Raw genomic sequence first — 53282 nt, 5'->3', positions numbered from 1 at the left:
CCGCGGTATTAGCGCAGGCGCCGAGCTAAAGCGCCATCACTCGCGAATGATTGCCGCGCCGCAGGCCTCAAGCTCGGCCTTGCGCGCGCGCCAATCTGGCAGGGCGGCGTCCATTAAGGCATAAAAGCGCGGACTGTGATTAAACTCTTGCAAGTGACACAGCTCGTGCACAATAACGTAGTCGATACAGCGCTCACTGGCCTTAATCAAATGGGTATTTAGGCATAGCTTGCCACTGCTTGAGCAGCTCCCCCAGCGCGAGCGCATTCGCCGCAAGCGCAGTTCTGGCAGCTCGCTCACCCAAGCCAATTGCCCCGTAAAAAACGCCAGCCGCCGCGCAAATAAAACCTGGGCCTGTTGTTTATACCAGTGCTGTAGAGCTTGGCTTATCGCCTCGGGAGTGTGGAAATTAGCACGCGGGCTAATTAGCAGCTCGCCATCATGCAACACAATGCTGACGCGACGCGAAGCATTCAACTCATTAATTTTCAGGGTATAGCGCTGTCCTAGATACAAATGGGTCTCACCATCTGCGAAACACAAATCAGGGTTGCGGTACTGCTGGCGCTGCATGTCTTGGCGCCGCTGAAGAATCCACGCACTATTGCGCTGTATTAAGCTATCAATGTCGCGCCGCCTTGCGGCAAAGGGTGAGCGCACCAGCAAGCCACCCTTGGCGTCCAGCTGCAAGGTGAGCTTGCGCCGCCGCCGGCGACTGCGAATTAAGGTCAGCTCTAACTCGGTACCCTCGACCCAAACACGGGTCTTACTGCACTCTTCTAACGGCTTACGCCGCAGCAGATCCATAGTGTTTATCGCGCCGTTGATTTAGACATGAGCGGGAAAGTGGCAATGAAATATCGCCCCCCCAGCCGGATTGTGTTCGTGGTGTATATTGCCGCCATGGGCTTGCATAATAGATTGGCAAACCGACAAGCCAATCCCCATGCCGCCTTCTTTGGAGCTTACAAAGGGACTAAACAATTGGGCTTCAATTTCCGGTGCTAAACCGGCACCGCGATCTGTCACACTGAAACAAACCATGCCGTCTTCTAGGTAGGTTTTCACCTCTACCGGATCTTCATTGCCTGCATTCGCCGTTGACTCCATGGCATTGCGAATCAGATTCAGGGCAACTTGCTGTAACTGGACCTCATCGACGTGAATTTCTGGCAGATTTTCAGCACCGTGTAACACTACGGGTATCGCGTTTACCCGCGAATCGACTTCTGCCAGCGCCAATACATCTTCTAATACGCTATTAAGGGCAAAGACTTCGCGGCCGCCAGTAGGCTTTTTCACGTAGCTGCGCATGCGCTGAATCACCGCCGCAGCGCGCTCGGCCTGAATCGAAATCTTACTCAGCACGTCGTTCATTTTTTCGCGCTTGTCTTCGGGAAGATCCACTAAAAGACGCTGCGCCACACGGGCGTAATTAGTTACTGCAGTAAGCGGCTGATTTACTTCGTGGGCAATACCTGCGGCCATTTCACCGCCAGTGCTCAAACGCTCGATATGGGCCAAGTGCTGGCGCTGACTGTCGAGTTCTTCTCGCGCCGAATCCAGCGCCTGCTGGCTAGCCAACCACTCGCTGATGTCGCGCAACACCAGCACCGCGCCACCCTCTTTGCGCGGCGAACCGCTGAGCGCCACTCGCACAATCTCTCCATTGCGCGCAGTGAGCTCAGTGTCTTCTTTACGCAAGCTCACCCCGCCTTTGCAAAGCAACCCCAGCGCCTGATTAAGAGAGCTTTCGTCGGGGAAAAGTTTTAGCTGGGCAAACAATTCACCCATAGTGTCAGACACCGGCCACCCCGTTAGTTGCGCTGCACGGAGATTCATCGCACTAACGCGGCCCTCTACATCTAAACCAAATATGCCTTCTTCAACGGCATTTAAAATTCGCTGATTTTCGTCTTCTAACTCACTGTTGCGGCGCGCTAGTGCGCGCTCTAAACGCTGTATTTTAACGTGAGTACGAACCCGCGCCAGCACCTCGTCGGTTTGAAACGGTTTGGCAATATAGTCCACGCCGCCAATCGCCAAGCCGTGAACTTTAGACTGACTATCGGTAAGTGCCGACAGAAAAATAATCGCTATATTCGCTGTTTCCGGATCGGCCTTGAGGCGCTCACACACCTCAAAACCGTCCATGCCGGGCATCATTACATCTAAGAGAATTAGCGCGGGGCGAGCTTTGCGCGCGGTAAACAGTGCGGCTTTGCCGTCGCGGGCGGCCAGCAATCGATAACCGCTACCTTCAAGGGTTTTAAATAAAACCTGCAAATTGGTTGGGTTGTCATCGACCAATAATATTTGCTCGCCACCCACATCACGCGCCATTCAAACTGGCCTCGTTTGATGCACGCTTTAACAGGCGCGATAAATTATCAAAATCAAACTCGTTGAGAAATTCTTCGGCTTCTTCAACAAAGCCTCGGCATTCTGGATTGGCCCGCCGCAGCTGACCCAATAACTCACGGGTGCCCGTTACGTCACCCAAATCCACCGCCATTAACAGTTCTTGCAAATCCCGTTCAGGCGGCAATACCACCGCAACTTGCACCGCCGCCGGCGCGGCTTGTGCGGGTACCGTTTGCACGCTTGGCGCCGCCTCACCACCGCAGGTTTTGGCAACGATCTTCATTAAGTCTTCCATGCCAATGGGTTTCGGCAAGAAGCCATCACAGCCAACCTCAATGGCCTCGGCCATCATGTCTTCATCGGTGGTGGCCGAAGCCATCACAATCGCAACCTCGCTCATGCCCATCTCTTGCTTAATAATGCGAGTTGCCTCCATGCCATCCATTTCCGGCATGCGCAAATCCATTAGCACCAGCAGCGCTGTGCGCTCTTTTAGCAGTTCAATCACTTCTAAGCCATTGGCCGCTTCGCGAATATCGGTACTGACATCTTCAAGCATGCCAAGTAACACATGACGGTTTACCGCAACATCATCAGCGACAATAATGGCAGGGTTATTCGCTACCCTCGCCAGTAATTCCGGCACTGGATCCACCGCTTCAACCAAGGCGTCGTCTGCCACGCTATCGGTATCCATTTCAAGCAGCGGGATATCAAAATAGAAACAACTGCCTTGACCAAATTCACTGCTCAGATTCAAGCTGCCGCCCATAGCTTCAACAAGGCGCCGACATATTGCCAAACCCAAGCCAGTGCCTTTGCCGTCTTGGGGATTCACCTGCCGGAAAGGCTCAAATACATCGCGCAGCTTTTCTTCTGGAATGCCCATACCGCTGTCTTTAACAGAAAACAACAGCTGAGCCTGCTCTTGATTAACATCCAGCTTCAATTCAACTTTACCGCTGGCGGTAAATTTAACCGCGTTATCGAGTAAATTAACTAACACTTGGCGTAGCTTTACTTCGTCGACGTGTACATGACGCGGCACATCTTTTGCGATATTAACCACAAAATTCAAGCCCTTAGACTGGGCGCGATGACCGACAATATCACTGACACTGGATACAATTTCATTCAAATCATTGGCGCGACAAACAATGTCGATATTACCGCTTTCGATTTTTGCCAGATCCAACACATCATTAATAAGGGTAAGCAAATGCTTGCCGCAGCTCTCTATGGCCCGCAAATACTCCTGACTGCCACTGGGTAGACCCTTTTCGCGCTGCAGTAATTGGGCGTAGCCCAAAACCCCATTTAAGGGGGTGCGCAATTCATGGCTAACGCTAGACAGGAACTGACTCTTGGCGTGCAAGGCATCCTCGGCGGCGATTCTGGCATTGACCAGCTCTTGCTCAATGCGCTTGCGGTCAGTGACATCGGTCATGATCCCCATGGCGCGAATAGGTTTGTCGTTAGTGTCGTTTTCAACCACATCGCCACGGCTATAAATCCAGCGGTATTTGCCCGCCCGATCTCTCACCCGAAACTCAACACTATTACCCGTTGCCAGCCCCAGCCAGCTATCAACGGCTGAAGCAATAATTTGCATATCGTCGCTGTTGGCAATATGTTTAAACGCGCCCACTGGGTAGGGTTTAGTCGGCACATCATAGCCAAGCATACGAAAGAAACTCTCGCCCACAGTGACCAAGCCGGTCTGTAAATCAAGGTCCCACAAATGGTTTTGGGCGGCATCCAGCGCCAACTGAAAACGCCGCTCGCTTAACTTTAAAGCGCGCTCAGTTTGGGTGCGCTTTTCCACCATGAAATTAGCATCTTCAGCCAATTTCTGAAATTCAGCGAAGGGCAGTTTATTCACATCAATCGCGGTAGAGCGCTTGCTGGCATCGGCAAAAAACTGCTGAAAAATTGTAAAGCCAGCAGCACTGCGCGAGGCCAACCAACGTGCCGCAAGGGTCGAAAACACCATTAACGCAAAAGCAATAATCACAATAAAGCGAATATGCTCTTGCACGCGGTCTTGCAGGGCGGCGCGCTCTTGCGCCAACTTTACATTGAGTTCATCAAGGAACACCCCAGAACCCAAGGTCCAACCCCAAGGTTCAAAGCGGCGAATATAGGAAATGACCGGTTTGCTCTGGCCACTTTGATCTACCCAGTTCAATTCGGTAAACAGGCTGCTATTACTACCGCTAACTTGGCTGCTTTTCTCGATAATACTGGGCATCAAGGCGCCGACGCTAGCCGGATCGTAGGCATTAACTAACTGCCGGCCGTCGCTGTCGACCACGAACATAATGGAGTTATCAGGGTCGATAGGCACCGCGGCGATACGCTCAACCACTTCGCGCTTGAGCCGGCCAACCTCATCGCGCAAATACACACTTGCACCCATATAGAGATCGAGGGGTTTGTAGTAGTAAACGAAACTAAAGTTGCGCTCGGTGGCTGCTCGGCCCTTTGCGTCAGTAAAGCGGTACTCGATAAAGTCGTAATTTTTATCTGTTATCGAACTTCGTATTTGGCTAGCGAAGGCGTCAAGTGCGGTTTTATCTGCAATTCGCTGGCTACCACGGGGGTGCATGGGCGCCAGCAAGGGCTTGCCAACACCGTCAAACAAAAAGAAAAAACCTTTATTGTCGAGAAAGCTCAGCGAGCTCATGGTGGCGCGCAGCCGCGTAATTTGCTCGGCGCGGCTTTCGCCCACAAACTCTTTGCGGGTGGTTTCGATTAACGACAGGCCAACCGCAACCTGCTGACGCAGATCGTTATATAGCTGGCGATTAAGCTGGGTGCGCTTAAACTCCAAATACTCCATTGCCTTATCGACTTCGCGGCGTAAAAGCTCGCGACGCGACTCTATATAGCTGTCACGCCACGCCTCACTCTGTTGAGTGTAGCGTTCGTATTCCTTGGCAATCCAGATATAGCCTAATATAGCCAAGGGAATCGCAGACAACGCGACTAGGCTTATCAGGTAAATCTGTACTAAACTGCGCTTAGTTCGCATGCGCAACCCTTGTTGTGTGGCAAACCCATGTTTGCCTTGCGATGTATAATAAGGCGAAAGCTTATCCAGTCTTGACCCTTATCGCCAGTATCATTAACGAAAACATCAATACAATTAATTAAGCCCAGCAAAGGCTTAGGATTTCATGGTAGCCTAAGCACACGATAAAACGGTAACCGCAAGGACGTAATAATGACAGTAGAAGCCACGGTGTACCTCGTTGAGGACGATGACGCGGTAAGAGATTCACTCCAAATGGTATTGGAATCAGTGGGCCATACGGTGGCCAGCTACTCCAGAGCAGACACCTTCTTAGATGACTATAGTGTAGATATGGCAGGCTGTCTGGTGCTAGATATTCGCATGCCGGGTATGAATGGCATGGAATTACAGCGTCAGCTCAATACTCGAAATTCTATTTTGCCAATTATTTTTGTGACCGGTCACGGTGACGTGCCCATGGCCGTTGACGCCATGCAGCGCGGCGCAGTAGATTTTGTGCAAAAGCCGTATCGCGAAGAAGAGCTGCTGGGCAAAATTCAACAGGCCATTGCCGCCGATGTTGAAAACCGTGCCGACCTCGAAGAAAAGCACAAAATCCGCGCCAAGCTGACCGACTTAACACCCCGCGAGACCCAGGTCATGGAACTGATGATTGAGGGTAAAGCCAATAAAGTGATCGCCTACGATCTCGATATTAGCCAGCGCACGGTAGAAATACACCGTGCTCGGGTTATGGAAAAAATGGGGGTGCGCTCGCTGGCCCACCTTGTGCGAATGGTAATGGCTGCAGAAGACAACAACGGCTAGCGGCGACCGCCAAGCAAGTTATCCATTCTTGTCAACGCGGCCAGCAGACCTGCCACCGGCAATTGCTGACCGCGAAAATACTCTTCCGCCATGGGTGTAATACCACAGGCCGTTGGTAGCCCCGCCTTTTGCGCCACTAAAAAATGCATTTTGGGCACAAACACAAACTGCAACCACTGGCCAAAATTCAAAGTATCTACCGCAAAGGGTTGCTCGCTGCGCAAGGCTTCTGGCGCCGGCGCAATCGCATCCCAGCAGCCGATTTGGCGCAGCGCAGCTTCAATATCAATTAACACTTCAGCCACTTGGTGGTAATGACTCATCCCGAACTACTCAATAATTTGCTGGTATGGCGGCATCGATGCCAGCATTTTACGGCCGTAATGGCGGCTCACAATGCGCCGATCCAGAATGGTAATCCGGCCGGTGTCGGCCTCGTTGCGCAACAACCGGCCACTGGCCTGAATTAAACGCACCGCCGCGTCGGGCACGGTGATATCCATAAAGGGATTGCCCTTGTTGCGGCTTATCCACTCCGCCAGCGCCTCTTCAACGGGGTCTTCTGGCACCGCGAAGGGAATTTTTGCAATTACCACATGGGTGCAGTATTTGCCCGGTAAATCCACCCCTTCGGCAAAGCTGGCCAAACCAAAAATCACACTGCCCGCACCATCATCCAAACACGTGCGATGGCGGGTGAGAATCTCGTGCTTGGGCAAATCATCTTGCGCCAAAATACGAGCCTGCCACTCGGCCGACAAACCCTCGCGCACCGCCCGCAATTGCTTGCGCGAGGAAAATAGCACCAAGCTGCCCGCATCGGCATCTAATAAGGTCGGCAGCATATCAATGAGGGCAGCGGTATGCGCCTCGGCATTACCGGCGTCGCAATCCATTGCGGGTATATACAATTCAGCGGCTTCAGCGTGACGAAAGGGGCTGGGCACAACCTCAAAGCTGGCATCGGTATCTAAACCGGCACGCATACTAAAACGATCAAAGCTGCCCAGGGCGGTCAAGGTGGCCGAGGTGAGCACGGCACCAAAACAGCGCGACCACAAAGCTGATTTCAGCGCATTTGCCGCCAAAATGGGGCTGGCATTCAACTCCACATCAAACAAGCCCTGCCCAGTTTCAACTAACGCCAACCAACGTGCATTGGGCGGTTTCTCCTTCGTTGCGTCACTGGCAAAGGAACGCCACAAGGCCGCGGCGGACTCCGCCCGAAAACGCGCCATCGACACCGTGGTTAACCACTGTTCGTTGGCCTCACGGTTGCCGCTCAACTCATTGGTGTCCATACCGTCTTGCAGGCTATCGATAATTTTCTCGGCCTGCTTGATTACCTCGCTAAACCCCGCCAACAAGCTCTTGGCGTGCTCAACCAGCACTGGCGGCACAATGCCGTCGGCAAAGCGCAGGCTTTTCACACCTTGGCGCTCCTGCGCGCCTTCTAGCAGCTCTTCTAATACCGGCCGCAGTGGTATTAAGCCCCGCCGCACCGCAATGAGCAGACTCAACAGACTTTCCAGCTCGCCGCGAATACTGTTATCCATTATCGGCAGGGCAACCATGGCGCTGAGCGCCCGCTCAATCTGCTCCATCCAGCGCTCAGTTGCCGCTAGGCGGAAATTAGCGCTGAAGTGATTAATAACCTTATCCGGCAAATGGTGAGCTTCGTCGAAGATGTAAATACACTCTTCTGGCGGTGGCAGTATCGCGCCGCCACCCAGCGCGAGATCAGCGAGCACAAGGTCGTGATTGGCCACAATGACATCGGCTTGCGCCAAGGACTCGCGCGCTTTAAAGAAACTGCACTGTTTTACATGGCTGCAGCGCCTGCCGGTGCACTGGGCGTGGTCGGTGGTGACTCGCGCCCACTTATCGTCGGCGATAACGGTTTTCCAATCGTCACGATCACCCGCCCACTGTCCCGTGGCCATCTGCTGCGCAAAGTCGGTATACAGCGACAAGCTCTCGGCGTCGGGTGCCGCCATATGCTCATCAATATACAGCGGCAGCACCTTGGCATCGCCACCCGAGAGCAGCTGATCGAGTTTAGACAAGCAAATATAGCGACGACGGCCTTTAGAGAGACTAATGGAGAATTGCAAACCGCTATTGGTAAGCACATCGGGCAGATCCCGGTAGATAATCTGCTCTTGCAGCGCGACAGTCGCAGTGGAAATAACTAAGGTTTTATCGCAGGCCTTGGCGATAGGCACCGCCGCCACGGCGTAGGCGAGAGTTTTACCGGTACCCGTACCGGCCTCCACCACACAAAGGTGATCGCCACCCCCGCGCTGCTGCTCCTGATTGCGCTTTATACCGCCAAGAGTACGCGCGATATGGGCGATCATCAGGCGCTGGCCGTAGCGGGCCTTAAGTTGTTTTACATCCAAAAATTGGCGGTAGGCGTCTTGAATTGTCTTTTTTAACTCGTCGGTGAGCACCTATATGGCCTCTTCAACGATCCGCAGGTCGGCGCTGTCTAATTGATTTATCACTGGGTTAGCGTAAATTTCCATGGCTTTATTGCGGTAATCTGCGGGCATTTGGCTAAAGCGCTTATCAAAAACCTCGATATCTGCCGCTGTTATCTCCGGCAGCATCGGCAGGGCTTTCCAGTTATCGTTCTGAACTACCCGCATATAAGCAATGATATTACTTGGGTGCAGGCGGTATTGGTCAATAATGACCTCATCCAACTTCGCCGCTACGGCAACAGCATCGCTAAACTCGCCCTTTAAAGGCGCGCCAAAGGCCACGTGAACATGACCTTTATTGCCAACGATGCCAGTAGCGATGCTTTTTAAATCTTCGTGCTCGGCCTTTTGATAGGCACCATCGCGCTCGATATGCACCAGCTCCTGCGCCTTGGCGGCATCTAGCGGATCCCATTCATAGGATATTGAGACCGGCACAATATTGAGCTTATTCACATAGTCAGAAAAGCTCTCGTCGGGCTTGTTCTGAGCCATGCCAATCATTTTAATGACAGCGGCTTCGGTGGCGTCGTTACCATCTTTGGCGCGGCCTTCACGCTGGGCAATCCAAATCGAACTGCGTTCTTCTAACAAAGAAAAGCGGATATAGCTGGCCAATTGCCGAAACGCGGCCAGCATCTGCCGGGGGCCACGAGCCGAGCGGCGCACAACAAAACTTTTGTTTAAACGCATTAAATCAGCGGCGAAGGGCTTGGACAAAAGGTTGTCGCCAATGGCGATGCGCACAGTATCGCGCTCGTGATGGTAAAGCGCGTAGTTAACAAAGGCGGGGTCTAGCGCAATATCGCGGTGGTTGCTGATATACAAATAGGCCTGTTCAGAATCAAGTTTCTCTAGGCCAGAGACTTGAAAGCTGGTGGTATGCCCCTCGATCATGGCATCCATATAGCCTTTAACGACCCACTGAAAATCGCCAACATTGGCAATGCCCTTCATTTCACGCGCCAAATACCACCGCACCAACGGCCTAACCAACCACGGCAAGGCCTTGTTTAAGCGCGGCAAGCGCAGGCTGGCGATGATATTGAGCATTTCGGGATCGACCAATAACTTTGCCAATACCGGCGCCACTTCGTCGTCGTGGTAGGGCCGTATCTCAGCGAAGGTATCCATTGCTCTGTGCTCTCAACGATATAAAGGGGCGTACAATAAAGGATTCAGCCGCAGGCGTCATCTCCCTCGCCAAGGCAAATTCCAGCCTACTCGCCAATACCGTTGCCCTAGAGAGGCATAAACACGATATCAAAGCCTAAAACAAAACAACAAATAAGATAAAAATTCTTATAAATCAATCACTTAAAAACACACCCCAACATCATTCTAATACCGTACTCGCCTTAAAACACGAATTTCAAATCCACACCGTAGGTCAGCGGCGCAATAATGCCCACATGGTAAGTGCCTAACTCGCCACCGGTTAAGCCGCCAGGCTGAGAAACGCGCTCATTACCCAATAAGTTTTTACCCCACAGTGCAAATTCATAGCTGCCACTCGGCGTCGTCCACGCCAAACGCCCATTGAGTAAGCTGGTATCATCACCGTAGCCGTTAACGCTATTAAACGCATCAAGATGATCTTCATTAGATTGCTCGACATTCTCCTCATAAATATAATCGACATGGAGTAACAGCAATCCGTAACCAAACTCTGGCGACCAATCCATGGTTACCGTGTATTCCTGTGGCGCGGTAGCGTTTACCTGATTCGCTTCCTGAAAATTGCCGTCTTTGTCGTAATACGCCGCTCGGCTAGACTCCTGTTCGCGATAGGTGTAAATCAGGCCAAACCGCAGGTTGTCATTCACCAGCCAGTCCGCCGTTAGCTCAATACCCTGAATATCTTCGTCTGTACTAATAACCGTCGGCACCGCACCACTACTATTTGGGGTTTTTGATTCTATCGACTCTTGCCGATCGTCAATAACCATTTTGAACAGCGCAATTTGAGTACGAATTTTGTCCTCAAGCAAATCCCCTTTTAAACCCAGCTCGACGTTCGTTACCACTTCCGGCGCCAAAGGCACTACTCTTGAACCAGTATTTAAGGAGTCATAACCACCAGACTTATAGCCGGTGGAATAGCTCAAAAATGCCATTGCGCCCTCGCTAACTTGAAAGTTAGCGACCACTCGGCCAGTGATTTTGTCCCAGCTTGCACTGCCTTGCTCAAGACCGTCAGAATTAAAGAAGAAGTTTTCGCCCTGAGCTTGAGAGAGAGGGAAATTGGTCAACGGCGCATACCAGCTAAAAGCCTTTTTATCATTGCTGTAACGCAAGCCAGTAATAATATTCAGCCAATCATTGATCGTAAAATCGAGGTCAGTAAAAAATCCGTAGGTCTCAAAGTCGCCTTCGTTGGTCATGGTCTCGATAACATAATTACCCGAAATGGGGCCGCCTATCAGGGTATTTAAAATACCCGACGGTACGCCGGTCATGGCCGAGGCTAATTCCACCACGGCGCCATAGCTAAAGGTTAAGGCGGTTTGCTGATAGGTGTCTTCCTTGCTGTAATTAGCGCCAAATACCGCGTCGACCCAATCTAGCGCCACATTAAATTGCGCTTCAAAATAGGCGATATCAGAGTCTTCTATATTGTTAGTGTCAACGTAGACTGATTCGTCGGCAGTGGCGTCTTCATCCTGTAAATTATAAGTTTCAAAGGCGCGATAGCTGGCAATCAAACTCATGGTGGCAACATCATTTATGTCGTACCAAAGCTTGCCGGTAATGCCCTGCATATCGCGGGTTTCACCGCCATTAATGGCGTCGGTCTCTAATTTGCGCTCGGTAGGATCTGGGTACGTGGCATACTCTTCACTAGTACTAAGACGAGCCTGCGGACCATTGTCGACCTTGTCGATGTCGTAAGCCATTTGCAGGGTGAGCCGGTCGGTGGTTTCCCAGCGCAGCGCCAAACGCGCAAATTGGTTGTTTTGCTCACCAGGATCAGGCGTCGCGGGGCCGAGCATGTCGAGTACTGCGCCGCGCTGGTTATGCATGATATTCATGCGCAACGCAAGGCTGTCAGTAAGCGGGGTATTACTCATACCCTCAACCCGAAACAAATCGTAATTACCAAACTTTACCGTAATAAAGCCTTCGCGCTCATCCAAGCTCGGCGCATTTGGAATAAAGTTCACCACCCCCGCCGCTGCATTGCGACCAAACAAGGTGCCCTGCGGCCCCTTTAACACCTCTACCCTTTCCATATCGGAAAACGGCACCGTAATTGCCGCTCGCGGTAGGTACACGCCATCAAGAAAAGTTGCTACTGAAGGGTCACCGCCGGTACTGATATTTGAGCTTTCTATACCGCGAATGATAAATGACGACTGGGTTGTGCCGCCGCCACGCCCGTCTTCACCGACTTTCAGGCCCGGAATATAAGCCTGAATATCTTCCATGGTAAGCGCGCCGGTGTTCTCTAAATCTTGATTAGTGAAGGTATCGACAGTAACTGGCACCGTCATCGCGCTTTGCTCGCGCTTTTGGGCGGTAACCACAACCTCCTCTAGCGCTAGGTTTTTGGCGGCATGCGCGCTGCGTGCACCCAGTACGGCCAATCCGATTGCACAGGCCAAGCGACTTCTACTATTGAATGTCATATACCGCCCTCACGCTATCAATATTGGTGGGCGCTGCAATGCAGTGCCCACTCCATTCAAAATCAAGTACTCGCTCAATTATTTGCTAACCTTCAACATATACTCAGCGACTTCTTTTCTTAGCTCTGGCGACAAATGCCCCTGCGACGGCATAGCGGGGTAGTCCGGCCGCACTTTGTGTGGCTCGGCAATATAGTCTGCAATGCCTTGGGCGTCATTGCGGTATAAGGCCTGCACCGTTAGGGTCGGTGGCCCGATCATGCGTAAGTTATAAGCGTGGCAGCCCGCGCAAATACCTTGGTAAAGTAATTTAGTGCGATTGGTCACGGTCACCGGCTCATTCGGCGCACCGCCAGCAATACGATAGCTCTGTACATCTGCCGTGCTGGTGCGCTCGCACTCTGACCATTTTTTAACACCGAAGCTGGTGTAGCGCTCACGATTAATAATGCAGTTATCCACCTCTTGGGCAGAACCCGGTGTTGCTAAAATATCTGGGCCACTGCGACTAAACTGGGTAAGCATTAGCGCTTTAACTTCGGCAACGGGATCAGCGCCGTTGTCGAACATCAAATTATCGAGAAACACCAAACGGTCGGGATTAGGCTCAGACTCTGGATCACTGGAGATATCGGTAATAAACGCTAAGTCGGTAATCACGATGCCAGCGGTTTTATTCCCCGACACAATATTACCTTCCACAATCACATCGTCGGCAGCCATAACCACAATACCAATACCCCGCGGCACTTTAGAAACAATCGAGCCCGGTGCACCGAAGTTGGCGGTATTATTATTGACTACAAAGTTATTGCGCAAAATTACGTCATAAGTGGTTTTAATCGGCAAGCCCGGCGTAATGAATACCAGCAAGCCGGCGGTATTGTCATGGGCGTAATTATTTTCGACTAAGGCGTGACGGGTATTTTCTATCTCGATACCGGCAACGTTATCGAATACCTCGTTGTGGCGCACATCAACGTTATCGCACATACCCACATAAATTGCCGCGTCTTCAATGCCGCTCAACACGTTGTATTCAATTAAGCCATTTTTACCAAACTGGGGGAAAATCCCATACACCCCAGTATCAATGATTTTGTTGTAGCGAATACTGAAGTTATTACCAGACTGCCCCATAATCGCATTACCCTTGTAATGAGTAATGGTTAGCCACTCCACAGTAAAATCATTGCCGGAGTATAGAATAGCGTCGTTACGCTTACCCTCGCCCTCCATAACCGGCCACTTACCGTCTTCAACCACCCCGCGCAGGGTAATATTGTCTTTGTCGATATAAACACTTTCTTTATAGGTACCCGGATAAATTAAAACCACATCGCCAGGTTCCGCAGCGTTAACCGCATCCTGAATGAGTTCACCATCTTTTACTGAGATATCCGCCGCCCACAAGCTCGGCACAACGAACAGTAAACTCAGGCTCAGCAGCCCCAATCGAAACGGATTTCTCATTATTACGCTCCTCAATGTTCAGCGTCTAAATTAGACATAGTTGATGCCGTCACGCCAACGGCTTTCAGCCCAGACGGCACTGCGCTCGGTAGCTGAGGCATAAAGCTTTCATCTGTTAGCGTTTTTAAAAACGCGACAAGCAAATCCAATTCACGATCGCTTAGATTGGGTTCCCAAATATGCCAATGCAAACTCAACTTTTCACCAGCAGGCACCGCGTGGCCACGCCCGCCGGTGTAAAAAGCGACAGTTTCACGCAAGGTTTTAAATCGACCAGAGTGCATATACGGCGCGCTTAATTCTATATTTCGAAGTGTTGGCACTTTAAAACCGCCCCGCTGGGAAGCATCGCCACTCACCCCTTGAGCGCCGCTGTCTAGCGGCTGCCCGTCCGGCTCGGGAGTGCCCAATACCGCGATTTGCTGATTAGTGAACGCGGGCGGGGTGTGGCACTCGGCGCAGCGCGCCACAAAGGAGCGAAACACATTCATGCCTTCGATTTCATCTGAATTCAGTACCTCGTGGACACCGTTGGCATATAAGTCATAGCGGCTATTTAGTGACACGAGGGAAGCTTCAAAGGCGGTGATCGCCGTGTAAATTCGATCCAGACTTATGATTGAGTCGCCGTAAGCCTGCTTAAATAAACTTGGATAATGGTCGCTTTGTTGCAAACTTTTCAACAAATTATCACGGCTATTACCCATCTCAACTGGGGAGTAAAGTGGCCCTTCCATTTGCGCCTCAAGGGAACTGGCCCGCGCATCCCAAAACAAGCGTTTTAAGAAACCTACATTCCACAAACTTGGTGCCGAGCGATGCGCTAGCTGGCCATTAATCCCAACGCTAACACCGCGACCGTCGGCAAAGCCCTTACTGGGTTGATGGCAAGAGGAGCAAGCTAGTGTTCCGTCTCCGGAAAGCAGGGGGTCAAAAAACATCAAGCGACCCAAATCAATCTGCTGGGGAGTAAACCCTTCGCGCAAAGGCGGCAAACCGGTTTTCAAACCGCCCACACCAGAATTTTGCAGGGAGGCGTAGTTGCCATAAAGACTTTGCAAATAGCAGCGCCCCTGGTCGGGCCGAAACCCTGCGGGGCAAATGTCGCTTAACCGCCATTCAGCGCTCGCGGAGTTGGGCAACGCCAACATCAGTACCGCAAGACATAGCAGTAAAACTTGGTGAAACACCTCTGTCACGCCTCAGTCTGCCAAAGACTGAATATATACCACCACATCCTTGGCGACGTCGGCATCGGGCAGGGTTTTACCCATCATAGACATCTGATAACCGTAGCGGTCAGACTCATCACTGCCACGCACACCTTTGCTGAAGTGCTCAAACTGCTGGAGTAAATACCAGTCATCTACCCCTGCCAGCGCGGGCACCTGTAATTTTTCATTACCCTCTGCCGCGGGACCATGGCAGGCGCCACAAAGATTAGAGTAGTAGTCGGCACCGCGCTTAACATTGCCCTCTAGCGTCGCTGCGGCGGGCTTTGCCTTAAAATCGCCAATGTAGGCAACAACTGCTTTTACCGCTGCATCATCAAACAGCGTTTTTGCTATCGCCTGCATTTGCGCGCCAAAGGCATCGTCGGGATGGCTGCCGCGCAATCCAGAGCGGAAACCCACCAGCTGCCGCTCCAAGTACCAGCTCTGTTGATTGCTGAGCGAGGGTGCGCTAAGCGCCTTATTTCCTTCACCGCTGGCGCCATGGCAGGCTGCACACGCCGCATACAGCTTCGCCCCTGAAGCAGAACTGCTATTCTGCAGAGCCGCTACCGCAGCGCTGGCCGCCTGCTCACTATTTGCACTGGGCGCAGAATCATTACTACACGCGGCGAGGGCAAGGCTAAGGAGCAATATCGGTAATTTCATATTCTTTTCCCTTGAAGGACCATAACGCTATATACAACAAACGCCCAACTCGCCACTGAGCCACAGCCATCGCGTAAACTGCGCATGGTTTTCACACCGCAGTTCAGCACACAAACACTCAAAATGCTTATAATGTGATTTACTCAGACTAGCCTATGTTTACACTGTCATCAATACATTAAACTAGCTATTTTTGCGGTAACACGCAGGTAACTTCCGCCATGTTCCAGAAATTTTACACATTTTGGCGAGCAAACCGCTGCCCCAAACCCGCGCCCAACACCAAAAAATACGATTCAAACAATTAACGCAAAACCCTAATTTCAAACGCTAATTACCACTAAGCAGCATTATTATTGTCACCATGCACGCCACAAAGGCGCTTTGTGTAGGCAAAAAAATGGGCGCCATATTGGCGCCCATTCTTGTTAGTTTCGTCGTTAATTTGCGTTTGAAGCTAGGGTTTATCGGTATACATAATTGGGTCACCGGCATCGCGATAGGACTTTGCCCCCCAGCAGTAAGCTCCGGAATTGCCGGTGTAGTTCACCGCGTTGCCCTCCCTAATCGGTTCACCAGCGGGCATAGTGATCTTCGACAAAGCCCCACGCCTTACTAAGCTCAACGGTTTCACCACCTAGGTGAATTTGGCCTTCAAAAACGCCAAAATGCTGGGTGAAATTTGAAGCGAGAATCAATGCATTGCGCTTTTCTTTGCGCTGCCCAACGGGTTTAAAGCGCAAATCGATCTGGCCATCGGCAGAGCGTATTCGCCACTCTGCCATGGTTTGATAACGTGAAAACTGAAAATCGGCCATATCCACTTTAAACAGTTGGTCACCCAACCACAGAGCATTTTCGGTAAAGCCAGTTTCATTCACCCCAGCGGCTAGATTCATCCCTAAGCGGCGACCATCTGCCAAGGTACAAGACAGGCTAGCCCAATTCCAAAAGGTTTCACCGCGCATATAGCCCGCTGTCCAATCTACCGAAGCAAGCGTATTCATGGCGGCCAAATCAAAGTTTTTACCTCGCCAGCGCAACTGGCCTTGGCAGGGCAGCGCCGCCGTTTTTTGAGTAAATACCCAGCCCTGATAACCGGCGCGGGTACATAAGACTAAAGGTGCACAACTGGATTCGTCTATTTGTGCGGCAATTTCAACGCCACTTACTAAAGAAACCGTCAGCCGACGCTGGGCTGGGTTTTCGTCGGCAATGATCGATACAGTGTTTTTACCTTGCCGAAATACTGCCTCTCCCGAATTTGGGCACAGGCTTAATGAAGTATTCCGCGCCAATAGCTGCGTAAAACTAAACTCTTCGAACTCACCGTCTTCAGTACTGTAAAGGTAGACAAAGACATTACTCAGCAATTTTAAGTTAACAATCGCAATTCCCACTATTAATGAGGGGCTAACCAGAGCAACAAACTGGAATTGATTGAATTTAAAACGCTTAGCCAAGCCGCCAAGCTTGCGATCCATTGGGCTACGCAAATCGTAGTCGAGGTAATTAATCTCGCCAACACCTTCGGCAAACAGCCCAAACTCAGGCTGGCCGGCACTATTAATCAATTTTGTTTTCACCGCCATAGGGCTCTCTTTATTATAAATATTAATTAGATAGCAAATTTCGCCGATCTAGGCGCAAATACCCGCGATTTCAAGGTTTAACAACTCGAACTCAATAGCGCTGACCGCCATAACTCTAAGTAGGCGCTTCTACGGTGAACCTGAGCAGGAGAATACACGCGAAAAACCACTCCAGCCACGCCGCCTACTATTACGTCTAATCCACAGGGCCGCTGGGCTTCAGTACAGGAATCATACTACAACGCAGGACCTGCTTAAAAAACGTCAAAGCAAGCGCAGAAAGTGCCGTATGAAATACGAATGTGACAGGAAAAGCGCTATTAACCAAAATCCCACAAGGGCGCGGTGATGAAGGCGCCAAAGATATCAGCACAAGGCCGTTGGTCGCCGGCAATCCTATTCCATTAGATTCTTTAGCAATCACCCAGTATCAAATTACCCCATGCTGGCCAGCTGCACCTGTTAACCGCAATAAATAGCGCATCAGCCGCAAATAAATTACCTCTAATTAGCTCGGCAAAACGGCTACTGCTGCCAAGCAAACCCCATACAAACTCCCAATATGTGCACTCCATCACACTCAACACCCTGAGTTAATTAGAAAAACTCGTACGCAGGAGAAGGCGTTTCACACCCCAAAAATTAATTTCGCCCCATTTTGTACCAAGTGGCCGAAATTCAAGTCGATAAAATGGCAACATTATCGTGCAAACAGGGGAATCGCCATTTTAATGCACGACTAAAAAACGGAATTCAGCAACGATTGCAAAAAAAAATCCCCGCCCCAAAATTTTCAATATAAAAAATAAATGTTCCAAAATAAAACCCATAAAATATTATTTGCTTTTTATTGCACTTTTAAAATGCAAAACACCCAAATTTACCGGTTAATCGCCGCACCAAAATGTACCGCACATACGGTGCCACTCATCACCAAGCCCGCCTCATTTTTAGATGGCACACCCATTGCTGTGTGTGTAATGCACCCTTAACAAGACGGATAGCGTGTTTTAGAACGGCAACAATTTGGAGCGCAGAACTGATTACCGCAAGGCAATCATTCTAGATTTCCAGTGTTCCGACACTACTACTAGACATTTCTGCAAAACGCGGGGCGCTTTACTCAAGCACGGTAGTTTTCTATTGATTAGGAGCATCAAGATGGAAGAAGCAAAAAAAATGGCTTGCGTCTTTTTAAAAGCGCAGCGCTAGTTGCCGCAATCTTTGCGGGCAACGCAACTCAGGCCGAAATGTTTAACACCGGCAAGGTACTCGCAACAGGCGGCGTTAGTATGATAGACGGTGCTGGCGGTGGCGGTATCACCCCTTGGGCGACCATCACGGGTTACGCAACTCGCGACGGTATTAATGGAGACCTACACTACACTTACGCACCACTAGCCAACTACACTCTGCACTCCGTAGGTGCCGCAGTTGGTTTTTGGGATCGCTTTGAACTGTCCTATGCGCATAGCACGCTCACCACGGGCTCTACCTTTGATACTGTTGGCCTAGTAGCCGATACCGCTGGCGGCCTTACTGGTCAATTAGCGGGAACACCAATCAATACCGGCATTGAACCATTCAATACCACCATCGAGATGGACATCATCGGCGCTAAGGTTCGAGTGTTTGGCGAAGCCATTTACGACTCTGACAATCTTATCCCCCAGGTTGCCATTGGTGGCTTCTACAAAAAGAACAAGAACGATGAACTATTAACTACTCTTAAAGCAGCTAAAACGAAAGATTGGGAAGCCTATATTTCGGCGACCAAAATTTTCTTCCCTATCAATACACTTATTAACATCACTGCACGCTACACAGCAGCAAACCAAACTGGCCTAGTTGGATTTGGCGGTCCCAGCGATGAAGACAAGGAAATTCGTCCTGAGATATCTCTCGCTTACTTATTGCGTAAAGATACTGTTATTGGTGTTGAGTGGGCTAAGCACGGCGATAATCTTGAAGGCGAAAGTGTCGAGATAGCCGGCCTGAATTTAACTGAACTTCAACCTACCTTAGAAACCTTGGGATTAGGGAATTTGTCTGGCACCTTAACCCAGCATGAGAGCGATTGGTTTGATGCATTCATTGCTTATTTCCCCAACAAAAATCTGTCAATGACTTTTGCCTACGCAATGCTTGGCGACATAACCATCACGCCTGACCAGCACGGGTTTTATCTATCACTCCAGGCCAGCTTCTAAACACGATATTAGCTAAGTCTACTAGATCTCAGGAGAGCATCATGAAACCGATATTTCGCACTATCGCCATAGCCATTCTCGCAGGCACTGCAGCGCTGCCAAGCTTTGCGCAAACCGGTAAAACACCAACCCTTCCCGGCCTAGACAGCGACGTCATAGAACAATGGGGCGGCGAAGAAGGGGTTCGCAACTGGGTAGAGAGCTTGTTTTACTACATTATGCTAGATAACCGGATTAATCATATTTTCCGCGAATTTGGCAACATCGAACGCCAGATATTTTTAAACACCCAACTTGAAATGATGGTACTAGGCGCCGGAACTGAATACCAAGGCGCCAGCATGGCAGCGGCTCACGCCGACCTCGGCATTACCGTAACGCAATTTAATGCCGTTGTTGAAGCTGCCTATAACGCATGTGAACGAGTCAACTTAACCTACGAAGCGTGTAACCAGCTAATTGCTGCACTCGCTCCACTAGAGCGCGTAATCGTCACTCGCTAATTAGTAATACGGAGAATACATGTTCTATCCATTTGAAAAAATGGGCGGCACGGCATCTAATGATGCCGTTGCGCGGCGCCCACAAGATGCAGAAAAAATAATTTTACTTGTGTTTTTCCTGCTTATTACCACTCTTTACTCAGGAAGTGTAAAAGCATTTGAACTGTATAAAACATTTCAGACACCGGATGTCTTTCTTGCCGAAATGTTCAACAACAATGTACCAACGCCGGTAGTGCTGAATTTAGACGCTAACGCACAAAGTGAAATCAGCGCGGTATTCAATCGCCCCTTCCCTTCCCAGCGAGTTCGCTACTGGAAAGATGCGAGTAAAACTGTGTGGGTTTTTGACGATATTGGTAAAGAAGGCTATGTGCCAACCACCTCAGGATTTGCTGTTAGCAACGGAGAAATCGAAACCGCTCGCGTTTTAATTTATCGCGAATCCCGCGGCGAGCAAGTTGCCGAACCGTCTTTTCTAAATCAATTAAAAGGCGCCAAAGCAGCCGGCAGCGGGCTAAGCAATAAGGTCGACAACATCACCGGCGCAACCCTGTCGGTAGTAATGATGGAACGCATGGCGCGTACCGCTATCACCTTAGATTCATTAAGCCGTAAATAAATGGCTTTCTGGGAGGCTCTATGAACACGCCAAATGCCCTTCGCGCTGACGTAGACAGCGCGAATTATAATGAAGCACAAACACCGAACGTCCAGAAGGTCGCCATTAAATCAGTTGCTCCGGCGCGCAAGAAACCTGCAGCACCAAAGCGCAATACCTCAATGCTATTACGCCAATGGCACCAACGCCTTGGCATATTTGCATTTATCTTTATGGGCTGGTTAGGTTTTAGCGGAATTCTGCTCAACCAGAGCGTTAGTATGGGACTAGACGCGATTCGCGTGGGCTCTACCACGCTAATGTCGCTTTATGGCTTGCACACTACCATTCCAGAAAATGGCTATTTTTCTGACGAGCACTGGCTCGTAACCACCACCGAAAATACCGTTTTAGACAATATTGCCCTTGATCGGCACATCCCATCACCACTGGGCTTCGTCGATATCAAAAACAGCGGAGAAGAACTGCTGTTTGTCGCCACCAACGACAAACTTACCTTGCTTTCGCCCAAAGGCGTACTGATCGAGGAGCTTAGCGGTTATATGCTTCCTGTTGGCCATATTCGCGGCATCGGCAGCCTGCAACAGCAGGGCACCTCGTTTTTAGCTCTGCAAGGTGAAGGAAGCTATATCAGTGCCGATGGCCTAACGTGGGAAGACTTTGAAGACAATGGCAACGTTAAATGGTCTTCGCTCACCGCTCTAACCGAGAGCGCGAAAAGTGACGTAGAACCCTATGCCCACCCCACCGTGGCCTTAGAACAAGTTTTAATTGATCTACACAGCGGCAGGCTGTTTGGGTCTATTGGCTCAACCTTAATTAATTTAGTTGGTGCTGCTGCAGTATTGCTGTCCATTACTGGAATATGGATGACATGGCGAACCAATCGCATGCGCAACGCGCGTCAAAAGAAATAATCGACAGTTCGAAATGCCCGATGTGGAGGCAAAAATGAAAACCTATTTATTGTTTACGTCATTGACTGCGCTAATTATGTTTGCTGGTGCCGCCATTTCCTCCGACATGATGGCACCCAAAGGTGGCACCGTAAAAATTCAAAACTATGCCTTTGGACCAAGCACTATCACCAGCACGCCGGGTAAAGAAATCGTGTGGCATAACAATGACAGCAGCAGCCACACCATTCTTATTGATGGTCACGAAAGCCCTCGTTTAAAAAAAGGCGACGAGTATCACAATACATTCACAGTACCAGGGGAATATCACTACCAGTGCGGCATTCATAAATCGATGAAAGGCGTTGTTATCGTCACGGCCGATGGCACGGCAAATGCTAGTGTAAATACAAACGTGAGCGCCAATATGCCCAAAGCGGCATATTCCAGCCCTACGCCCTCCCCTAGCCCTGTGAAGGAGAAGCCTATGCGGATGTCATCTACAACCATGCCGGTGTCTGCACCGCACCCAACACCCGTTAACAAGAACATTCAGGCCGACGAGAACACCGTTTCTATTGTTGACTTTATGCGTTTTTCGCCCGCAGTGCTTACGGTAACAGCTGGAACCGAGGTTACGTGGAATAATCACGACGGCTCAAATCATATTATTCAAGTTGGCAAGATCCGCAGCCCGCGACTCCGCCACGACGGCAGTTTTTCCTATCGCTTCGACACGCCCGGCGAATACCCCTATATTTGCGGTATTCACGGCAATAAAATGTCGGGAAAAATTATCGTAAAGTAAATACTCGCCGTAATTAACGCGGCGGTTGATCCACATTCGAGGCTAGGGCAAACTTAGGCCTTTATTTCTGCCACGCTGCCCTAGACTATGACTGATATCGTCAATTGCGACTCCGACGCCCTAAGCCCCATCGACACAGAGCAATTATTACAGCCCGTCAGCGATGACAGCCCGATAAAAATCTTAATTCTCTACGGTTCACTACGAAATCGCTCGTTCAGCCGCTTACTTGCCCAAGAGTGCGCGCGGCTACTGAACTATTATGGCGCCGAAGCCAGAATATATAACCCCTCTGGCCTACCCCTACCCGACGATAGCGGCGATGACCACCCCAAGGTCGTCGAGCTGCGCGAGCTCGCACAGTGGTGCGACGGAATGGTGTGGTGCTCGCCGGAACGTCACGGCGCCATGACCGGCATTATGAAAGCGCAAATCGACTGGATACCCCTTAGCATCGGCGCAGTGCGGCCAACGCAGGGTAAAACCTTGGCTGTAATGCAAGTCAACGGCGGCTCGCAATCCTTTAACGCGGTCAATCAAATGCGCATATTAGGTCGCTGGATGCGGATGTTTACCATTCCCAACCAATCCTCGGTTGCCAAAGCGTGGCTAGAGTTTGACGACAACGACCGCATGAAACCCTCGGCCTATTACAATCGGGTCGTAGACGTTATAGAAGAGCTAGTGAAATTCACGCTGCTACTCAGAAACAAAAAAGAAATATTGGTCGACCGCTACTCCGAGCGGGTTGAGTCTGCCGAAGCCCTGCGCCAGCGACTTAGTGTGCGCAGTTAAGAGCATGAGCAAAACGGCGCAAAAGGCACTCGCGGAATTTATCTGTATTGCCCCTGTAGACCAGCGCCTAAATCCCGCTGTTTTAATGTCGGGATCATTCAAGCTTGAGCTATTTGACGACGCGTTTTTTAGCGAAGCTGCAATCCACCTACCAAACACGATCAGCAGGGCCAGCAGCAAACGCAAGGCGGAATATTTTTGTGGTCGCTATCTTGCCGCACTAGCACTGCGTCACTACGGTGCGGAACATTTTGACGTGCTCGCCGACGACAAACGCTGCCCCCAGTGGCCCAAAGGATTCATTGGCAGCATTAGCCACACCGACGACTTTGCCGCCTGCGCCCTTGCCCCCAGCAGCGAACTAAGCGCGCTTGGCATAGATTGCCAAGCGATCCTCAGCCCAGCCAAGGCCGAAAAACTTTGGCCAAAAATTATCGACCGCGACGAATTCAACATCATCGCCGCTTCGAGCGTCGAGCTAAACTACGGATTAAGTCTGTGCTTCTCCGCCAAGGAGAGTATCTATAAAGCGCTTTACCCTTTCATCAGAAAATTCTTTGGCTTTAGCGCCGCCAAGCTCTGCGCAATAAACCCTGAGCAGCAATACTTAGAATTTGATTTCGCACCAGAACTGGCCGCGCTACTTGGCATCAAACAAACCCTAAAGGTTTATTACCATCGCGACAGCGATCGTATTCTTAGCTACCTATCCCTTACCCCTCAGCAGTTTTATTCTGCTACAATTTAAATCACCCTTTATTATTGACTGCGCACTCGCGGGCCAAACTCGCCTTAAAAGGCAGCCATCCTGCTTGTGCAATGTGAAATAAAATCGGTTCATCTATATTTATACTTTAGAATCAAAATCTTATAACGAGCATTAAAAACTAAAACTTAACACTAACGTTTAAAGCTTAAAATGCGAAAGGAAAAACGAACGGAGTATGGATGCTGTCGGATGAATACCCAAGAACACGAATTAGCTAAGCTATCTTTACTTGAACACCATCATCTTTCGGCGCGGGCCGCACATCCCGCCGTATTTGCACTCGACCAAGCCCCACTCAGCTATGCCGCCTTAGCCCAGCAACTCCAATACACCCACAAGCAGCTTCAACTCGCGGGCATCGCTCGTGAGGATCGCGTTGCAGTTATTCTGCCACAAGGGCCAGAAAATGCGGTCCTCTGCCTAGCACTGATGGAATACTGTTGCTGTGTGCCGTTAAATCCTGAGTTAAATGAAATTGAATTACATGCGCTCATAGCGCCACTCGATATCGCACTGCTGATCACCTCGCAAGAACAACGCCTACCAAAACTCCTCACGCCGCATCCGATACCTGCTTACTACTGCATACATCCGGCACCACCGCAAGACCAAAACCAGTACCCTTGAGCCGCCAAAACTTACTGGTTTCATGCCACAACCTGATCCAGTCACTCACGCTTTCTCAGCGTGATACTGTATTAAATATGATGCCGCAATTTCATATCGGCGCGTTACTCGACTTGCTGCTCGCCCCACTATTAAGTGGCGGCAGTGTCATTATTGCTCGCGACTTAAGCGCTTCGACTTTTTTTAATTGTCTTAAACAGTTCCAAGCAACGTGGTATCAAGGTGTACCCACTATGCTCGCCGAGCTGTGCCGCGAAGCGCGCTTTATGGCGCAATCAGACCTCAGCTCCAGCCTGCGTTTTTGTCGTTCGGTGTCCGCGCCATTACCCGAAGCTACCCATCTTCAGTTTGAATCTCTGTTCAATATCCCCGTCGTCGAAATTTACGGCATGAGCGAAGCCGCTGGTCTTATTTGCAGTAATCCACTAACACCGAAATCGCAGCGCAAGGGCAGTGTTGGCCGTTGTGCCGGCGTTGAAATCAAGATCATTGATGACTACGGAAATCCCACGAGATTTGGTCAAGCAGGTGAAATCATAATAGCCGGTAAAAACGTTTTTGCCGGCTATTTAAATCAGGATTCGAACCAGACGGACTTTATCGGCAGCTGGTTTAGAACCGGCGATCTCGGCTATTTTGACGAAGACGGATATCTTTTTTTAACCGGGCGTATTAAAGACATCATTAACCGTGGCGGCGAAAAAATTGCGCCACTTGAAATAGACAACTGTCTGCTAAGCCTTCCAGAAATTCAAGACGCTGCGTGTTTTTCCGTCGAACACCCAAGCTTAGGCGAAGAAGTCGCTGCCGCCGTTGTCCTCAATAACAGCACCAAAGATAATTCAGAAAACATATTAGCAAAACTGAGCACACAGCTTAGTCAGCATAAAATCCCCCGCCAGCTGTTTTTTTGTGAGGAACTACCTCGCAACGCAGGGGGAAAACTACAGCGTCACAAACTCTCAGAAAAATACGGCAGTAAACCGCGACTCCCAAGCAAAGCCAAACTACCACCCCGTAGTGACCTAGAAAAACAATTACTGAAAATATGGCAACATCACCTTGAAATTGAAGATATTGGCGTCGACGATAATTTTTTTGACTTAGGCGGAAACTCGCTGAGCGCCACGAGCTTTATCGCCGACCTAGAGGCGCTCCTCGGCGCCAAGCTCCCGCCCGGTATTTTATTCGATTACCCAAGTATTGCAGAACTCGATCGCGTCCTAAGCGAGCGAACAAACAGTGCCGAACGCGCTATGCTAAGCCAAGAACTAAGTCATGCGCAGCGCGCCGCGATCAGCTCTGGAATTCCTGCTGATATTTTCAGCAAGCTACTTCAGTACACCAGCGCTTGGCAGGGCAACCGCCTGCGCGCTGACGCTCTACTCTTTGCCTACAATACCCTCGGCAGCCAAACGCCGCTTTTTTGGGGCGCCCAAGGCGAAGAAGAAGTGGCCAATTTAGCCCGCGCACTTGGACCAGACCAGCCCGTTTATGGCTTTCGCTCACTGTATCTTATCGACGGGAAAAACGATAACTACAGCCATGCCTTAGCCCAGCACTATTTAAAAGAATTACAAGAAATTCAACACGCCGGACCTTACTTGCTCGGCGGCTTCTGCGAAGCCGCTAAAATTGCGTTTAGCATTGCCCAGCAATTACATCAGCAACAACAAGAGCCAAGCTTACTATGCCTTGTAGAAAAATTTATTCCCCAGCAATACTCTGGCAGGCTTAGTTTATTTTTTTGCCAAGACGGTCGACGCAGCGCCTACCAGAATTATCAATGTCCCGAGATCGGCTGGCGAAAATATTACCACGGCGCGCTGTCCGGCACTCGATTGCAGGCAAAACACAAAAAGATATTTAACGATGCCTTTATCAATGACTTTGCCGAACGGCTTAAAGAGGAATTACATTGCGCCAAAGCGTCTCACCCTAGCGCTAATAGTATCGAACCGCCACGCTACGACCTCCAACTTCTTCCCCGCAGTGCCTACCAGTGTGAGCTGCGCGCTGGCTTAGCACGTGGGCTAACGCCCAATCAAAACATCTCCCTCAACATCCAAATTCGTAACACCAGCGAGACTACTTGGCAAACGAGCGCTAACAGCGGTATCTTTTTACATGCGCACTGGCGACGCCAAGACAAAGTGCGTATATGGCGCGCCGCCAGTATCGCCCTGCCCTGTGCGCTGCCGCCAGATGCAACGGTCAGCATCGATATTACCGTCACGACGCCATCACGACTAGGCCGCTGGACGCTGGAACTAGGATTAAGCGACGAGGGAATTTGTCATTTCAAAGATCACGACTGCGCTCCGCTGGCGCTGCCAACAACCATAATGTATGGCGCCAATCTCTGGCAAAAAACCCAAAGCCTGTTTAAGGATACCAACCCCCATGACTAGCCACCGCTCACCATTTTACGCCAAGCTTACCGCAAAAATTACAGCCCTAGGGGGAATGCACAACGCGCATTTGCACCTAGACAGAGCAGGTACGATTGATGAGAAATACATCACCGTTGCCCAGCAAAGTGTGCTCGCAACGTCGCATATTTCACTGCACCAAAAACACCATCTTATCTATCAGCTACACGCTGGCCCCGCGTATGATGACGAGGATTTCCGGGAGAGGATTACTTACTTTCTCAACGATATGATCGCCAATAACACCCAGCGGGCCGACACATTGGTCGATGTTACTGCGGATAATCTAGGGTTGTCTGCACTACACCGAATGCAGGATATTAAGCAGCAATATAAAAACAAAATTTCACTAAATATCGCCGCTTACTCGCCCTTTGGTTTTAAAGACAGTGAGCCGCAACGCTGGGAGCTATTTGCAGCAGGCGCGGCGAAGTCCGATTTTATAGCCGCCTTACCCGAAGCCGACGACCGCGATGAATACCCCGATCACATCGGCTTTGACGAACATCTCGCGCGCACCCTCGAACTGGCTAAAAGCAAACGCTGCATGCTGCATGTGCACACCGACCAACGCAACGAAGACAGCGAATCTGGCACCGAACGCCTCGTTAAAGTCATAAAAAAGCAGGGCGCGCTAAGTACTGCCAATGGTGAGCCCTTAGTGTGGGCGGTACACATGATTTCGCCTTCTACTTACGACGAAAAGCGATTTCAAGATTTGCTCAACGGCTTGCTCGAATGCAATATTGGCGTCATCTGCTGTCCCTCTGCCGCCATTGGTATGCGCCAATTACGCTCGCTGCCAAGCCCCACCTTCAACAGTATTCCTCGTGTATTGGAACTGCTAGAAGCAGGCGTTCACGTTCGTCTAGCCTCCGACAATATTGCCGACATCTGTTCGCCCAGCACCACCGCCAATCTTATTGACGAACTATTTATGCTCTCGGCGGCGATTCGCTACTACGATGTCGACATTCTCGCCAAACTCGCGGTAGGGCAAAAACTTAACAGTGCTGAACGCGTCACCATTCGCGAACATCTCAACAATAACAATATAGAAATTGCCAAGGTGCTTGCCGACCGTGCTCAAATATATTCGCGCTAAATTTCGTCCCGCTAATATTTCTCATACGGCAGCGCCGCCGACACTCGCTGAAATCGATCCCTATTCCCAGGCATTTATCGACTCGCCTTATAGTGCCCTAGAACAGCTACGCCATCATTCGCCGGTACACCGCTGCACTAGCGGCAGCTGGCTGCTGAGTCGGCATCGCGATATTAGCGCCGCGCTCGCTGATCCGCGACTAAGCAATACCCCTTCTGACTATGCGGTAGTCAACCAGCGGCATCGCGACCGCTATACCTGCGCCGACGTGGCCAATAACACGCTGCCCTTCATGGACGCCCCGCAGCACACTGAGGCTCGGCGAAGTATTGCGCGCGTATTCCACGAGCAATTGCGCAGGGCGTCATTGCAAAGTAATTTACCCACAGACACACCTTCTGATTTGCTGCATGATTTTGCCACACCGCTGTGCGCCAAAACCCTATGCAGCCTATTTGGCATTGCTCCGCGCCAGCAAACTGCGGAGTTAGATCGCCAATTAAAGCTGTGGGCAAATTGGTTTTTTTCTTTATTTTCCGCCATTCCCTCCCAGCAGCACCGTCAGCAGCTCGATGCAGAACTGCATTCTTTTCGCCAATTCTGTTCTGGGCTTCTAAATCAGAAACGCCAACACCCCAGTGACGACCTCCCCTCTGCGCTAGCCCAGCTTCATGACCAAACCCCGAGCATTAGCGATACATTTATGGCCGACAACTGCATGTTGTTGTTAGCAGATGGCCTAAATGCAGATTACGCCATTGCCAATGCCCTACACTGCTTGCTACAACAGCCCGAAAAAATAAATCAGCTGCGCGCCAAGCCCGAGCTCATTCCCGCTGCCGCAGACGAACTGCTGCGCTTTGATTCACCGGTTTTATTTATCGCCCGTCGGGCATTAGAAGATATACAACTGCATGATCAATTGATCAAAGGAAATAGCGGGGTATTACTAATACTTGCCGCCGCCAATCGCGATCCCGACGTGTTCACTGACGCCAACACCTTGAATTTCGAACGCGAGGCTAAACCCTATTTGAGCTTTGGTCGCGGCCAACACGGCTGTATTGGCCGCGTTTTAGTGAAGCAATTACTTGAACTGTCACTGCGCTGGCTAATCAGCGAGGCGCCCAACTTTGCACTAGTCCGGACGCAGCCCCTTTGGCAACACCAAGCTGGGCATCGCTGGCTACAAGATTTACCAGTAAAAATTCCTTAGCTTTTTTAAATTCCAGCTAAGTAAGCGGATAACCGTAGCGCTCAAGAATATCCCCATAAAGCTCATTGAAGCGCGACTGCAATGCCGGTGTAAAATGCTGGCGCCACTGGCCGCTATTCACATTGCGGATATGGCCTTTTTTACCGCCCTTCTGCACCGCGCTATAGCGCTTAGCATAATATTTTCCCGCCACTCGCAATGCAAATGGCAACTCCATAAATGTCAGTAACTCATTGAATACAGCCGCTTCACACCCGAGAATGTCTTCATATTTAAAAAGCATTACACGCTCGTCTTCCAAAGGCCACCAGCGCATACTGTCGAAGTGATGACGTCGAAATTCTAGCTCGGCGAACAAGCCCTCTTCTACTGATGCGCTATTCAAATACTTACTAAGCGATTGCTCCTGTCCCAGCACTGCGGGTACCGCGCCGTTGACGATCTTCCAGTCAATATCGCGCGGCGCCGCCACATCGCACCAAGGTTCTGCGGAGCGCTTGTGATAAAAATAAGCCGACACCAATAAATCTCGCGGGTCACGAATAAAACGCACCACCCGAATATCGGAAAACCGCGATAGATCGATGGCATGTCCACTAAGCGAACTAATCGTGTGTTGCGCGCAGTTCTGATAAAACGCATCGCTTCTGTGGTAGTAGTGATTAAACGACGCGCCCTTTTTTAAGGGTGGCCGACAAATCTTTTTAAATACTTTTTTTGTGTATTCAGTCAGGCACTTATGGTATCCGCAGTAGGCGCGTACCGGTGTCGTAATCATCCGCGGTGCGGTATCCATGACCTCAACTTGCAGGCGATCGTCACGGCCACCGGCAATCATGCGATAGCGCTGGTCACCAACTGAAACCACATCGCCGATCTTGGCCGTGGCCGTAATAGGTAAAGAACCGCCGTTGCCCTGAACCCGCCCTGCTTTCACAGCATCAGCAAGTAAATCTCGGCTGACAACCCCAGAGTGATGGGCCAACAAATATTCATAACTCAATTTATCCACCCTTTATCCTCCATGATGTAAACCTGTAAACAGCGACATATTGCACCGCCCAAACCACGTTTTCTCTCACCGCTTAGATCAGCTTACTTGACAGGCTTACCAACAATTCAACTGTGCACCAAACCATTATTACCCATAGCAAATTTCACTCCAAGCATCCCCCCAAAACTGCAACTACGCAAAAATACGGCAAGACGATTGACAACAGACTCTATTTATATCTTAATGATAACCGTTCTCATTACGATTACCATTAAATATACTCGAGCCTACTATGTTGCAACTTCTTATCACCGGCGGCCCCGTTATTTGGTTGCTGTCGCTCTTTTCACTTCTCGGCTTAACCGTGGCCAGCTATAAAGTTTGGCAGCTATTTGGCCAACTAAAACTCAATGACACCTCCGCACCACGGGCATTTAAACTGCTTGAAGAAGGCAGAAAGCCCGAGGCCTTAATGCTGATCAACGGTCATCAAAACCCCAGCGCTAAGGCGCTGAGCCGCTGCCTACAGTTGTTTAGCAATAAATACCTCAGCTTGCAGCAGGCCCGCGATGAAGCTTACCGGGGTGCGCGCCTGCAAGCCGAACAGCTCAGCAGCCATCTCCGCATTTTAGAGGTGATCGCCACCCTCGCCCCGCTGCTCGGTCTACTCGGTACGGTACTGGGCATGATCGAGGCCTTTCGCGCCATGGAAGCGGCAGGTGAGCACGTGAACCCCGCCATTCTCTCTGGCGGCATTTGGCAGGCGCTACTCACCACCGCCGCAGGTTTGATTGTGGCAATCCCGATATCAGTGTTGCACAGCTGGCTTGAACGCTGCACTGAACGCCAGATCCAGTCTATTCAAAATACTATCGAATACGCCTTTACTCTGAATAGCCAAACCAATAGTCAAGTTAAAGGCCCAGCTCACTCGGCAGCCAAAGAAGCGAGTGAACTGGCGTGAGCGCAGCACTCTCTTTAACAAGCGCGCCGTCGCTGGGCACACCGCGGCGTAAAAATGCCGTTAGCCTCACCGCCTTAATTGATGTGGTCTTTATTCTATTAATGTTTTTTATGCTGACCTCCACTTTTACAAAAGAACAAAGCATCGAGCTAAAAAAATCGCAGGCAGTTTCAGCGTCAAGCAACGCGGCCATACCGCAATTGCTACTGGCCTACGAGGACGGCAGTTTTGCTTATTTCAATACCTCGTTGACCAAGCTCAGCAGCTTAGCGGAGCTCAATACCCTTGCCAGCCCTGAGCAAGTCGTAAACCTGTTACCCGCCGCTGAATTGCGGGTACAGGACATTGTTAGCCTGTTAGAGCAATTAAGGTCTGCCGGTTTTATGCACGTCAGCTTGGGCGAGCCACTACCAGAGACAAGCAAGCGCGATGAATAGAAACCTTTTGCCCGCGGCAAAGAAAACGAGCGGCGACGAAAATTTAATCCCTTTGATTAATATTGTTTTTTTACTGCTGATTTTTTTCATGGTCGCGGGGCAATTTAAAACCGCGCAAAGCAGCGCGGTGCAGCTGCCCAGTAGCAGCCAGAGCAAGGTCGAGAATAGCCAAGCCATCAAAATCATTATTAACCAGCAAGGCGAAATATTTCTTAATCAAACAGCGGCCACATCGCAGGCGATCAGCCCACAAGCACTGGGCGAGTTCTTTAGCCAGCTGCCAAGCGCAGAGCCAACACAGGTTTCGCTGTATGCAGACCAAAACCTGAGCGCGGCGCAATTACACCTCGCGCTAGGCGCGATGGCTAACTACCCGCAGCTCAGCATTAACTTGCACACCCGCAACGGTGGCCAAGACTAATGCGCCAGCTCCCATGGATTATTGCCTTTGTATTTGCAGTTGGCGTACACGCCTCGCTGCTTTACCTCGCCGAGCAGTCACCGCGCCCAACACCGCGTATTGGCGCTGACGCCGAGGGCAGAGACGGATTAGAAATTGGCCTCGGCATGAGTGGTTCTTATGCCGACGTCGCCAAACACATCGCGCAGAGTAAGGTCGTGCCCGAACCTAGCCCAGCACCCAAGCCTAAACATCAGCCCGCGCCTAAATTAAAGCCCAAATCCGCACCAGCTAAACCGCCGACCAAGCCGCAAGTAAAACCCGCAGAAAAAGCTGCGCAATTGCCGGAAAAAATCGCGACAAGTATCAGTGCGCCCACGGCGGCAGTACACGGCTATCAAAGCGCCGTCGACGCTTCAGCAAGCAGCCAAGCCAAGACAGCTAAGCCTGAGGAGGCTACAGCTCGCCAAAACACGAGTCCCGACACCTCAACAAAAGCCATGGTTCGCGCCAGTGGCTCGGGCAAGCAACGCAGCGCCGGCGGCAAGCAAGGAGACAGCAGCCACTATTTTAGCCGAGTCATGGCGCAGCTCAGTCACTACAAAACCTACCCGCCGGAGCTTAAAAAGCGCAAAACCCAAGGGGTGGTGACACTGAAATTCGGCATCCGCCGCAGCGGTGAAATTTTTGCCGCATCAATTAAAACCAGTTCTGGCCATGGCGCCCTCGACGACGCGGCGCTGCAAATGCTCGCCGACGCCTCACCGCTGCCGCCACTACCGGCAAGTATAAAAAAAGAAGAGATTCATCTCGTAATACCTATTGAGTACTCCCTAATCACCAATGACTTCCACGAGGATTAAACATGACACGGAAAACCACACTAAAACCGGCTAAGCTGACGACGACGCGCTTCAAGCCCAGAGCCAGCGCCCTAGCGCTAGGCATCCCCACACTGCTGATGGGCAGCGCCAGCTTCGCGCAAAGTGAAGATGCCTTTGTGCTCGATACGCTAAAAATCGAGGAGCGCACCCTCGACACCAACCCCTACACCGAAGCGGGCGCCCCCTATAAAGCAAAAGTTTCTGGCGACAGCCGCCATGTAAAAGATTTGGCCGACACCCCACAAACCATCAACGTACTGACCCAAACCCAGATTCAGGAATCCGGCAAATCAGATTTGCGCGATGTACTAGCCGCTCAGCCCGGCATTACCCTTGGCACCGGTGAGAACGGCAATGCTTTTGGCGACCGCTATATTATTCGCGGCCACGAAGCCCGCAGCGATGTCTTTGTCGATGGCCTTCGCGACCCCGGCATGACCACTCGCGAAAGCTTTGCCACCGAGCAAGTCGAGATCACCAAAGGGCCAAGCTCTACTTTTGCTGGCCGTGGCTCTACTGGCGGCGCGGTAAACAGTATTACCAAGCAGGCGAGCACCGAATACGACTTTAATAAAGTTAGCGGCGGTATTGGCACTGATAATTACCAGCGCCTGAGCCTCGACAGCAATAACTCCGTCAGCGACGACATCGCACTGCGCGTCAACTTACTCTATTCCTTTAAAGACGTGCCCGACCGCGAGCCAGCGGATAAAAGCCGACGCGGCTTTGCCGTCTCTGGCCTGTTTAAAGCCACAGAAAAGCTGCAATTACTCGGCGACGTCTACTACCTCAATGCTGAAGACAGCCCAGATTTAGGCACCTACATCGTGTCCGGTGGCGGCAAACCCGTTGACGATTTTCCAGTCTATTTACAAGACCAGGATTTTCTAAAATCAACGGTCAGCGTCGCCACCTTGCGCGCCAAATACGACATTAGCGATAGCAGCCGTATTGAAAACGCCCTGCGCTACGGCACCACCGACAATGGCTACGTGACCACCGGCGCGCGGGGCACCAATCGCGACGCCACCGACCCCGACGCTCCCAGCGCGGCTACTGCGTCCCTTAGCACCCATCAAGGTTGGCAAGAAGTAGAATACTTTGTTAACCAATTTAACTTTTTCAAAGATTTAGATATCGCAGGCAAGAAAAACCAGCTGGTCTTTGGTGTTGAGCTGTCTAAACACAATGTCGTTAACGGCGTATACAACGTCAGCAATAACGGCACCAGCAATTGTATTGTGAGCGGTCGCGGCGGCGCAGGTCCCGGCTATTGCACCACCGATGCCAATGGCAATACCCCCAGCAATATAAACACCATCATGGGTCGCAGTATTACTAAGGGCGCGCAAGACTCAGACTACAATATTGAAACTATCTCGCTGTCGTTGATGGACACCATTGAGCTGAGTGAAGACTGGTCTTTATTCACCGGCATTCGCTTAGATGATTTCGACTACGACAATACCGTTGATAGCCGCGGCACCATTTTAAACTACAAGTATTCCGACAGTCTGTGGAATGGTCATATTGGCGCGGTATACCAAATTAATGACGACGCCAATGTTTACCTAACCTACAGCACCTCGGCCAATATCAACGGCGGCGAGTCTGATGTTGGCGGTAACTGTGGTTATGGTGGATTGTGTGGCGACCCAGAACAGGCCGCGAACAGCGAACCGGAAATGACCGCCAATATTGAGCTTGGCACCAAATGGAATATTCTCAATGACAAGCTCCTGGCCACCGCAGCGATTTTCCAAATCACCAAAAGTGATGTTATGGAAAGCGTCGGCGACGACTACGCCACCCTCGGCACCTTGAACACCGGTAAAAACCGCGTACAGGGCATTGAGTTTTCCTTGGTTGGCAATATCAGCAGCAAACTCAGCACTCAGTTCGGCGCCAGCTTTATGGAATCGGAAATTCTCGAATCTTATAATACCGACTCCGAAGGCAAGGTGCTGAGTAACTTCGCCGACGACAGCGTGTTTCTGCAATTGCGCTACCAAGCCAGCCCCAAATTTTCTTTTGGCGGCACCCTGACTTACTCTAGCGAACTGTACGCTGGTCAGCCCGACTCCGCAGCTGGCTTTAGCAGTGCAACTGGCGAGTACTCTTACGAAGTGCCGAGCTATACCGTGTTCGACGCTTTTGCCAGCTACCAGTTTAGCGAGCAGCTTAAAGCGCGGGTTAACATTGGCAATGTCACCGATGAAGACTACTACCTTGCGGCCTACCGCAGTGGTGCCTTCACCTATATTGGCGAAGCCCGCAACGCCCACCTGAGTGTGGACTACGAGTTCTAAGCTCGCCCTGCGCTGTGCTCATAGAGTATGAGCACAGCGCGCTTATCCATTACGGAATACAGTGATGAAATACACCCCGCCCTTGCAAAATATCCCCGCAGATATTGTCTGCCTTGATGACTACCAGCGTTACGCTAAAGATTTTCTCGCCCACGATATTTACGAATACATTGCCGCAGGCGTTGCCGACGAGCACACCCTTCATCGCAATCGCAGCGCCTTTGCCAATATTGAATTAAAGCCGCGCTTGCTGCGCGACTTCAGCAGCGCGTCTACCCAAACCACCTTGCTCGGCCACAATTTGGCGCACCCCTTTTTACTGGCGCCGCTGGGCTATCAACAGCTCTGCCACGCCAGTGGCGAACTCGCCACCGCAATAGCGGCAGATGCCATGGACACCGCGATAGTAGTCAGTACATTGGCCACCGCCAGCCTCGAAGACATTGCCGCGCAAACCAATGCGCCAAAATGGTTTCAACTGTATTTTCAGCCCCAGCGCGCCGACACATCGACTTTAATTGCGCGGGCTGAAGCCGCAGGCTATACCGCGATCGTGGTCACCGTCGATGCGCCACTGAGCGGCCTGCGCAATCGCGCCCAGCGCGCGGGCTTCCAAATACCGCCAGAAATTGAGGCGGTGAATATTTCGCCGGCACAAAAGTTAGCAGGGCAAAATGCCATTCTCCAGCAACTCATGGCGCTGGCGCCCCAGTGGCAAGACCTCGCGTGGTTAAAGCAACAGACCCAACTCCCCATCATTATTAAAGGCGTAATCAACCCCGACGACGCCGTGCAGCTTGCCGACATGGGCATGGACGGCATTATTGTGTCTAATCACGGCGGTCGCTGCCTAGACGGCCTACCCGCCAGCATCGACGCCCTGCCTGCCATTCGCGATGCGCTGGGCAGTGATTTTCCCATTTTATTAGACAGCGGTATTCGTCGCGGCAGCGACATTATTAAAGCCATTGCGCTGGGCGCCAACGCGGTACTCATTGGCCGCCCCCAAGCGTTTTCCTTGGCGGTTGCTGGTGCGCTTGGCGTTGCCCATATGTTACGTTTACTCAAAGAGGAATTGGAAATCACCATGGCCCTCTGCGGTTGCCCGCACATTGACGACATAAATCGCGACTGTCTTTTTACGCCCCGCTGAGGATCACTATGCTCACTGTTATCAATAATTTTCTGAGCGCGAGCGAGTTAGCGCATTTTCGCCAAACCCTCGACGGCGCCAACTGGCAAGACGGCGCCCGCAGCGCTGGCCAACTTGCCGCGCCACGCAAAACCAATTTGCAGTTAGATGACAGCAGTGCAGCAGCCCGCCGTTTGGTAACAAGCCTCAGCGCCAAATTAAGCCAGCACCCGCTGTTCATCAGCGCCGCCCTGCCCGACAAAATTTACCCGCCCAAATTTAATTGCTACCAAAACGATGGCCACTACGGCCAGCATATCGACAGCGCGATTATGCGGCTTGCCGACGGCAGCAGTCTGCGCAGCGATCTGTCTGCGACCTTATTCCTGTCCCAAGCCCAAGACTACGAGGGCGGCGAACTCTGCGTTGAGATCGGCGGCTGCCTGCAAGAAATTAAACTCGACGCTGGGGATATGATCCTCTACCCCGCCAACTGCCTGCACGAAGTTAAACCAGTGCCAAAGGGCCAACGCCTTGCCGCGTTTTTTTGGGTGCAAAGTCTGATCCGCAGCCATCAGCAACGCCAGCAACTGTTTGAGCTGGATCAAAGCATTCAGGCTTTAACAATAAAACTGGGCAGTGACGACGAAGAGGTGCGGCGCCTATCGGCGCTCTACCACAACTTACTTAGGGAGTGGGCCTACGCTTAACGCAGGCAAAATGACTAGAAACGGCTCTTAGGCTTTAGCGCTGAAAATACTTGAGGCCGATCCCAATAATTCTTGAATCGAATTTTCTAAACCAGATTTATCGCTAGCCGACGCGTTTTCAGAATAGTATTCATCTAATAATGTGTAGAGCTCTTTCAGAGCATCGTCACTGAGATTAATACCGCCACTTTGACTCTGCGGCCCGCTAGGCGGCGGCCCCTGAGGTCTTGCTAGGTCGCCAAGCGCTTTGGCATCGAAGCCCGCTGCGTCCATTGCGTCAGCGAGGGATTTGCTGGGCTGAATTCCCGCCTCCTGAAAAATCGACACAATCGATTTTGCATCAGTCTCGGTAATATTTTCCGCATCAAACTGACTCAGCGTGTCGTTAATAAGCTGGGTTTGATCCTCAGTTAATGAGGCGGCTGATTGCATACGCGGCGGCGGTGGCATAGACATGCCGCTTGCCGCAATTGAGTTGACCATTTCATCTACTCCACTGATAAACACACAGTTGAACTGCTAAAAAATTTGGCTTTTTATCTGGCTAAGGGTGTCGGATCCGACTTAGTCGTCTTACTTGCCGGCACGTCTGCCCGCACGATAGGCTGATTCCGAACACACATTAGACTGTCGCTAAAAACCTGACAGCTGCCCCGATACAAATCGCCATGGCCATCGCTAAATTCGCAGGATGAATTCTGCTGTTGCGCCTCACAAGCCGCCCATGGCGCCTCGTTGTGATTCTCATGTGCATAAGCGGGGCTGACAATAAGCAAATACCCCACTGTCGCGGCAAGCCCTAGGCGGCGCTTTCTGTAATTACGTGAGTTCATCGTGCAGTCTCACCAGTAAAGCAACCTATAAAGGCATTCTCGCCAGCGCTCGCAGTGTGGTAGTGGTAGCCGCGCGTCTCATCGCTATGACCGCGGCAGCTATCAAGGTCGGTAGATTCATTGCCAGCACTGTCAGCCATCGCGTAAATAGCGTAGCCGTCTAAGGCGTAGCCAAAAGCGCCGCCGTGGCCGTCAGTTTCAAAATCGATTGCCGGGCAGTCACCGTCGCCGTGGTTGGCACCGTGATAGTGATAGCCGGCATGGGGGTTGATATGGCCAACGCACTCATCGAAAGCGGCAATCGTATAAGCCCCTAAAATCGCATCTGTCGGTGCGGCCGCATCGAGTTTCACCCCGTTAAAGGCGGCGCCGACACCACCTCGGTCAATAGCGCCGGGCGCGTCTCGAGGCTGTGGCGTTGCGGGAATTAAATAGGTCACCGCAATACCCTTTAAAGGTTCATCGCTGTAATAAGAAATATCACACTGTACGCAGTAATTGTTGTAATTTGCGGGCACATTGGGCTGCGCTGCGGCCTCGCAGGCCGCCTGGGTATTCGTTATATAAACGTCGCCGGTTTGCGCATTAAACAACTGCCAATTGTCGTCGTTATAAAAATTGGCGAGGTCAGCGACAAAGGCGCCGGTGAGATCATAAAGCACCCCATCCTCAAACCAGGTACCGGCGTCATTGGCGCCTGTGCTCGTTGTTTCTGGGCAGAAAGGCCCCAAGCTGCTTCTATCTGCGGGAAAGCCATTCAAGGTGATTTCGTAGCAGCTGCTGGCACTGCCATCGGAGAGCGTACAGCTCACGGTTTCAATTGAGACTACGGCGTCTTCCATAAATCGGGAGGTGTCCACCGCGTGATTATCGGCTTCGCTAATCGCGGTCGTCGCATCATTGCCGCTACCGCTACTGCCACCACCACAGGCAACAAGCAGAGTGCTAAGCGTCGCGCCGACAAACAAGCGCGGATTGAGAAAATCTTTAGTGTGGTAACGACGTGTCATTCGGCGGTTTCCTGAAGTGATTAGCCTTCGTGAGCAGTTCTCTTAGGTTTAAACGTCGCAGTCGCCAAATTCCGTCGAAAAAATACCAATTATTTTTTAGCGGCGAAGAATTCGCTGTCTTTGCCTGAAAAATTATTTTGAACATTAAGAATGTAGCGCTTGCTCCGGTCGCCATCAATAAGCCGTACAAAATTGTTCTGGCGAGGATTGTCCGCCATATAGGCCAAACTAAATTCAAGCTGCTCTACTGCGGCGGGCATGCCCTTTATTTCAAACTGCAGTGTTGAGACGTGCTCGTCTAAGCGCAAACGTCCTTGCCCAAGGCTCAGGGGAAGCGCATTGACCACTTGGTCAGCCTTGCTGCGCCCGCTGACGGAAACCGCAAAGCCTTTTTTGACATAGGCGACAACGGCCTCTTTGTAGGCTGTGCTACCGGCTAGCATATTGCGCTGGGCCTCGGGAAGGGAAGCCCGCATGGCTTGGTCTAAGGCAGGTAGCGGTGTCATGAGCTCGAATAGCCAGCGACCGGCGTCGCTACGCCGAATATGGACAGTGGCCAAGTGCTGGTCGTGGGCCTGAATTAGGCCGCTAAGGCTAGCAATAAGGAGCAAAATTAAAATACGGAAATAATGTTTCATGGGGCCTGTTTAAAAAAGAAAGCCGCTCCAAAATAGAAGCAAGCGGCTTTCAAAGTGGTCAAGAGACCTAGGTGAATCGTTTCATTACTGGATGGAAAAATCTCGTTGCACAAAGCTTCCCCGTAAGCAGGTCGGTACATTAGGGGCGCCGCCAGCTAAAGCATGATAGTGATAAATGCCTTCGGAAAACTCTGTAGTCGCATGACTATGCCCATTGCATTCGTCGACGACTGCCAGCTCGTTCGGCGGTGTGTCTACGTTATCAACCGCGTCGTAGGCGCCGTAGATGGGGAAGCCGTCTTTAGCTAAACCGGCAAACGACGACGGCTGGTCATAGGCAATAATGGCATTGCTGCAGCTTATTTCATTGTCTTGCTGATACCGGTATTGGTCTGCGCTAAGTACCGTATTCATCGACTGGGGAACAAAGTGCCAATGATAGTAGCCCGCCGGATCGACATGGCCACCGCAATGGTCCAGAGCGGGAATACTGCCGCTGCCGGAGCCATTGACGCCCGCTTCCGCCACCGTCACCCCCGGCGGATGTCCTTTGTAGGGAACCCCCGTCACACCGAAGCCGATACTTTCTATCGTAGATATCTGGTAGGGCGCACTTCTTACTTGCGGTGTTACTGGCACGAGGTAGGTGACTTCTAGGCCGGTGTCCATGGGCATTTCCAAACAGGCACTGCTACCTGGGCCGCCACCCACCGTATTCACGTTGCCATTGTCATCAACGATGTCGTAACCGTCGGCGTCCATATTCTGCACAGCGTCAACGAGGGATTGAAAACCCGGGTTACTGGGGCCGTCGTATATGCCGAGGCCAGCATCCTTTCGTGCTACCTCGATATTCTCCGGACAGAAGGGGCCAATGGTGTTATTACCTTCACTGCTACCCGCGCCATTGGCAGCAAAGCGCAGTTGATAACATGTGGTCGTGGCGCCGTTTTCTAGCGTACAGCTAACTTGGCTTTCGCTAATTAAATCCGAACTAAAAAGTGCGCTGTTATAGCCACTCGCGCCGACAATACTGCTACTGTCGTCGCTACTGGTGGCGGTGGCGCCTCCGCCACCGCCACCGCCGCCGCAGGCCACAAGCAGACTTGGGGTCAGTATTGCTACAGGCAAAAGGTGCCTTTTTATCTTCATAGCTTGAATCTCTGAATGTTAAGCACGCTAAACAATTGTTTCAGGTAAATACTATCTGGGTGGCCGCGGCCCGGGAGGCTTGCCCGGCCGATGCCCCACAAACGGTTCGAGCTGGCGGCGCTCCTCGCTAGTCAATGTCGCCGCGACCTCGACGATACGTTGATGGGCTAATTCCGCGCCAGCGGATTCCGCATGGCGAAGTGCGGCAAGGGCGCCAGCGAGTTGTTCGGCGTTAAAGGGTTCAGCGGCGAAGGCCCGCCCCACCGCTTGACGCTGCTGGTGAATCGCGTCCATCGACTGACGAAAACCGGGCTGCCGATGAGGTGCAATTTTCTCAAAAAGTATGCGCGCCTCGGGTGGCGGTGGCGGGCCACCACCGTGCATGGGTGGTGGCGGCGCCAACCAACCGGTTAACAGTGCTGACAAACAGAACACGTTGACGATTAAGGATGCGCCAAGCGCGATACCCCAATTTCGTTCCTTATTCATTAGCCCACTCCTGCGTGGTGTTTAACATAGCCAAAGTCCAAACGCTGTCCTCAGCAACGCTATGGGAAACGGACTGAGTCCACCAAAGCTGACTGACGACACCAAACATCAAACTGGCTGCCAGCGCCGGTCCGGCGATTCGCCAGCCGCCGATCGCCGCTAGCAGCTCCGCCCAGGGCGATGGCCTGCTCGCGTTTTGCACAATTCGCTGCCGTAGCGCGGCACTCGCCGGCGCTACGCGGTAAGCGTTTAGTAAGTTATCGAGTTCTGTATCTGTACTCATAAGGTCGATTCCAATTAGACGCGCTCGCTATTAAGAGATTGACGTAGGCTGCGGCGGGCGCGGCCAAGCAAGGACTCCACCGACTCGACGCTGGCGTCCATCGCCAATGCCGTTTCGATATTACCCAGCCCGTGGTAGTGGTTGAGAATAATGGCTGCTCGCTGTCGCTCCGGCAGTTGTTGCAGTGCCGCGTTTACCCGCGCGGCCTGCGCAGCAGATTGCAGCTGGCTATCTGGCGTGGCTTGGGTATCCGCAATGGTGTCATCCAAAGGCTCGCTGGGTCGCTGCTTGCGCCAGCGATCTCGAATAAGATTCATCGCAAGCTGAAACAACCATGTACGATATTGCGCCTGCCCCGGTTTCCAGCGCCGCGCCTGCTGCCAAGCTTTGGCAAAGGTATCTTGGGCAATATCTTCGGCGTCAGCGCGCGTCCCGATCATGCGCTCGGCAAAGCCGAGCACAGCATCGAGATGCCGGTTCACCAAAACCTCGAAGGCGGCGTGCTCGCCTTTGCCAGCTCGGCTTACGAGTAGGTCATCCTCACAGTTTGTCACGATTTACGATCTTATCTCGGGCCGCCGGGTCCTCCGCGGCCATTAGGTGGCGCTAATTCTTGCGCGCTTAACTCGCCATCGCCATTTTGGTCGTGCTGCATAAGCCTATCAAGCCGATGTGCAACAAACTCAGCCAGTTGCACGTCGCCGCTAATTTGCGCGGGTGCGTCATTTGGGCGCGGCGGCCGCTTATCCTTATGACGACTTTGCTCAGTTTGCATTTCCGCCTCGGTGATAATGCCGTCGTTGTTGGCGTCAATCATTTCAGCGTGACCAATAATCATTTTTTCAGCTTCGGCGCGGGTGACGCTGCCGTTGCCATCGGCATCCATGGTGTCAAACTGCGGTGGACGGGCCATGGCGCAACCAGCAGCTAAAAACAATGCGATTGCGGCGAGAGTCATGTATTTGCTGTTCATCGTGTTTCCTTGAAAACGGGCGGAGAAACTTCTCCGTTACCCTTAATTTGTACTCATGGACTTAAACGTAACTGAACGTAAATTCCGTCGCGGAATCTGCAAAAAAATTAGCAGGTACTTATTCGCCGCTTGCAGTAGTACAGAAACGACGATGACTAAGCCACCCTACCAGACGCGCTGAACAGCGCCAGCCGCGAGATTATTCTGTATATAGCCATGTCCACCCACAGAATTCTCGCTAAAATCAGCGAAGTACCAACAAGTCGGCGCTAAACCTATAAAAACAGTTGAACAATCCTAGCGATGCCTTACTCTAAGGGCCTGAAATCTTGAATACCCTAAGCCTACTCCAAGACGCAGCTCACGCGATCTGGGGATTTAGCCACACCTAGGAAAGCAGATTGCCACTTTTAAAGTCAAATACCAGCGCAGACTCACCCACCACCGCCACCTTTCGTTTGAAGGGCGGCTTATTCCCCCTCACACTATTGGAAATCAGCCGCTTTGACGCGGTGGACTTTGAGCAGCAATTGCGCGACAAAGCGGCGGCCGCACCCGGCTTTTTCAAACAAACCCCTGTGGTGCTCAGCTTTGATGATTTTGCCGGTGAGGTGGACACCCTAGCCTTGGCCGATATTCTGACGATATGCCACAGCCAGGGGCTATTGCCAGTGGCACTGCGCAGCGGGGTCGAGAGCCTTGAACAGCAAGCAAAAGCCCTAAGCTTGGCGATTATGCCCGCGAGTCGAGTTAAACCGGCGCCAGATCTCCAGATTGAGCAGCAAACAGAGCCAAGCGAGCAAACTGAATCCAGTGCCAGCGCCGCTAATCAGAGTAAAACTGAGCCGACCGAACCTTGCCAACTGGAATTGAGCCCCACTGACCACGTTGAAATCAACCACAGCCCCAGTAAAATCATCACCACACCAATTCGTTCTGGCCAGCAGGTTTACGCCCCAGGCGGCGACCTGATTATTATGGCGGCGGTGTCAGCGGGGGCAGAGGTACTGGCCGATGGCAATATTCATGTTTACGGCGCCCTGCGCGGCCGCGCCCTCGCTGGCGTAAAAGGCGATAGCAGTGCGCGTATTTTCTGCCAAAGCCTAGAGGCCGAGCTGGTCTCGATTGCCGGCACCTTCAAGGTGGACGAAGATTTGCGCAAAGAACATTGGAAAATGCCGGTTCAAGTCGGCCTAGACGAGCAAACACTGAGCATTACGCCACTCGTTTAATGCCAAACACACATTCATTATGCCCTTAAAAGGATTAGACCCTTGGCCAAGATAATAGTAGTTACCTCAGGAAAAGGCGGCGTGGGCAAGACCACGACCAGCGCCGCGATCAGTAGCGGCATCGCCATGCGCGGCCACAAAACCGCGGTTATCGATTTTGATATTGGTCTGCGCAACCTCGACATTATTATGAATTGCGAACGCCGCGTGGTGTACGATTTTGTTAATGTGATCAACGGTGAAGCCAACCTTCGCCAGGCACTGATCAAAGACAAGCGCGCCGAAAATCTCTATATTCTGCCGGCCTCGCAAACCCGCGACAAAGACGCGCTCAGTGTAGAAGGTGTTGAGCGGGTATTAAAAGAACTGGCCGATGACGGCTTTGAATACATTATTTGCGACTCCCCCGCCGGCATTGAGCACGGCGCGTTTATGGCGATGTATTTTGCCGATATGGCCATTGTCGTCGCCAACCCTGAAGTCTCTTCGGTACGGGACTCAGACCGCATACTGGGCATTCTGCAAAGCAAGTCCCGTCGCGCCGAACAAGGCGAGCGCGTTGAAGAATGTCTGCTGCTGACCCGCTACAACCCCGAGCGCGTTGAAAAGGGCGAAATGCTCGGTGTTAAAGACGTAGAAGAAATATTGGCGACCAAGTTGCTAGGCGTTATTCCCGAGTCCGAAACTGTACTCAAGGCGTCCAACCAAGGTATTCCGGTCATTCACGACAAAGAAAGCCCCGCAGGCCAAGCCTATTCCGACGCTGTAGCGCGTATTTTGGGAGAGGAAGTGGAACACCGCTTTATGAGCGTAGAACAAAAAGGCCTGTTTCAACGACTGTTTCGGAGGAGCGCATGAGCATATTCGACTACTTCCGCAACGGTAAAAAAGACACAGCATCGATCGCCAAAGAGCGCTTGCAGATTATTGTCGCCCACGAGCGCAATCAACGCAGCCAGCCCGATTACCTGCCAAAATTACAGCAGGAGCTGCTCGACGTGATTCGCAAATACGTTGACGTAGACCAAGATCAGGTAGAAGTGCAATTAGACAACAATGGCAATTGTTCAGTATTAGAATTAAATATTGTGTTGCCTGATCGCTAAGAACGATCAAAATCGCTAGGTAACATTGGCTGGGAAATTTCCAGCCAATGTGAACGGAATCGCTGCCCTAGTCATCGCCATGAGCCTAAAAGACCTTTTTGCACTCGCTGCCATTGCCCTCACGTTTATTGGCTTTGCGCCGTATATTCGCGGCATTCACCGCGGCACCACCCAAGCCCATGTATTTTCATGGGTGATTTGGGGTATCACCACCGTTATTGTGTTTTTTGCCCAGCTCGATGCCAAGGGTGGCAGCGGCGCGTGGCCCATCGGAATTTCAGGCATTATCACCTTTTACATTGCCTTACTCGCGTTTCAACGCAAGGGCGACATAAAAATCACCCATAGCGACTGGCTGTTCTTTGGCGCGGCGCTGTCGTCGCTGCCCATTTGGTATTTGAGTGCTAGCCCGCTGTTTGCCGTAATAGTCCTCACTGCCGTCGACCTTTTGGGCTTTGGGCCAACACTGCGCAAGGCCTATCACCAGCCCTACGCCGAAAGCCTCAGTTTTTTCGGCCTGTTCGCCTTGCGCAATGGCTTGGTGATATTGGCGCTGGCCAGTTATTCGCTAACCACATTATTATTTCCCGCCGCAGTTGGGCTTGGCTGCCTGTTCTTGATAATATTAGTGCTATTTCGTCGTCATTTTTTAAGGGTCAATTCTGCCACTGGCAAGGACCTTTCTCGCTGAGTTTATTATGCGCGCACTGTTAATCTGTATATTCCTATTCAACCTACCCTCCATCGCGATGGCTTCCTCCTGTGAAGACAGTGAAGTTTACTCGGAAGCCCTGTTAAAGAGTGCCATCACCCACCTACTAGACAGCTACGGCGCCAACGCCGTTAAACAACCGGTAGAAAAGTGCAGCGCAGGGCCCGGCGCGCTGTGGAGTTTGACGCTAGCCCCACATGAAGAAGACGAGCACTTTCGATATTATCGGGTGGTGCGCTGTACGCCCCAAGCAGATAAATCGGCTAGTTCCGCCATGCAGTGCAGCAGTCAGGAGGGCCGACGCTTTAAGTATAACGGCCAGCATATTGACGCCAGTGCCGATGGCGAGATCGCCGAATTTGAACGCGTATTAGATTGTTTTAGCGAAGCCCTGCGCGGCGGCAAGGTAAAAATCAGCAAATACAACGCGCTGCTCGACAGCAATTTGAGCATTCCGCTGGGCATAAAAACCGACATCAGCGCCATCGCCGCCCAGCCACAGTTCCAGCGCTACACGGTTAAGGTGATGAATAATCAATATCGCTTCAGTGTAGAGCTAGACAAAGAGTACGGCTGTTTTATTGAACCGCTGCGCAGCTAATACCGTGAGCAGTACACAACGTTAGTCGGCCAGCAAATAACCGCTCGCGCTAATCAGCTCGCGGATCGGCGCACTCTGTAAAAATTGCATAAACTCAAGGGCGGCGGGCTTGTCTGCCGCTGGTGTTAATAGCACCGCGTCTTGACGAATGGGCGAATGCATTGTCGCTGGCACGAGCCACTGGGAGCCAATTTCCACTTGGCGACGATCGCGAAGCTGCGACAGCGCCACAAAACCCAGCTCGGCATTACCAGTGCTAATAAACTGGAAAGTCTGGGCAATATTTTCGCCCCTTACTATTTTCCCCGCCAAGGCCTCATAAAGCCCCAATTGGCTCAAAACCTCGACGGCCGCCTCGCCGTAGGGCGCGTGCAGGGGGTTGGCCAAGGCCAATGTTTTAAACAGACTGCCACGCAAAATAGCGGGGCTATTGTCGAATAAAGTGGGCTTTGGCGACCACAGCACCAATCTACCGATTGCATAGCTAAATTGGGAATCAGCCACCGCCAAGCCCTTTGCTACCAGCGCGCTAGGCTTGCTTGCATCTGCCGACAAAAACACGTCGAAGGGCGCACCGTAGCGTATTTGTGCAAAAATCTTACCCGAGGAAGACACCACCATATCAACTTGATGACCACTTTCCAGTTCGAATAAGCGGGCAATCTCACGCATCGGCGCGGCAAAATTAGATGCCAAGGCCACCCGCACGGTATCGGCCTGCAAAAAACCAGAAAACCAGAGGATGCAGCTAAGCAGAGCCAATCTAAGATTCTGCATATTGGCTGCGCAACCGGCTTAAATAGCGATCTAATTGATTGGCAAAGGCCTGCTTGTCTTGCTGGGCAAAGGGCGCCGCGCCACCACTGTGCACACCAGAGGAGCGCATGGTGTCCATAAAATCACGCATATTCAACTTGGCGCGAATATTGTCTTTATTAAACAGCTCGCCGCGCGGGGTCAGCGCCAGCGCGCCTTTTTCAATCACTTCCGCGGCAAGGGGGATGTCACTGGTAATCACCAAGTCGCCAGACTCTGCGCGGCGCACAATTTCATTATCTGCCACATCAAAACCGCTGCTCACCTGCACTGAGCTAATGTTAACGGCAGGCGGAACCCGTAGCGCTTGATTGGCGATAAGGGTCAGCGCCACCCCCGTTCGCTCTGCCGCGCGGAATAAAATATCTCTAATCACTACCGGACACGCATCCGCGTCTACCCACACTGTCATTACCGCCACCACCCAATATTCATCTAGCTGCTATTATCAATCGAATGCCGCGCAATGAACACCGCGCTATTACCCAAGAAAAGACCTAGGGGAAGTACGAATATTGTCCCCACCACCAACAATCTATGATGAAGCTCTTTGTTACGCCCAATTTATGTACAACCGAAGGCCGATGAGACCCCAGCTATGCCGCGTACGTCGCCAAACCAAAATCAAGTCGATACCGAGTCTAGCGAAGTGGATCAATTCCATAACCGGCAGTTCGCACGATTCAAATGGCTACAGCACACAGTGCTAGTACTCGCAGCGGTAATTCTATTGGGCGGCAGCCTGTACATCGACTACCTGAATAACAAGAATTACAAATGGCTATTCCGCGACAATATGCAAAACCAACTTAATTTAACGGCGAGCAAGTTAGAAGGGCTAGTTCTAGCGAACTTGCAAACCTCTAAAGGCATGGTTTCTGCGGTAAGAGCTAATCCCAATATCGACGCAGCGGGTTTTGCCCTTTATGCCGCGCCACTATTCGATGACAGTGTTCAGCTCAATAACATTACCGCCACCCAAAACTTAAAAATTAAATTTGTCTACCCGCTGGAAGGTAACGAAGCCGTCCTCAATTTTGATATTAGAGATCGCCCCGACCAATTAAAAGACTTACTGCGCGCCAGAGAAAGCGGCCAAGTCGTTCTCTCTGGCCCCTTCACGTTAATTCAAGGTGGCCAAGGGATTATCGCGCGCATCCCAGTTTTTGTGCCCCAAGACGCCACCGGCACTGAGTTACTTTGGGGAAGCATTTCTGCGGTCATTAATCTAAATCAACTTTACACCGCCATTGGTCTGTACTCGACGGACTTACCCATTAACATTGCCATTCGCAAAATCGGTCACGAGGCTGACTCTGACGCCACCCCGTTTCTTGGTAGCTCGGCGGCATTCACCTCAGCCGCAAGACCCGTTATTGCCGCAATATCGCTACCGTCAAACGAAGCGTGGGAGCTGGCAGGCGTTCCCAAACACGGCTGGCCATTAAAAGCCGACAACGCCACCACCGTGCGTATTGCGCTGGGGTTCGCCAGCACCGCTATCTATGCTCTGTTTATTACTGTTTTCCGTCTATTTAGTCGCCGCCAACGCCATAATTTGCTGCTGCATAGCCTGTTTGATACCGCTCCCATCGGTATCGCATTAAGTGACTTTAATACTGGCGAATTTTTACAGGTCAATAACGCTTTACTGAGCAGCACCGGCTATTCTAAAGAAGATTTTAACAACTTAAATTATTGGCAAATTACCGCCAGCAGCCCAGAGGAAGTAGAGCAATACCAGCTGCGTTCACTACAAAAATCCGGACGCTACGGCCCTTATGAGCGCGAATACATTCGCAAAGACGGTAGTAAGTTTCCCGTCCAATTGAATGGCGTATTAATTCAGGACAACAGCGGTCACTCCTTTGTATGGTCGATTATCGAAGACATCTCCGCCCAGAAAAGAGCCAGCGACATTGTTCAGCGCCAAGAGTCGCTTATGCGTTCAATGGGCGCACAAGCAAGAGTTGGCGCTTGGGAATACATGGTCGCAGACAATAAAATGTACTGGTCGCAAATGACCCGTAAAATTTTTCGCGCCGACGCCAACTTTATTCCTGATGTTGCGCAAATCCATACCTTTGCAAGCGGCCCAGAAGACCTCAGGCGCTTTAATCTCTCGGTTACAGATGCCATTCGCAAAGGCATCCCATTTAGCGACGAATTAAAAGTCATCACCGCAACGGGGCGCGAAACGTGGATACATATTACCGGCCAAGCCGAATTCAGCAATAAAACCTGTATCCGCTTATATGGCTCAGTTCAAGATATCGATAGCCGCCGCAAAGCCCGCGACGAGCTGATTATTGCCAAAGAGCAAGCTGAGGGCGCGGTGCGCGCAAAAAGTGAATTTTTGGCGGTAATGAGTCACGAAATTCGCACCCCAATGAACGGCGTGCTCGGTATGTTAAATTTGCTAGAAAACACCCCGCTAACGCAAGACCAAGGCCACAAAGTGCATATCGCCAAGAGCAGTGCGCGCTCGCTACTGGGCTTGATAGATGACATTTTAGATTTTTCTAAAGTGGATGCGGGAAAATTGCAACTTGAAAGTATTGAATTCGATTTGCGCCACGCCCTTGATGAGTTTGCCGAAAGCTTAGCCCATCATGCCCACGAAAAGGGCTTGGATTTAATCGTCGATCTAAGCGCAATCCCACTTTGCCGAGTTGTAGGAGACCCCACCAGACTCCGTCAAATCATTACTAATTTACTCGCCAACGCCATTAAATTTACCGAGCGCGGCGCGGTAATATTACGTGCTAGCTTGCGCGAAGAAGTCGATGGACTCCTGTTTAGCTGCGCCATTATTGATAGTGGCATTGGCGTGCCCGAGGCCGATCTTGGCAAGTTATTTTCACCCTTTTCGCAAATAGACAGCAGTACCACTCGCAAATACGGCGGCTCAGGCTTAGGGCTGTCTATTTGCAGCAAGCTTTGTGAGCTAATGGGTGGGAATATTCAGGTGCACAGCAGCCCAGATGAAGGCAGTACTTTTAGCTTTACGGTTCGCTTAGCACCGAGCGCCACCCTGCCGGACCCCGCCCCTCAGCTCGCCAGTTACAGCGTTGCGATTATTGACCACAGCGAGGCCTTCAGACACAGCTGCCGTCGCCAGTTGGAATGCTGGGACGCCACGGTTATTGACGCGAGCGACGACAAAACTGCGATCACCGCATTAGCATCGCCCCAATTAAAACACTGCGATCTTGTGTTACTGGATGAGCAGCTCGCCTGCGGCAGCGCTAACGAAGTCGCTGCGCGCCTGCGCCATCACCCCGCATTTACAAATGCGGCCATTGTGGTGCTTGGCAACAGCTATGAAAATGCCGCTCAGCCGCTGAATGAGCAATACATCAATGCCCGCTATTTGAAGCCCCTAGCAAGTAAAAATCTGCTTGCAGCCCTAAGCCTAACTAGCAGCGACAATTTACTGCGCCTAGCCATAGCCAAAACAACAGCGCAGACAATTCCACACCCCCCATCTGCAGACGCAATCAATAGTCACATTGCACCAGAATTTACTGGCCACAAAATATTACTGGTTGAAGATAATCCCATAAACCAAGAAGTGAGCCGCTGCATGCTCAATGAACTGGGCATTCCCGTCGATATCGCTAGCGACGGTATTATTGCCCTGCAAATGCTCTGTAACACCGACAAGCACTCACCCTATTCATTAATCTTAATGGACTGCCAAATGCCTAAAATGGATGGCTATGCGGTAAGTCGCCGCATACGTAATGGCGGTGCAGGCAATAACTATCGCAAAATTCCCATCATTGCCTTAACGGCCAACGCCATGAGCGGCGACAAGGAAAAATGCATTAGCGCCGGTATGAACGACTATCTCAGCAAGCCCATGGAAGCCGCCGACCTGCGCGAAAAACTCACCCAGTGGCTAAAAGGCGCAGCCCTCGAAATTGGGCCCGACCCCGCTAAAAAGCCGGCCCCCGCAGTAGCGCAAATTAACGCCAGCACAAGCAGCGACCCCGAAATATGGATAGCCGCTAAAGCACTGGAAAGTGCCATGGGCCGCAAAGACACCCTGCGCAAGTTACTGCAAATGTTTATTGATCAGCTCGACACCCAATTAAATGATTTTGCTCAAGCAGTGCAATATGAGGATATTACCCAAATAACTGACATCGCCCATGCCATAAAGGGCAGTGCTGGGCAATTGCATGGTCGTCGTTTACAACACAGCGCCGCCGCCCTTGAGCACGCAGATAAGCAGTGCGACCCCCAGCAACGAAAAGCACTGCAAGACGCCTTTTTGGCGGAGTGTCACACCTTAAAAGCCTGCTTTACGCAGTACCTGCAGGATCAGGATACCGGCCTAAAGCCTCCTAGCCGTCCCCACCCGGTGAGCTAAAGTTAAGTGCGACGCCAGAATAGCCAGCTATAATGGCCAAATTTTCCTGCTGGACATTATGGACTTCGCCCTTTGTGCCTCACGGCTAGACGCCCTACTGCTGCGCTACCAAGCGTGTTGGCAATTCAATGCCTATTCTGGCGCGGCGGCCCCGCACCTCGGCGATCACAGCGCGCTAACCGATTATTTACAAACCCTCAGCCATACCGACATACCGTATTTGCAGGGAGACGACCACGCGCTACTGCATGCATTAAAGCCCTACTTTTCGCCCGCAGCCGAACTCATTGAACTCATAGGGTTAGCGCCCATCTGCCCAAACTTACATCCCCAAGAACCACCCGCGGGTATACCTGGCCGTAAATGGCAGCAAATCAACGCATTCCTTGCCGCCCAAGCCGCCATGCATCGACCGGTTCTGGAATGGTGCTCTGGCAAAAGCTATTTAGGCGAGGCCATTCACCGGCGCTACCAACTGCCGATAACCGCGCTAGAAATTGATACGCAGCTGGTTGCGGCAGGCAATGCCCGCGCCCAAGGAAGTACGCCACTGCGCCAAATCATTCGCTGCGACGTGTTATCTGATGACGTTCATCAGCAGCTTTCACCAACCCAGCACCTTGTTGCCCTGCACGCCTGTGGTGGTTTACACCAGCGCCTGCTCAGCCTTGCGGTCGAGCACAGCGGCCCCCAGCTGAGCTTGGCGCCCTGTTGCTATCATCGCTTTACCGAAAACTATGAGCCGCTATCGCGGCAATTAAAGGCCTCTACACTGCGCATCAGCAACCATGATTTGCGCAGTGCGGTGCGGCAAACCAATACCGCGCGCAGCGGTGAAACCCAAGCCCGCAGAACCTTGCAAGCCTGGCATTTAGGTCTTCGCGAATTGCTGCCCCAACTCGGCATAGCCAAAACCACGCCACTGCCAAGCCTGCCGCAGCACTGGAGCAAACGCAGTTTTGGTGAGTTCGCCCAAGCGCTGCTCGACAAAAAAAACATAAACATCACACTCCCGACCGAGTTGGCCAACGCTGAACAAGCCGGTTGGCAACAGCTGCACCGCGCCGAAGCGATCGACTTAGTTCGCATGGCATTTCGCCGCGCACTTGAATTGCGCTGCGTACTCGACAGCCTGCTATTCCTGCAAGAAAATGGCTACCAGTGCACGCTCAGCGAGTTTTGCAGTCCCACTCTCAGCCCCCGCAATTTGCTTATTCAAGCGCAGAAAAGCCCATATACCTGAAAAGTTTCACCTCGCCTGCGATATCGACGATAATGCCCCCCGAATTCATCGCCCTGCCCAGGAATACACTATGAGCCTCCAACGCCTACGCCTCGCCAAAAATGAAGACAAACGCCTGCGCAGCGGCCATTTGTGGATTTACAGCAACGAGGTCGACACCACCGCAACGCCGCTGCGCAACTTCAGCGCTGGCGAACAAGTGGTGGTTGAAAACCAGCAGGGCAAAGTTATGGGCGTTGCCTATGTCAATCCACAGTCGCTTATTTGCGCCCGTATGATGACCAACGACGAACGTCCTGTTGACCTCAACACCCTTAAAAAGCGGATTAAATCGGCGCTCGCCCTGCGCGAGCAATTGTTTGATCAGCCCTGCTACCGGCTCATTTATGGCGAAAGCGATTTGCTGCCCGGCCTTGTGGTTGACCGCTTTGGCGACCACCTGTGTGTACAGCTCAATACCGCCGGTATGGATGCCATGCGCGATGTTGTTATTGAAGCCTTAGTTCGCATGTTGCAACCCACATCCATACTCCTGCGCAATGATGCGTCGGTTCGCAAGCTCGAAGGCCTGCCGCTGGAAGTGGTCACCGCCTACGGCGAAGTGCCCGAAGAAGTTGAGCTGATTGAAAATGGCGTGCGCTTTTTAGCGCCGCTGGCCGCCGGCCAAAAAACTGGTTGGTTCTACGACCAGCGCCCCAACCGCGAGTGGCTGCGCAATATTGTGCCTGGCAAGCG

General features: G+C 51.6%; 49 protein-coding genes and 1 pseudogene (1 of these 50 only partly in view). 27 read left to right on the top strand and 23 right to left on the bottom strand.

The window, feature by feature from the left end; genetic code table 11:
* Positions 1–36: 36 nt before the first annotated feature.
* From P1U47_RS08700 to P1U47_RS08690, 3 genes are read right to left on the bottom strand one after another with little or no spacing between them, the layout of a single operon-like run.
* Positions 37–807: a SprT family zinc-dependent metalloprotease gene (locus tag P1U47_RS08700; RefSeq protein ID WP_301028370.1), complete on the bottom strand. Its 771-nt coding sequence runs from the start codon at positions 805–807 to the stop codon at positions 37–39.
* Positions 808–828: 21 nt separating this feature from the next.
* Entirely contained in the window at positions 829–2343 is a 1515-nt protein-coding gene (locus P1U47_RS08695) for a response regulator (RefSeq protein ID WP_301028369.1), read from the bottom strand.
* Positions 2333–5398, bottom strand: coding sequence for a cache domain-containing protein (locus P1U47_RS08690; RefSeq protein ID WP_301028368.1), 3066 nt, complete (start codon positions 5396–5398; stop codon positions 2333–2335). Before P1U47_RS08690 ends, P1U47_RS08695 begins: the two co-directional genes overlap by 11 nt.
* 192 nt (positions 5399–5590) lie before the next feature.
* Here P1U47_RS08690 and P1U47_RS08685 point away from each other — a divergent pair, with 192 nt between their 5' ends.
* Positions 5591–6208, top strand: coding sequence for a response regulator transcription factor (locus P1U47_RS08685; RefSeq protein WP_301028367.1), 618 nt, complete (start codon positions 5591–5593; stop codon positions 6206–6208).
* Here P1U47_RS08685 and P1U47_RS08680 read toward each other — a convergent pair.
* From P1U47_RS08680 to P1U47_RS08640, 9 genes are all read right to left on the bottom strand, one after another.
* Positions 6205–6531 (bottom strand): YqcC family protein, encoded by a 327-nt coding sequence (locus P1U47_RS08680; RefSeq protein WP_301028366.1) that lies wholly within the window; start codon positions 6529–6531, stop codon positions 6205–6207. The two genes, P1U47_RS08685 and P1U47_RS08680, sit on opposite strands and share 4 nt — an antisense overlap.
* A 6-nt stretch (positions 6532–6537) precedes the next feature.
* Positions 6538–8661, bottom strand: a complete 2124-nt coding sequence (gene dinG / locus P1U47_RS08675; protein WP_301028365.1) for an ATP-dependent DNA helicase DinG — start codon at positions 8659–8661, stop codon at positions 6538–6540.
* Positions 8662–9828 carry a 1-acyl-sn-glycerol-3-phosphate acyltransferase gene (locus tag P1U47_RS08670; RefSeq protein ID WP_301028363.1) on the bottom strand — a complete coding sequence of 389 codons (1167 nt, stop codon included), beginning with the start codon at positions 9826–9828 and terminating at the stop codon, positions 8662–8664.
* A gap of 224 nt (positions 9829–10052) precedes the next feature.
* Complete coding sequence (locus P1U47_RS08665; protein WP_301028362.1) at positions 10053–12323, bottom strand: TonB-dependent receptor; 2271 nt, start codon at positions 12321–12323, stop codon at positions 10053–10055.
* Between the two features lie 78 nt (positions 12324–12401).
* Positions 12402–13796 (bottom strand): parallel beta-helix domain-containing protein, encoded by a 1395-nt coding sequence (locus P1U47_RS08660; protein WP_301028361.1) that lies wholly within the window; start codon positions 13794–13796, stop codon positions 12402–12404.
* 11 nt (positions 13797–13807) lie between these two features.
* Entirely contained in the window at positions 13808–14995 is a 1188-nt protein-coding gene (locus P1U47_RS08655) for a cytochrome c peroxidase (protein WP_301028360.1), read from the bottom strand.
* Positions 14996–14998: 3 nt separating this feature from the next.
* A complete protein-coding gene (locus P1U47_RS08650; RefSeq protein WP_301028359.1) occupies positions 14999–15676 on the bottom strand; it encodes a c-type cytochrome in 678 nt (225 codons plus the stop codon).
* Between the two features lie 457 nt (positions 15677–16133).
* The gene (locus P1U47_RS08645) at positions 16134–16277 is read right to left on the bottom strand and encodes a hypothetical protein (protein ID WP_301028358.1); all 144 of its coding nucleotides are present in this window, start codon (positions 16275–16277) and stop codon (positions 16134–16136) included.
* Positions 16249–17268 (bottom strand): DUF2804 domain-containing protein, encoded by a 1020-nt coding sequence (locus P1U47_RS08640; RefSeq protein WP_301028357.1) that lies wholly within the window; start codon positions 17266–17268, stop codon positions 16249–16251. Before P1U47_RS08640 ends, P1U47_RS08645 begins: the two co-directional genes overlap by 29 nt.
* A gap of 1184 nt (positions 17269–18452) precedes the next feature.
* Here P1U47_RS08640 and P1U47_RS08635 point away from each other — a divergent pair.
* The 11 genes and pseudogenes from P1U47_RS08635 (at position 18453) to P1U47_RS08585 (ending at position 29251) form a co-directional block, all read left to right on the top strand.
* Entirely contained in the window at positions 18453–19478 is a 1026-nt protein-coding gene (locus P1U47_RS08635) for a DUF3034 family protein (RefSeq protein ID WP_301028356.1), read from the top strand.
* A gap of 41 nt (positions 19479–19519) precedes the next feature.
* Positions 19520–19981, top strand: coding sequence for a group 1 truncated hemoglobin (locus P1U47_RS08630; protein ID WP_301028355.1), 462 nt, complete (start codon positions 19520–19522; stop codon positions 19979–19981).
* Positions 19982–20000: 19 nt separating this feature from the next.
* Positions 20001–20603: an FMN-binding protein gene (locus P1U47_RS08625; RefSeq protein WP_301028354.1), complete on the top strand. Its 603-nt coding sequence runs from the start codon at positions 20001–20003 to the stop codon at positions 20601–20603.
* Between the two features lie 20 nt (positions 20604–20623).
* Complete coding sequence (locus tag P1U47_RS08620) at positions 20624–21520, top strand: PepSY domain-containing protein (RefSeq protein WP_301028353.1); 897 nt, start codon at positions 20624–20626, stop codon at positions 21518–21520.
* A 34-nt stretch (positions 21521–21554) separates the two neighbouring features.
* On the top strand, positions 21555–22307 hold the full coding sequence (locus P1U47_RS08615; protein WP_301028352.1) for a cupredoxin domain-containing protein: 753 nt from the start codon (positions 21555–21557) through the stop codon (positions 22305–22307).
* Positions 22308–22394: 87 nt separating this feature from the next.
* Positions 22395–23102 (top strand): arsenical resistance protein ArsH, encoded by a 708-nt coding sequence (gene arsH, locus P1U47_RS08610; protein ID WP_301028350.1) that lies wholly within the window; start codon positions 22395–22397, stop codon positions 23100–23102.
* Between the two features lie 4 nt (positions 23103–23106).
* Complete coding sequence (locus tag P1U47_RS08605; protein WP_301028349.1) at positions 23107–23850, top strand: 4'-phosphopantetheinyl transferase; 744 nt, start codon at positions 23107–23109, stop codon at positions 23848–23850.
* A gap of 171 nt (positions 23851–24021) precedes the next feature.
* Positions 24022–25700: pseudogene (locus P1U47_RS08600) on the top strand (non-ribosomal peptide synthetase); the annotation flags it as partial.
* A gap of 54 nt (positions 25701–25754) precedes the next feature.
* Complete coding sequence (locus tag P1U47_RS08595; RefSeq protein ID WP_301028399.1) at positions 25755–26909, top strand: thioesterase domain-containing protein; 1155 nt, start codon at positions 25755–25757, stop codon at positions 26907–26909.
* Positions 26902–28035 carry a hypothetical protein gene (locus P1U47_RS08590; protein WP_301028348.1) on the top strand — a complete coding sequence of 378 codons (1134 nt, stop codon included), beginning with the start codon at positions 26902–26904 and terminating at the stop codon, positions 28033–28035. The genes P1U47_RS08595 and P1U47_RS08590 overlap by 8 nt, the downstream gene beginning before the upstream one ends.
* Entirely contained in the window at positions 28013–29251 is a 1239-nt protein-coding gene (locus P1U47_RS08585) for a cytochrome P450 (protein ID WP_301028347.1), read from the top strand. Before P1U47_RS08590 ends, P1U47_RS08585 begins: the two co-directional genes overlap by 23 nt.
* Positions 29252–29267: 16 nt before the next feature.
* On the opposite strand, the gene P1U47_RS08580 is transcribed toward P1U47_RS08585, so the two are convergent.
* A complete protein-coding gene (locus P1U47_RS08580; RefSeq protein ID WP_008252190.1) occupies positions 29268–30263 on the bottom strand; it encodes a sulfotransferase domain-containing protein in 996 nt (331 codons plus the stop codon).
* A 274-nt stretch (positions 30264–30537) separates the two neighbouring features.
* On the opposite strand from P1U47_RS08580, the gene P1U47_RS08575 reads away from it, so the two are divergent.
* The 7 genes from P1U47_RS08575 (at position 30538) to P1U47_RS08545 (ending at position 37081) form a co-directional block, all read left to right on the top strand.
* A complete protein-coding gene (locus tag P1U47_RS08575; RefSeq protein ID WP_301028345.1) occupies positions 30538–31209 on the top strand; it encodes a MotA/TolQ/ExbB proton channel family protein in 672 nt (223 codons plus the stop codon).
* Positions 31206–31646, top strand: coding sequence for a biopolymer transporter ExbD (locus tag P1U47_RS08570; protein ID WP_301028343.1), 441 nt, complete (start codon positions 31206–31208; stop codon positions 31644–31646). Before P1U47_RS08575 ends, P1U47_RS08570 begins: the two co-directional genes overlap by 4 nt.
* Positions 31639–32067, top strand: a complete 429-nt coding sequence (locus tag P1U47_RS08565) for a biopolymer transporter ExbD (protein ID WP_301028342.1) — start codon at positions 31639–31641, stop codon at positions 32065–32067. Before P1U47_RS08570 ends, P1U47_RS08565 begins: the two co-directional genes overlap by 8 nt.
* Positions 32067–32909 carry an energy transducer TonB gene (locus P1U47_RS08560; protein WP_301028341.1) on the top strand — a complete coding sequence of 281 codons (843 nt, stop codon included), beginning with the start codon at positions 32067–32069 and terminating at the stop codon, positions 32907–32909. Before P1U47_RS08565 ends, P1U47_RS08560 begins: the two co-directional genes overlap by 1 nt.
* A 2-nt stretch (positions 32910–32911) precedes the next feature.
* Positions 32912–35239 carry a TonB-dependent siderophore receptor gene (locus P1U47_RS08555; protein ID WP_301028340.1) on the top strand — a complete coding sequence of 776 codons (2328 nt, stop codon included), beginning with the start codon at positions 32912–32914 and terminating at the stop codon, positions 35237–35239.
* Positions 35240–35303: 64 nt separating this feature from the next.
* Entirely contained in the window at positions 35304–36392 is a 1089-nt protein-coding gene (locus P1U47_RS08550; protein WP_301028339.1) for an alpha-hydroxy acid oxidase, read from the top strand.
* Between the two features lie 8 nt (positions 36393–36400).
* Positions 36401–37081, top strand: a complete 681-nt coding sequence (locus P1U47_RS08545; protein WP_301028338.1) for a Fe2+-dependent dioxygenase — start codon at positions 36401–36403, stop codon at positions 37079–37081.
* A 27-nt stretch (positions 37082–37108) separates the two neighbouring features.
* Here the strand turns inward: P1U47_RS08545 and P1U47_RS08540 are convergent, their stop codons facing one another.
* The 8 genes from P1U47_RS08540 to P1U47_RS08505 all read right to left on the bottom strand — a co-directional run bounded on the left by P1U47_RS08540 (position 37109) and on the right by P1U47_RS08505 (position 42459).
* Positions 37109–37564 carry a hypothetical protein gene (locus P1U47_RS08540; protein ID WP_301028337.1) on the bottom strand — a complete coding sequence of 152 codons (456 nt, stop codon included), beginning with the start codon at positions 37562–37564 and terminating at the stop codon, positions 37109–37111.
* A gap of 346 nt (positions 37565–37910) precedes the next feature.
* Positions 37911–38924 (bottom strand): YHYH protein, encoded by a 1014-nt coding sequence (locus P1U47_RS08535; RefSeq protein WP_301028336.1) that lies wholly within the window; start codon positions 38922–38924, stop codon positions 37911–37913.
* Between the two features lie 89 nt (positions 38925–39013).
* The gene (locus P1U47_RS08530; RefSeq protein WP_301028335.1) at positions 39014–39562 is read right to left on the bottom strand and encodes a hypothetical protein; all 549 of its coding nucleotides are present in this window, start codon (positions 39560–39562) and stop codon (positions 39014–39016) included.
* 84 nt (positions 39563–39646) lie between these two features.
* Positions 39647–40693 (bottom strand): YHYH protein, encoded by a 1047-nt coding sequence (locus tag P1U47_RS08525; RefSeq protein ID WP_301028333.1) that lies wholly within the window; start codon positions 40691–40693, stop codon positions 39647–39649.
* Between the two features lie 72 nt (positions 40694–40765).
* Positions 40766–41203 carry a periplasmic heavy metal sensor gene (locus tag P1U47_RS08520; RefSeq protein ID WP_301028332.1) on the bottom strand — a complete coding sequence of 146 codons (438 nt, stop codon included), beginning with the start codon at positions 41201–41203 and terminating at the stop codon, positions 40766–40768.
* Positions 41196–41486 carry a hypothetical protein gene (locus P1U47_RS08515; RefSeq protein ID WP_301028331.1) on the bottom strand — a complete coding sequence of 97 codons (291 nt, stop codon included), beginning with the start codon at positions 41484–41486 and terminating at the stop codon, positions 41196–41198. The genes P1U47_RS08520 and P1U47_RS08515 overlap by 8 nt, the downstream gene beginning before the upstream one ends.
* A 14-nt stretch (positions 41487–41500) precedes the next feature.
* Positions 41501–42040 (bottom strand): sigma-70 family RNA polymerase sigma factor, encoded by a 540-nt coding sequence (locus P1U47_RS08510; RefSeq protein WP_301028330.1) that lies wholly within the window; start codon positions 42038–42040, stop codon positions 41501–41503.
* An 11-nt stretch (positions 42041–42051) separates the two neighbouring features.
* A complete protein-coding gene (locus tag P1U47_RS08505) occupies positions 42052–42459 on the bottom strand; it encodes a hypothetical protein (protein WP_301028329.1) in 408 nt (135 codons plus the stop codon).
* A gap of 401 nt (positions 42460–42860) precedes the next feature.
* On the opposite strand from P1U47_RS08505, the gene minC reads away from it, so the two are divergent.
* Genes minC through P1U47_RS08480 form a run of 5 tightly spaced genes read left to right on the top strand, consistent with a single transcriptional unit; the run spans position 42861 to position 46110 of the window.
* Positions 42861–43691, top strand: a complete 831-nt coding sequence (minC, locus tag P1U47_RS08500) for a septum site-determining protein MinC (RefSeq protein WP_301028328.1) — start codon at positions 42861–42863, stop codon at positions 43689–43691.
* Between the two features lie 42 nt (positions 43692–43733).
* Positions 43734–44549: a septum site-determining protein MinD gene (gene minD, locus P1U47_RS08495; RefSeq protein WP_301028326.1), complete on the top strand. Its 816-nt coding sequence runs from the start codon at positions 43734–43736 to the stop codon at positions 44547–44549.
* Positions 44546–44797 (top strand): cell division topological specificity factor MinE, encoded by a 252-nt coding sequence (gene minE / locus P1U47_RS08490; RefSeq protein ID WP_301028325.1) that lies wholly within the window; start codon positions 44546–44548, stop codon positions 44795–44797. Before minD ends, minE begins: the two co-directional genes overlap by 4 nt.
* 49 nt (positions 44798–44846) lie before the next feature.
* A complete protein-coding gene (locus P1U47_RS08485; RefSeq protein ID WP_301028324.1) occupies positions 44847–45488 on the top strand; it encodes a hypothetical protein in 642 nt (213 codons plus the stop codon).
* Between the two features lie 7 nt (positions 45489–45495).
* Positions 45496–46110 carry a hypothetical protein gene (locus tag P1U47_RS08480; RefSeq protein WP_301028323.1) on the top strand — a complete coding sequence of 205 codons (615 nt, stop codon included), beginning with the start codon at positions 45496–45498 and terminating at the stop codon, positions 46108–46110.
* A 21-nt stretch (positions 46111–46131) separates the two neighbouring features.
* Here P1U47_RS08480 and modA read toward each other — a convergent pair whose 3' ends face one another.
* Together modA and P1U47_RS08470 are read right to left on the bottom strand one after the other, a co-directional pair.
* On the bottom strand, positions 46132–46887 hold the full coding sequence (gene modA / locus P1U47_RS08475) for a molybdate ABC transporter substrate-binding protein (RefSeq protein ID WP_301028321.1): 756 nt from the start codon (positions 46885–46887) through the stop codon (positions 46132–46134).
* Entirely contained in the window at positions 46874–47338 is a 465-nt protein-coding gene (locus tag P1U47_RS08470) for a YaiI/YqxD family protein (protein ID WP_301028319.1), read from the bottom strand. Before P1U47_RS08470 ends, modA begins: the two co-directional genes overlap by 14 nt.
* Positions 47339–47524: 186 nt before the next feature.
* Between P1U47_RS08470 and P1U47_RS08465 the strand changes: the two genes are divergently transcribed.
* The 3 genes from P1U47_RS08465 to P1U47_RS08455 form a co-directional block, all read left to right on the top strand.
* Positions 47525–51304: a response regulator gene (locus P1U47_RS08465; protein ID WP_301028318.1), complete on the top strand. Its 3780-nt coding sequence runs from the start codon at positions 47525–47527 to the stop codon at positions 51302–51304.
* Between the two features lie 58 nt (positions 51305–51362).
* Positions 51363–52547, top strand: coding sequence for a methyltransferase (locus P1U47_RS08460; RefSeq protein WP_301028317.1), 1185 nt, complete (start codon positions 51363–51365; stop codon positions 52545–52547).
* 70 nt (positions 52548–52617) lie between these two features.
* Positions 52618–53282: the 5' portion of a class I SAM-dependent rRNA methyltransferase gene (locus P1U47_RS08455; RefSeq protein ID WP_301028315.1), read on the top strand. It continues 526 nt past the right edge of the window; 665 of the gene's 1191 nt are visible here — the first part of the coding sequence; the start codon lies at positions 52618–52620; the stop codon falls past the right edge of the window.

It is taken from the genome of Zhongshania sp. (assembly GCF_029212375.1).
Lineage (GTDB): Bacteria > Pseudomonadota > Gammaproteobacteria > Pseudomonadales > Spongiibacteraceae > Spongiibacter.
The sequence above is the reverse complement of the archived record's forward strand: the minus strand, read 5'-3'. Positions and strand labels throughout refer to the sequence as shown.

Excerpts from the sequence above, each read along its gene's own strand:
- P1U47_RS08700 (WP_301028370.1), bottom strand. The coding sequence starts at position 807 with ATGGATCTGCTGCGGCGTAAGCCGTTAGAAGAGTGCAGTAAGACCCGT.
- P1U47_RS08695 (WP_301028369.1), bottom strand. The coding sequence starts at position 2,343 with ATGGCGCGTGATGTGGGTGGCGAGCAAATATTATTGGTCGATGACAAC.
- P1U47_RS08690 (WP_301028368.1), bottom strand. The coding sequence starts at position 5,398 with ATGCGAACTAAGCGCAGTTTAGTACAGATTTACCTGATAAGCCTAGTC.
- P1U47_RS08685 (WP_301028367.1), top strand. The coding sequence starts at position 5,591 with ATGACAGTAGAAGCCACGGTGTACCTCGTTGAGGACGATGACGCGGTA.
- P1U47_RS08680 (WP_301028366.1), bottom strand. The coding sequence starts at position 6,531 with ATGAGTCATTACCACCAAGTGGCTGAAGTGTTAATTGATATTGAAGCT.
- P1U47_RS08670 (WP_301028363.1), bottom strand. The coding sequence starts at position 9,828 with ATGGATACCTTCGCTGAGATACGGCCCTACCACGACGACGAAGTGGCG.
- P1U47_RS08665 (WP_301028362.1), bottom strand. The coding sequence starts at position 12,323 with ATGACATTCAATAGTAGAAGTCGCTTGGCCTGTGCAATCGGATTGGCC.
- P1U47_RS08660 (WP_301028361.1), bottom strand. The coding sequence starts at position 13,796 with ATGAGAAATCCGTTTCGATTGGGGCTGCTGAGCCTGAGTTTACTGTTC.
- P1U47_RS08650 (WP_301028359.1), bottom strand. The coding sequence starts at position 15,676 with ATGAAATTACCGATATTGCTCCTTAGCCTTGCCCTCGCCGCGTGTAGT.
- P1U47_RS08640 (WP_301028357.1), bottom strand. The coding sequence starts at position 17,268 with ATGGCGGTGAAAACAAAATTGATTAATAGTGCCGGCCAGCCTGAGTTT.
- P1U47_RS08630 (WP_301028355.1), top strand. The coding sequence starts at position 19,520 with ATGAAACCGATATTTCGCACTATCGCCATAGCCATTCTCGCAGGCACT.
- P1U47_RS08625 (WP_301028354.1), top strand. The coding sequence starts at position 20,001 with ATGTTCTATCCATTTGAAAAAATGGGCGGCACGGCATCTAATGATGCC.
- P1U47_RS08620 (WP_301028353.1), top strand. The coding sequence starts at position 20,624 with ATGAACACGCCAAATGCCCTTCGCGCTGACGTAGACAGCGCGAATTAT.
- P1U47_RS08615 (WP_301028352.1), top strand. The coding sequence starts at position 21,555 with ATGAAAACCTATTTATTGTTTACGTCATTGACTGCGCTAATTATGTTT.
- arsH (WP_301028350.1), top strand. The coding sequence starts at position 22,395 with ATGACTGATATCGTCAATTGCGACTCCGACGCCCTAAGCCCCATCGAC.
- P1U47_RS08605 (WP_301028349.1), top strand. The coding sequence starts at position 23,107 with ATGAGCAAAACGGCGCAAAAGGCACTCGCGGAATTTATCTGTATTGCC.
- P1U47_RS08595 (WP_301028399.1), top strand. The coding sequence starts at position 25,755 with ATGCTAAGCCAAGAACTAAGTCATGCGCAGCGCGCCGCGATCAGCTCT.
- P1U47_RS08590 (WP_301028348.1), top strand. The coding sequence starts at position 26,902 with ATGACTAGCCACCGCTCACCATTTTACGCCAAGCTTACCGCAAAAATT.
- P1U47_RS08575 (WP_301028345.1), top strand. The coding sequence starts at position 30,538 with ATGTTGCAACTTCTTATCACCGGCGGCCCCGTTATTTGGTTGCTGTCG.
- P1U47_RS08565 (WP_301028342.1), top strand. The coding sequence starts at position 31,639 with ATGAATAGAAACCTTTTGCCCGCGGCAAAGAAAACGAGCGGCGACGAA.
- P1U47_RS08560 (WP_301028341.1), top strand. The coding sequence starts at position 32,067 with ATGCGCCAGCTCCCATGGATTATTGCCTTTGTATTTGCAGTTGGCGTA.
- P1U47_RS08555 (WP_301028340.1), top strand. The coding sequence starts at position 32,912 with ATGACACGGAAAACCACACTAAAACCGGCTAAGCTGACGACGACGCGC.
- P1U47_RS08550 (WP_301028339.1), top strand. The coding sequence starts at position 35,304 with ATGAAATACACCCCGCCCTTGCAAAATATCCCCGCAGATATTGTCTGC.
- P1U47_RS08545 (WP_301028338.1), top strand. The coding sequence starts at position 36,401 with ATGCTCACTGTTATCAATAATTTTCTGAGCGCGAGCGAGTTAGCGCAT.
- P1U47_RS08540 (WP_301028337.1), bottom strand. The coding sequence starts at position 37,564 with ATGGTCAACTCAATTGCGGCAAGCGGCATGTCTATGCCACCGCCGCCG.
- P1U47_RS08535 (WP_301028336.1), bottom strand. The coding sequence starts at position 38,924 with ATGACACGTCGTTACCACACTAAAGATTTTCTCAATCCGCGCTTGTTT.
- P1U47_RS08530 (WP_301028335.1), bottom strand. The coding sequence starts at position 39,562 with ATGAAACATTATTTCCGTATTTTAATTTTGCTCCTTATTGCTAGCCTT.
- P1U47_RS08520 (WP_301028332.1), bottom strand. The coding sequence starts at position 41,203 with ATGAATAAGGAACGAAATTGGGGTATCGCGCTTGGCGCATCCTTAATC.
- P1U47_RS08515 (WP_301028331.1), bottom strand. The coding sequence starts at position 41,486 with ATGAGTACAGATACAGAACTCGATAACTTACTAAACGCTTACCGCGTA.
- P1U47_RS08505 (WP_301028329.1), bottom strand. The coding sequence starts at position 42,459 with ATGAACAGCAAATACATGACTCTCGCCGCAATCGCATTGTTTTTAGCT.
- minE (WP_301028325.1), top strand. The coding sequence starts at position 44,546 with ATGAGCATATTCGACTACTTCCGCAACGGTAAAAAAGACACAGCATCG.
- P1U47_RS08480 (WP_301028323.1), top strand. The coding sequence starts at position 45,496 with ATGCGCGCACTGTTAATCTGTATATTCCTATTCAACCTACCCTCCATC.
- modA (WP_301028321.1), bottom strand. The coding sequence starts at position 46,887 with ATGCAGAATCTTAGATTGGCTCTGCTTAGCTGCATCCTCTGGTTTTCT.
- P1U47_RS08470 (WP_301028319.1), bottom strand. The coding sequence starts at position 47,338 with ATGACAGTGTGGGTAGACGCGGATGCGTGTCCGGTAGTGATTAGAGAT.
- P1U47_RS08465 (WP_301028318.1), top strand. The coding sequence starts at position 47,525 with ATGCCGCGTACGTCGCCAAACCAAAATCAAGTCGATACCGAGTCTAGC.
- P1U47_RS08460 (WP_301028317.1), top strand. The coding sequence starts at position 51,363 with ATGGACTTCGCCCTTTGTGCCTCACGGCTAGACGCCCTACTGCTGCGC.